This is a genomic window from Aeromonas bestiarum (genome assembly GCF_028751155.1).
GTDB lineage: Bacteria > Pseudomonadota > Gammaproteobacteria > Enterobacterales > Aeromonadaceae > Aeromonas > Aeromonas bestiarum.
Genome location: NZ_CP064746.1, coordinates 3,498,363 through 3,555,579, shown reverse-complemented (window position 1 = coordinate 3,555,579; position 57,217 = coordinate 3,498,363). Strand labels below are relative to the sequence as shown.

The 57,217-nt window shown below is 59.8% G+C and carries 54 protein-coding genes (2 of these 54 only partly in view); 37 read left to right on the top strand and 17 right to left on the bottom strand.

Translation table 11 applies throughout. From position 1 onward, the window contains the following. The 7 genes in view from IU367_RS16375 to nqrM are tightly spaced (at most 17 nt apart) and all read left to right on the top strand, a layout consistent with a single transcriptional unit that may run on beyond the window. Positions 1-647, top strand: the 3' portion of a protein-coding gene (locus tag IU367_RS16375) for an NADH:ubiquinone reductase (Na(+)-transporting) subunit B (RefSeq protein ID WP_043554758.1). Its footprint begins 583 nt before the window's first position; 647 of the gene's 1,230 nt are visible here — the last part of the coding sequence; its start codon lies off the left edge, out of view; it ends in the stop codon at positions 645-647. Further along, positions 637-1,425, top strand: a complete 789-nt coding sequence (locus IU367_RS16370) for a Na(+)-translocating NADH-quinone reductase subunit C (protein ID WP_043134434.1) — start codon at positions 637-639, stop codon at positions 1,423-1,425. Before IU367_RS16375 ends, IU367_RS16370 begins: the two co-directional genes overlap by 11 nt. Beyond that, a complete protein-coding gene (locus IU367_RS16365) occupies positions 1,418-2,050 on the top strand; it encodes an NADH:ubiquinone reductase (Na(+)-transporting) subunit D (RefSeq protein ID WP_042867161.1) in 633 nt (210 codons plus the stop codon). The genes IU367_RS16370 and IU367_RS16365 overlap by 8 nt, the downstream gene beginning before the upstream one ends. Before the next feature lie 3 nt (positions 2,051-2,053). Next, on the top strand, positions 2,054-2,650 hold the full coding sequence (gene nqrE / locus IU367_RS16360) for an NADH:ubiquinone reductase (Na(+)-transporting) subunit E (RefSeq protein WP_005330713.1): 597 nt from the start codon (positions 2,054-2,056) through the stop codon (positions 2,648-2,650). 17 nt (positions 2,651-2,667) lie between these two features. Then, entirely contained in the window at positions 2,668-3,891 is a 1,224-nt protein-coding gene (nqrF, locus tag IU367_RS16355; RefSeq protein ID WP_043134436.1) for an NADH:ubiquinone reductase (Na(+)-transporting) subunit F, read from the top strand. Between the two features lie 3 nt (positions 3,892-3,894). Continuing rightward, on the top strand, positions 3,895-4,932 hold the full coding sequence (locus IU367_RS16350; RefSeq protein WP_043554759.1) for an FAD:protein FMN transferase: 1,038 nt from the start codon (positions 3,895-3,897) through the stop codon (positions 4,930-4,932). An 11-nt stretch (positions 4,933-4,943) separates the two neighbouring features. Next, positions 4,944-5,168, top strand: coding sequence for a (Na+)-NQR maturation NqrM (gene nqrM, locus IU367_RS16345; RefSeq protein WP_042867164.1), 225 nt, complete (start codon positions 4,944-4,946; stop codon positions 5,166-5,168). Between the two features lie 95 nt (positions 5,169-5,263). Here the strand turns inward: nqrM and IU367_RS16340 are convergent, their stop codons facing one another. Then, the gene (locus IU367_RS16340; protein WP_098984779.1) at positions 5,264-5,482 is read right to left on the bottom strand and encodes a hypothetical protein; all 219 of its coding nucleotides are present in this window, start codon (positions 5,480-5,482) and stop codon (positions 5,264-5,266) included. Positions 5,483-5,614: 132 nt separating this feature from the next. Here IU367_RS16340 and dinB point away from each other — a divergent pair, with 132 nt between their 5' ends. From dinB to rlmM, 6 genes are all read left to right on the top strand, one after another. Continuing rightward, the gene (gene dinB / locus IU367_RS16335) at positions 5,615-6,667 is read left to right on the top strand and encodes a DNA polymerase IV (RefSeq protein WP_043134441.1); all 1,053 of its coding nucleotides are present in this window, start codon (positions 5,615-5,617) and stop codon (positions 6,665-6,667) included. Positions 6,668-6,733: 66 nt separating this feature from the next. Then, positions 6,734-8,875 carry a methyl-accepting chemotaxis protein gene (locus IU367_RS16330; protein WP_274452458.1) on the top strand — a complete coding sequence of 714 codons (2,142 nt, stop codon included), beginning with the start codon at positions 6,734-6,736 and terminating at the stop codon, positions 8,873-8,875. A gap of 283 nt (positions 8,876-9,158) precedes the next feature. Beyond that, complete coding sequence (locus IU367_RS16325) at positions 9,159-10,079, top strand: transcriptional regulator GcvA (RefSeq protein WP_274452457.1); 921 nt, start codon at positions 9,159-9,161, stop codon at positions 10,077-10,079. Between the two features lie 32 nt (positions 10,080-10,111). Continuing rightward, the gene (locus tag IU367_RS16320) at positions 10,112-10,750 is read left to right on the top strand and encodes an alpha/beta family hydrolase (protein WP_274452456.1); all 639 of its coding nucleotides are present in this window, start codon (positions 10,112-10,114) and stop codon (positions 10,748-10,750) included. A gap of 31 nt (positions 10,751-10,781) precedes the next feature. Continuing rightward, on the top strand, positions 10,782-11,180 hold the full coding sequence (locus tag IU367_RS16315; protein ID WP_043134447.1) for a DUF423 domain-containing protein: 399 nt from the start codon (positions 10,782-10,784) through the stop codon (positions 11,178-11,180). Further along, positions 11,173-12,267 carry a 23S rRNA (cytidine(2498)-2'-O)-methyltransferase RlmM gene (gene rlmM, locus IU367_RS16310; RefSeq protein WP_043134451.1) on the top strand — a complete coding sequence of 365 codons (1,095 nt, stop codon included), beginning with the start codon at positions 11,173-11,175 and terminating at the stop codon, positions 12,265-12,267. Before IU367_RS16315 ends, rlmM begins: the two co-directional genes overlap by 8 nt. Before the next feature lie 74 nt (positions 12,268-12,341). Here rlmM and IU367_RS16305 read toward each other — a convergent pair whose 3' ends face one another. The 7 genes from IU367_RS16305 to queF form a co-directional block, all read right to left on the bottom strand. Next, positions 12,342-12,785 carry a hypothetical protein gene (locus IU367_RS16305; protein WP_098984775.1) on the bottom strand — a complete coding sequence of 148 codons (444 nt, stop codon included), beginning with the start codon at positions 12,783-12,785 and terminating at the stop codon, positions 12,342-12,344. A gap of 121 nt (positions 12,786-12,906) precedes the next feature. Continuing rightward, positions 12,907-13,914, bottom strand: coding sequence for an isocitrate dehydrogenase (locus IU367_RS16300; RefSeq protein ID WP_274452454.1), 1,008 nt, complete (start codon positions 13,912-13,914; stop codon positions 12,907-12,909). Positions 13,915-14,077: 163 nt separating this feature from the next. Further along, on the bottom strand, positions 14,078-14,887 hold the full coding sequence (xni, locus tag IU367_RS16295) for a flap endonuclease Xni (protein WP_274452453.1): 810 nt from the start codon (positions 14,885-14,887) through the stop codon (positions 14,078-14,080). Positions 14,888-15,023: 136 nt separating this feature from the next. Further along, entirely contained in the window at positions 15,024-16,379 is a 1,356-nt protein-coding gene (ppnN, locus tag IU367_RS16290) for a nucleotide 5'-monophosphate nucleosidase PpnN (RefSeq protein ID WP_011705076.1), read from the bottom strand. 150 nt (positions 16,380-16,529) lie between these two features. After that, the gene (locus IU367_RS16285) at positions 16,530-18,149 is read right to left on the bottom strand and encodes a GGDEF domain-containing protein (RefSeq protein ID WP_274452452.1); all 1,620 of its coding nucleotides are present in this window, start codon (positions 18,147-18,149) and stop codon (positions 16,530-16,532) included. Positions 18,150-18,240: 91 nt separating this feature from the next. Then, the gene (locus IU367_RS16280) at positions 18,241-20,511 is read right to left on the bottom strand and encodes a hypothetical protein (RefSeq protein ID WP_274452451.1); all 2,271 of its coding nucleotides are present in this window, start codon (positions 20,509-20,511) and stop codon (positions 18,241-18,243) included. Positions 20,512-20,766: 255 nt separating this feature from the next. Continuing rightward, on the bottom strand, positions 20,767-21,615 hold the full coding sequence (queF, locus tag IU367_RS16275) for an NADPH-dependent 7-cyano-7-deazaguanine reductase QueF (RefSeq protein ID WP_043554884.1): 849 nt from the start codon (positions 21,613-21,615) through the stop codon (positions 20,767-20,769). A 177-nt stretch (positions 21,616-21,792) separates the two neighbouring features. On the opposite strand from queF, the gene syd reads away from it, so the two are divergent. After that, positions 21,793-22,341 carry a SecY-interacting protein gene (gene syd / locus IU367_RS16270; protein WP_241324373.1) on the top strand — a complete coding sequence of 183 codons (549 nt, stop codon included), beginning with the start codon at positions 21,793-21,795 and terminating at the stop codon, positions 22,339-22,341. Between the two features lie 87 nt (positions 22,342-22,428). Here syd and IU367_RS16265 read toward each other — a convergent pair whose 3' ends face one another. From IU367_RS16265 to IU367_RS16245, 5 genes are all read right to left on the bottom strand, one after another. Beyond that, complete coding sequence (locus IU367_RS16265) at positions 22,429-23,214, bottom strand: Zn-ribbon-containing protein (RefSeq protein ID WP_042867179.1); 786 nt, start codon at positions 23,212-23,214, stop codon at positions 22,429-22,431. Positions 23,215-23,220: 6 nt separating this feature from the next. Further along, a complete protein-coding gene (locus tag IU367_RS16260) occupies positions 23,221-23,526 on the bottom strand; it encodes a hypothetical protein (protein ID WP_274452450.1) in 306 nt (101 codons plus the stop codon). 100 nt (positions 23,527-23,626) lie between these two features. After that, complete coding sequence (locus tag IU367_RS16255) at positions 23,627-23,863, bottom strand: DUF2789 domain-containing protein (protein ID WP_043134467.1); 237 nt, start codon at positions 23,861-23,863, stop codon at positions 23,627-23,629. Positions 23,864-23,998: 135 nt separating this feature from the next. Next, positions 23,999-24,298, bottom strand: coding sequence for a DUF3301 domain-containing protein (locus tag IU367_RS16250; RefSeq protein WP_043134468.1), 300 nt, complete (start codon positions 24,296-24,298; stop codon positions 23,999-24,001). A 74-nt stretch (positions 24,299-24,372) separates the two neighbouring features. Beyond that, positions 24,373-25,401: a DUF3549 family protein gene (locus IU367_RS16245; RefSeq protein WP_274452449.1), complete on the bottom strand. Its 1,029-nt coding sequence runs from the start codon at positions 25,399-25,401 to the stop codon at positions 24,373-24,375. Between the two features lie 455 nt (positions 25,402-25,856). Here IU367_RS16245 and IU367_RS16240 point away from each other — a divergent pair, with 455 nt between their 5' ends. The 6 genes from IU367_RS16240 (at position 25,857) to ptsG (ending at position 32,348) form a co-directional block, all read left to right on the top strand. Next, positions 25,857-26,192 carry a YqcC family protein gene (locus IU367_RS16240; RefSeq protein ID WP_274452448.1) on the top strand — a complete coding sequence of 112 codons (336 nt, stop codon included), beginning with the start codon at positions 25,857-25,859 and terminating at the stop codon, positions 26,190-26,192. Then, positions 26,189-27,043, top strand: a complete 855-nt coding sequence (gene truC, locus IU367_RS16235) for a tRNA pseudouridine(65) synthase TruC (RefSeq protein WP_274452447.1) — start codon at positions 26,189-26,191, stop codon at positions 27,041-27,043. Before IU367_RS16240 ends, truC begins: the two co-directional genes overlap by 4 nt. A 90-nt stretch (positions 27,044-27,133) precedes the next feature. Continuing rightward, on the top strand, positions 27,134-27,574 hold the full coding sequence (locus tag IU367_RS16230; protein WP_043134470.1) for a flavodoxin: 441 nt from the start codon (positions 27,134-27,136) through the stop codon (positions 27,572-27,574). 523 nt (positions 27,575-28,097) lie between these two features. After that, entirely contained in the window at positions 28,098-29,423 is a 1,326-nt protein-coding gene (locus tag IU367_RS16225) for a maltoporin (protein WP_290017336.1), read from the top strand. Positions 29,424-29,514: 91 nt separating this feature from the next. Continuing rightward, complete coding sequence (locus IU367_RS16220; RefSeq protein WP_274452446.1) at positions 29,515-30,486, top strand: MalM family protein; 972 nt, start codon at positions 29,515-29,517, stop codon at positions 30,484-30,486. Positions 30,487-30,917: 431 nt separating this feature from the next. After that, positions 30,918-32,348, top strand: coding sequence for a PTS glucose transporter subunit IIBC (gene ptsG, locus IU367_RS16215; protein ID WP_043134475.1), 1,431 nt, complete (start codon positions 30,918-30,920; stop codon positions 32,346-32,348). Positions 32,349-32,601: 253 nt separating this feature from the next. Here ptsG and IU367_RS16210 read toward each other — a convergent pair whose 3' ends face one another. The 4 genes from IU367_RS16210 to map form a co-directional block, all read right to left on the bottom strand. Next, positions 32,602-32,985, bottom strand: coding sequence for a DUF3461 family protein (locus tag IU367_RS16210; RefSeq protein WP_011705091.1), 384 nt, complete (start codon positions 32,983-32,985; stop codon positions 32,602-32,604). 257 nt (positions 32,986-33,242) lie between these two features. Then, positions 33,243-34,070, bottom strand: coding sequence for a 2,3,4,5-tetrahydropyridine-2,6-dicarboxylate N-succinyltransferase (gene dapD / locus IU367_RS16205; protein WP_042867191.1), 828 nt, complete (start codon positions 34,068-34,070; stop codon positions 33,243-33,245). A 135-nt stretch (positions 34,071-34,205) separates the two neighbouring features. Further along, positions 34,206-36,893 carry a bifunctional uridylyltransferase/uridylyl-removing protein GlnD gene (gene glnD / locus IU367_RS16200; protein WP_274452445.1) on the bottom strand — a complete coding sequence of 896 codons (2,688 nt, stop codon included), beginning with the start codon at positions 36,891-36,893 and terminating at the stop codon, positions 34,206-34,208. A gap of 64 nt (positions 36,894-36,957) precedes the next feature. After that, entirely contained in the window at positions 36,958-37,746 is a 789-nt protein-coding gene (gene map / locus IU367_RS16195; RefSeq protein ID WP_042867193.1) for a type I methionyl aminopeptidase, read from the bottom strand. Positions 37,747-38,108: 362 nt separating this feature from the next. On the opposite strand from map, the gene rpsB reads away from it, so the two are divergent. The 17 genes from rpsB to accA form a co-directional block, all read left to right on the top strand. After that, positions 38,109-38,837, top strand: a complete 729-nt coding sequence (gene rpsB, locus IU367_RS16190) for a 30S ribosomal protein S2 (protein WP_042867194.1) — start codon at positions 38,109-38,111, stop codon at positions 38,835-38,837. Between the two features lie 104 nt (positions 38,838-38,941). Beyond that, positions 38,942-39,823, top strand: a complete 882-nt coding sequence (gene tsf / locus IU367_RS16185) for a translation elongation factor Ts (protein ID WP_042038148.1) — start codon at positions 38,942-38,944, stop codon at positions 39,821-39,823. 71 nt (positions 39,824-39,894) lie between these two features. After that, a complete protein-coding gene (gene pyrH, locus IU367_RS16180) occupies positions 39,895-40,629 on the top strand; it encodes a UMP kinase (protein WP_042038153.1) in 735 nt (244 codons plus the stop codon). Positions 40,630-40,731: 102 nt separating this feature from the next. Continuing rightward, a complete protein-coding gene (gene frr / locus IU367_RS16175; RefSeq protein ID WP_043134480.1) occupies positions 40,732-41,289 on the top strand; it encodes a ribosome recycling factor in 558 nt (185 codons plus the stop codon). Between the two features lie 72 nt (positions 41,290-41,361). Beyond that, positions 41,362-42,138 carry a polyprenyl diphosphate synthase gene (gene uppS, locus IU367_RS16170; protein ID WP_274452444.1) on the top strand — a complete coding sequence of 259 codons (777 nt, stop codon included), beginning with the start codon at positions 41,362-41,364 and terminating at the stop codon, positions 42,136-42,138. 26 nt (positions 42,139-42,164) lie between these two features. Beyond that, entirely contained in the window at positions 42,165-43,022 is an 858-nt protein-coding gene (locus IU367_RS16165; protein WP_043134484.1) for a phosphatidate cytidylyltransferase, read from the top strand. Between the two features lie 132 nt (positions 43,023-43,154). Then, positions 43,155-44,348, top strand: coding sequence for a 1-deoxy-D-xylulose-5-phosphate reductoisomerase (gene ispC, locus IU367_RS16160; protein WP_274452443.1), 1,194 nt, complete (start codon positions 43,155-43,157; stop codon positions 44,346-44,348). A gap of 171 nt (positions 44,349-44,519) precedes the next feature. Continuing rightward, positions 44,520-45,872 carry a sigma E protease regulator RseP gene (gene rseP / locus IU367_RS16155; protein WP_043134487.1) on the top strand — a complete coding sequence of 451 codons (1,353 nt, stop codon included), beginning with the start codon at positions 44,520-44,522 and terminating at the stop codon, positions 45,870-45,872. 34 nt (positions 45,873-45,906) lie between these two features. Next, the gene (gene bamA / locus IU367_RS16150; protein WP_043554778.1) at positions 45,907-48,330 is read left to right on the top strand and encodes an outer membrane protein assembly factor BamA; all 2,424 of its coding nucleotides are present in this window, start codon (positions 45,907-45,909) and stop codon (positions 48,328-48,330) included. 148 nt (positions 48,331-48,478) lie between these two features. After that, positions 48,479-48,991 carry an OmpH/Skp family outer membrane protein gene (locus IU367_RS16145; RefSeq protein ID WP_042867201.1) on the top strand — a complete coding sequence of 171 codons (513 nt, stop codon included), beginning with the start codon at positions 48,479-48,481 and terminating at the stop codon, positions 48,989-48,991. A gap of 3 nt (positions 48,992-48,994) precedes the next feature. Continuing rightward, a complete protein-coding gene (gene lpxD, locus IU367_RS16140; protein WP_274452442.1) occupies positions 48,995-50,014 on the top strand; it encodes a UDP-3-O-(3-hydroxymyristoyl)glucosamine N-acyltransferase in 1,020 nt (339 codons plus the stop codon). A gap of 24 nt (positions 50,015-50,038) precedes the next feature. After that, on the top strand, positions 50,039-50,500 hold the full coding sequence (fabZ, locus tag IU367_RS16135; protein WP_274452441.1) for a 3-hydroxyacyl-ACP dehydratase FabZ: 462 nt from the start codon (positions 50,039-50,041) through the stop codon (positions 50,498-50,500). A 5-nt stretch (positions 50,501-50,505) separates the two neighbouring features. Continuing rightward, complete coding sequence (gene lpxA / locus IU367_RS16130; RefSeq protein ID WP_241279211.1) at positions 50,506-51,297, top strand: acyl-ACP--UDP-N-acetylglucosamine O-acyltransferase; 792 nt, start codon at positions 50,506-50,508, stop codon at positions 51,295-51,297. Next, entirely contained in the window at positions 51,290-52,429 is a 1,140-nt protein-coding gene (gene lpxB, locus IU367_RS16125; protein WP_274452439.1) for a lipid-A-disaccharide synthase, read from the top strand. Before lpxA ends, lpxB begins: the two co-directional genes overlap by 8 nt. Before the next feature lie 81 nt (positions 52,430-52,510). Next, positions 52,511-53,101, top strand: coding sequence for a ribonuclease HII (gene rnhB / locus IU367_RS16120; RefSeq protein ID WP_274452438.1), 591 nt, complete (start codon positions 52,511-52,513; stop codon positions 53,099-53,101). Positions 53,102-53,163: 62 nt separating this feature from the next. Continuing rightward, a complete protein-coding gene (gene dnaE, locus IU367_RS16115; RefSeq protein ID WP_043134772.1) occupies positions 53,164-56,643 on the top strand; it encodes a DNA polymerase III subunit alpha in 3,480 nt (1,159 codons plus the stop codon). Between the two features lie 16 nt (positions 56,644-56,659). Beyond that, positions 56,660-57,217, top strand: the 5' portion of a protein-coding gene (gene accA / locus IU367_RS16110) for an acetyl-CoA carboxylase carboxyl transferase subunit alpha (protein ID WP_042867203.1). Its footprint extends 393 nt past the window's final position; only the first 558 of its 951 coding nucleotides appear in the window; its start codon is at positions 56,660-56,662; the stop codon falls past the right edge of the window.

Sequence of the window (57,217 nt, the reverse complement as noted above, 5' to 3'; positions counted from 1 at the left end):
AGAACTTCCTGAACCCGGCCCTGGCGGGTCGTGCGTTCCTGTTCTTCGCCTACCCTGGCCAGATCTCCGGTGATGCCGTCTGGGTTGCCGTTGACGGCTACTCGGGCGCGACCGCGCTGAGCCAGTGGGCCCAGGGCGGCCAGATGGCGCTGATCAACGGTGCCACCGGTCAGGCCATCAGCTGGATGGATGCCTTCCTCGGCAACCTGCCGGGTTCCATCGGTGAAGTCTCCACCCTGATGATCCTCATCGGTGCCGCCATGATCGTCTACATGCGGATCGCCTCCTGGCGCATCATCGCCGGTGTGATGATCGGCATGGTCGCCACCTCCCTGCTGTTCAACGTGATTGGTTCAGACACCAACCCCATGTTCAACATGCCGTGGCACTGGCATCTGGTGCTGGGCGGCTTCGCCTTTGGTATGGCCTTCATGGCGACCGATCCTGTCTCCGCCGCCTTTACCAACAAGGGCAAGTGGTGGTATGGCGCCCTGATTGGCGTCATGGTGGTGCTGATCCGTGTCGTGAACCCCGCGTTCCCGGAAGGCATGATGCTGGCTATTCTGTTTGCCAACCTGTTTGCCCCCTTGTTTGACCATTTCGTGGCGCAGGCGAACATCAAGCGGAGGATCGCTCGTGGCGTTTAATAAAGACTCTACTGTCGGCACCCTGACGGTTGTAACCGGTCTGTGTCTGGTCTGTTCCATCGTGGTCTCAGTGGCTGCCGTGGGGCTGCGTCCGGCTCAGCTGGAAAACAAGGCGCTGGACAAGCAAAGCAACATACTGTCCGTCGCCGGTGTCGATGTCAGCAGCGTGGCCAAGCGTGATCTGGCCCAGCTGTACGGCGACAAGATTGAAGCGCGTCTGGTTGACCTGACCACGGGTGAGTTCGTTGACGGCGATGCTGACAACTTCGACACCAAGCTGGCAGCGAAAGACCCGGCCAAGAGCATTCGTCTGGCATCTGCCGACGACAAGGCCGGTCTGCGTCAAATCTCCAGACTGATCCCGGTGTTCTTCGCCAAAGATGCCGAGGGCAAGGTCGACAACATCATCCTGCCGATCTACGGCCAGGGTCTGTGGTCCACCATGTATGCCTTCGTCGCCGTGGCGGCTGATGGTCAGACCATCAAGGGCATCACCTACTATGACCACGGTGAAACCCCGGGTCTGGGCGGCGAGATCGAGAACCCGGCCTGGCAAGGTCTGTTCATCGGCAAGAAGCTGTTCGATCAGGACGGCATGCCGGCGTTGCGCGTCATCAAGGGCCATGCTCCGGCAGGTTCCGAGCATGAGATCGATGGTCTGTCCGGTGCCACCCTGACAGGTAACGGTGTACAGCACACGTTCGACTTCTGGATGGGACCCAAGGGCTTCGGTCCTTTCCTGGCCAAGATTCGTGCAGGAGAAATCAACAATGGCTGACAAGAGCGAAATGAAGAAGTTGCTGTTGACGCCTGTGCTCGGCAACAACCCCATCGCACTGCAGGTGCTGGGTGTCTGTTCCGCGCTGGCCGTTACCAGCCAGATGAAGACGGCGTTCGTGATGACGCTGGCGGTGACCGCGGTCACCGCCTTCTCCAACCTGTTCATCTCCCTGATCCGCAACCAGATCCCGAACAGCGTGCGGATCATCGCCCAGATGGCGGTGATTGCCTCGCTGGTTATCGTGGTTGACCAGGTGCTCAAGGCGTATGCCTATGACATCTCCAAGCAACTGTCGGTATTCGTGGGTCTGATCATCACCAACTGCATCGTGATGGGTCGTGCCGAAGCCTATGCCATGAAGAGCGCCCCGCTGCCCTCTTTCCTGGACGGTATCGGCAACGGTCTGGGCTATGGCGCCGTGCTGCTGGTCGTGGCGACCGTGCGCGAGATCCTGGGCTCGGGTACCTGGTTCGGTATCGAGCTGCTGCCGCTGGTGAACAATGGTGGCTGGTACGTGCCTAACGGCCTGTTGCTGTTGCCGCCGAGTGCGTTCTTCATCATTGGTCTGATCATCTGGGGCGTTCGCACCAGGGATCCCAAGCAGGTGGAGGCGAAGGATTAAGGTATGGAACACTATCTGAGTCTGTTGATTCGTTCGATTTTCATCGAAAACCTGGCCCTCTCCTTCTTCCTGGGGATGTGTACCTTCCTGGCTGTGTCCAAGAAGGTCAAGACCGCCATGGGTCTGGGGATTGCCGTTATCGTGGTTCAGACCGTTGCCGTTCCGGCCAACAACCTGATCTACAACTACGTCCTCAAAGATGGCGCCCTGGTCTCCGGCCTGGATCTGAGCTTCCTGAGCTTCATCACCTTCATCGGTGTGATTGCAGCCCTGGTGCAGATCCTGGAAATGGCGCTGGACAAGTATTTCCCGGCGCTCTACAACGCGCTCGGCATCTTCCTGCCGCTCATCACGGTGAACTGCGCCATCTTCGGTGGCGTCTCCTTCATGGTGCAGCGTGACTACAACTTCGTGGAGTCCGTGGTCTATGGCGTGGGGTCGGGTGCAGGCTGGATGCTGGCCATAGTCGCGATGGCAGGGATCCGCGAGAAGATGAAGTACTCCGATGTACCGGAAGGCCTGCGTGGTCTGGGCATCACCTTTATCACCGCGGGTCTGATGGCGCTGGGCTTCATGTCCTTCTCTGGTATTTCCCTGTAATCGGAAAGGAAATATAGATGGAAATTATTCTGGGTGTGGTCATGTTCACCGTGATCCTGCTGGCCCTGGTAGCAGTCATTCTGTTCGCCAAGTCCAAGCTGGTGACCGCAGGTGACGTGACAATCAGCATCAACGGCGATCCGGCCAAGGCTGTCACCAGCCCGGCGGGTGGCAAGCTGCTCGGCGTACTGGCCGGCAGCGGTATCTTCGTCTCCTCCGCCTGTGGCGGCGGTGGCTCCTGTGGTCAGTGCAAGGTGCGGGTGAAAGCCGGCGGCGGCGATATTCTGCCGACCGAGCTGGATCACATCAGCAAGGGCGAAGCCCGTCATGGCGAGCGTCTGGCCTGTCAGGTCACGGTGCGTGGTGACATGGACATCGAGCTGCCGGAAGAGATCTTCGGGGTGAAGAAGTGGGACTGTACCGTCATCTCCAATGACAACAAGGCCACCTTCATCAAGGAGCTCAAGCTGCAGATCCCGGATGGCGAGAGCGTCCCGTTCCGCGCCGGTGGTTATATCCAGATCGAAGCCCCTGCCCACCATGTGCAGTACAAGCACTTCGATATCCCCGAGGAGTATCGCGGGGACTGGGATCGCTTCAAGATCTTCGAACTGGAGTCCAAGGTCAACGAGCCGATCATTCGTGCTTATTCCATGGCCAACTATCCGGAAGAGTTCGGCATCATCATGCTGAACGTGCGGATCGCGACTCCGCCGCCGAGCAACTGGACTGCGCCTCCCGGCCAGATGTCCTCCTACATCTTCAGCCTCAAGGCTGGCGACAAGGTGACCATCTCGGGTCCGTTTGGCGAGTTCTTCGCCAAGGACACAGACGCCGAGATGGTGTTCATCGGTGGTGGTGCGGGTATGGCGCCGATGCGCTCCCATATCTTCGACCAGCTGCGTCGCCTGAAGACCCATCGCAAGATGAGCTTCTGGTACGGTGCCCGTTCCAAGCGCGAGATGTTCTATGTCGAAGACTTCGACATGCTGGCCGCCGAGAACGATAACTTCCAGTGGCACGTTGCCCTGTCTGATCCGCAACCGGAAGACAACTGGGATGGTTACACAGGCTTCATCCACAACGTCTTGTTCGAGAACTATCTCAAGAACCACGAGGCGCCGGAAGATTGTGAATTTTACATGTGCGGGCCTCCCGTCATGAACGCTGCCGTCATCAACATGCTGAAAAACCTCGGTGTTGAAGACGAAAACATCTTGCTGGATGACTTTGGTGGTTAATCAATGCACAGTGTTGTAAAGACCTGGCTAGCCTTCGGGCTAGCCTTTTTCTTGACTGGGTGCGGTCAGGAAACGGTCCAATCCAAGCCGGAGATCCACATCACCGGCAGCACCATGGGTACTTACTACTCCATCAAGGTGGCGGACAACGTCATCACGGATCCGGCCAAGTTCCAGGCCGAGGTCGATGTCCTGCTGGAGCGGGTCAATGACCAGATGTCGACCTATCGTCCCGACTCCGAGCTGTCGCGCTTCAACCAGCACCGCAGCTCGACCCCAGTGGTGGTCTCTCGCGATACCGCGCGTGTGGTGACTGAATCCCTGCATCTGGGCCGTGAGAGCCGCGGCGCGCTGGACGTGACCGTCGGTCCCCTGGTCAATCTGTGGGGTTTCGGGCCGGATGCACGTCCGACCAAGATCCCGTCCGAGGAGCTGATCACCCAGACCCGCCAGAAGACAGGGCTGGGCAATCTGCACGTGATCACCTCCGCCGATGCGGATACCTTGCAAAAGGACATTCCGGATCTCTACGTGGATCTCTCCGCCATCGCCAAGGGTTTTGGGGTGGACAAGGTGGCCGAGTATCTGGAAGCCATGGGGTCTCACAACTATCTGGTGGAGATCGGCGGTGAGCTGCGCATCAATGGCGTCAACGGCAAGGGTCACCCCTGGCGCGTGGCCATCGAGAAGCCGACCGCCAATGCCGGCTCGGTACAGGAAGTGATAGTGGCCGGTGACAACGGGGTTGCCACCTCGGGTGAATACCGCAACTATTACGAGATGGACGGCCAGCGCTTCTCCCACACCATAGATCCCATGACGGGCAAGCCCATCCAGCATCGCATGGTGTCGGTGACAGTGATCCACCCCTCCTGCATGACGGCAGACGGGCTGGCGACCGTGTTCATGGTGCTCGGGCCCGAGAAGAGCCTGGCCTATGCCAAGGAGCGCGGGTTGGCTATCTTCGTGATCACCAAGACGGCCGATGGCTTTGAAGAGGCGTATTCAGATGCCTTCAAACAGTATCTGGTTAGAAAGTAAGAGGCAGTAGCATGCAGATTTTCTTGATCACCTTCGGGGTGTTTCTGGCGGTCGTGGTGGCCATGGCCATAGGTTACATCTTCCAGAAGAAGACCATCTCAGGTTCCTGCGGTGGGCTGGGCACGATCGGCATCGAGAAAGAGTGCGATTGTCCGGAGCCCTGTGACAACCGCAAGAAGAAGATGGCCAAGGAAGAGGCCCGTCGCAAGATGCTGATCGACAACCGGATCATCTGAGCGGGTTGGGGGCCGAAGTCGTATTCGGACCCATGCTGGATAACAGGCGGGCTGACCTTGTGGTCAGCCCGCTTTTTCTTTTGCCGGCGGTGTGCTCAGTAGTCGTATTGGCGACAGGCTTTCTTGTTGAACTCGGCCTGCCAGCGCGCCAGCTCTTCCCGTGTGCCCAGCTCGTCACCCTGCTTGATGGCCTTTTCCAGTGCCGCTATGCGGTCATACAGCCAGCTGCATTCGGCAGTCGGGTTGTCCTTGCTGCTGCCAGGCTGCGACAGCAGGCAGAACCCCAGCCCTAATCCCAGCCAGAGTGCTTTCATCTCGTCCTCCTTGACCCATGGGGTGGTGAATGGTGCCTTAAGAGTCTATGCCTGTTCGTCGTTTCATGCCGATGGCAGAAACGGCAGCGCTGGGTTAGCATAGGCAGGTTACCTGTTTATCCGTACAGTGGTATGCGCAAAATCATTCACATCGACATGGACTGTTTCTACGCGGCGGTAGAGATGCGGGACAACCCGGCCCTGCGCGAGGTGCCGCTGGCCATCGGCGGCTCGGCAGACAGGCGCGGCGTCATCTCCACCTGCAACTATGTGGCGCGCCGTTTCGGGGTGCGTTCCGCCATGCCGAGCGGCCTGGCCAAGAAGCTCTGCCCGCCGCTGGTGCTCATCCCCGGCCGGATGGCGCTCTACAAGGAGATCTCCCGCCAGCTGCGCGCCATCTTCCTGCGCTACACCGAGCTGGTGGAGCCGCTTTCCCTCGACGAAGCCTATCTCGACGTCACCGACAGCCCCTGTTGTGGCGGCAGTGCCACCCTGATGGCGGCCGAGATCCGCGCCGCCATAGTGGCTGAGCTCGGGTTGACCGCCTCGGCCGGGGTAGCGCCGAACAAGTTTCTGGCCAAGCTGGCCTCGGAGCAGCGCAAGCCAGACGGCCTGTTCGTGATAAAGCCGAATGAGGTGGATGAGTTCGTGCGCCAGCTGCCGTTGGCCAAGCTGCCGGGAATTGGGCGCAAGACGGCTGATCGGCTGGAGTCCCAGGGGCTTTACTCCTGCGAGGATGCGAGAGTGCTCAGCAGCGAGGAGCTGATCGCCCGATTCGGCAAGCTGGGAGAGATGCTGACGGGGCGGATCTGGGGCCATGACGATCAGCCCGTGCAGGCCCAGCGGGTGCGCAAGACCATAGGCGTCGAGACTACGCTAGCCAGCGACGTGCTGGATGAGGCCGCCTGCTGGCAGGTGCTGAGCCGGCTCATTCCCGAGCTGGAGCTGCGCTTTGCCAAGGCTTGCCCGGCGGAGGCGCTGATGGGGCAGGGGATCAAGCTCAAGTTTGCCGATTTTCAGCAGACCACAGTCTATCGCCGTGGCGGCTATCAGCCCGAGCTGTTTCACGATCTGCTCCATGAGGGGCTGCTGCGGGCACAGGGCAAGCCCATTCGTCTGCTCGGGCTGGTGGTCGGGCTGCCCCGTGACGGAGAAGTTAACCAGCTCAGCCTGGATTTCGCCTGATAGGTTAAGTTTTTGTTTCCAAAACCGATACACTGAGCACATCTGTATGAAGTTAGGAATGGTGGCATGAGTTCTCTTTCTGTTCAGGGGCGCATTACCCTGATCGCCGGTTGTTGTTTGTTGGCCAGTGCCGGTGCCCTGGTCGCCTCTTCTCTCTATAGCGCCGCCCGGATGCAGGATCAGGTGCTGACCTCCACCACTGAGGAGGCGCAGCGTTCGGCCGAAAACTGGATGAAGGCGATGGGATCCGAGCAGGCGGCCAAGGTCACCAGTTATCTGGATGAAGCCTATTTCCGCACCACCCTGCTGGCACAGGGGATCCTGTTCCAGCGCAAGAATGCGGCCGACAACTTCGGCTCCTCCGAGACGCTGCGTGGCGCCGTCAATCAGCAACTGCACGATGCAGCGGCCTCCTCGGCCAATCTGCTCGGTGTCTATGCGGTGTTCGAGCCGGATCAGCTCGACGGGGAGGACAGCAACTACCATGGCTCCAGTGCGCTTGGGGCCAACGACAAGGGGCGCTTCTCCACCTATTGGGCCCGGGTCGACGGCAAGATAGAACCCGAGGTGCAAAACGAATCCGTGTTGGCAGACGAGAGTCCGACGGCGGCCGGCGGGGTGGAGAACGAATGGTATCGCTGCAGCATCCGCAGCAAGGCGCTCTGTCTGCTCGAACCTTATCTCGACGATGTGGGGTCGCAGAAGGTGCTGATGACCTCGGTGACAGTCCCCCTGCTGGAGCAGGAGACCCTGCTCGGCATGGTCGGGGTCGATATCTCGCTTGCCACCTTGCAAAACCTGGTCAAGGAGATGGATCAGGCGCTCTACGACGGTCAGGGCAAGGTGCTGCTGGTCAGTCACGAAGGGCGCGCCGCCGGGGTGGATGGTTTTGACGTGACCCTGGGCAGCCCGCTGGGCCAGCAATACCAGGCGCTGGCCGGCGATCTGACCGGCTGGCTCGGCCAGGGGCAGACCATGACCCGCTGGAGCCCGGACGGTTCTTTGCTGCAAACCTTCGTGCCGGTCAGGATGCGTGGCACGGCGCAAACATGGGGCATCTATATCGAGCTGCCTCGCAGTGTGGTGCTGGCCTCGGCCCGTCAGTTGCAAGAGGATCTCTCCAGCCAGGCCAATCGCAGCGTGGCCACCCAGCTGGTGATAGGCGGCGTGATCTCGGCGATCGGGCTGCTCTGCATCTGGCTGATGGCTCATCAGATAGTGGCGCCCATCCGCGCCGTGGTGGCCCGCCTCAAGGACATAGCCACCGGGGAGGGGGATCTGACCCAGCGCATCGACTTGCATCGCGATGACGAGATAGGTGAGCTGGCCAAGTGGTTCAACAGCTTCCTCAACAAGTTGCAGACCACCATCAGTCAGGTGATAGACACGGTTGCCGGCACCCGTGCCAGCGCTGAGCAGGCGGCCCAGGTTGCCGAGCGCACCAGCGCCGGCATGCAGGCCCAGTATCAGGAGGTGGATCTGGTGGCGACTGCTTTTGAGGAGCTCAGCGCCACCGCGCTGCAGGTGGCGGGCAACGCCAACTCGGCGGTGGCGGCAGCCAACCAGGCCGATACCTCGGCGCAGGAGGGCAAGTATGTGGTGGCCGATACCCAGGAGGCGATGCGCAAGCTGATGGCGGTGATCAGCGACGCCAAGCCGGTGGTGGAGCGGCTCTCCGCCAACAGCGAGAACATCAACGACATCCTGGTGGTGATCCAGGGGATCGCCGAGCAGACCAACCTGCTGGCGCTGAACGCGGCCATCGAGGCGGCGCGGGCCGGTGAGCAGGGCCGCGGCTTCGCCGTGGTGGCCGACGAGGTACGCAATCTGGCGGGGCGTACCCAGAACGCCATCGTCGAGATCCAGACCCTCATAGGGCAGTTGCAATCCGGTACCCAGGCCGTGGTCAAGGCGATCATGACGGGCCACAGCCAGGCGGATGTGACGCTGACAAAGGTGGATCTGTCGGTCAGCGTGCTGGAGCAGATCATCCATGCGGTGGCGACCATACATCAGATGAACGAGCAGATTGCCCGGGCGGCGCAGGAGCAGAGCGGGGTGGCGGACGAGATCAATCGCAACGTCAGCAACATTCGTGATGTGAGCCACACCATACGGGCCGAGGCGGCGACCTCCGCCGAAAACGGGCGCGAGTTGTCGGCGCTGGCGGACAAACAGCAGCAGCTGGTGGGGCAGTTCAAGGTATAGGGATAAGAAAAAAGGCGCCATCCAACCGGAGGCGCCAAACACATTCAGATGACAGACTGGGTTAAATCGGTCCGATTTAAGCCCCTCTTCCCGCAGAGGAAGAAACACAACACCACAATCGCAGACCACTGACTCACAAAAATCACATGTAAACCAACATGGAAGAGAAAAAGTGAGCCATATGACAACGGATTGCGAAGCGAATTATGTTTATTCACTGGTCGGCCCGCAACCGACAAATTATAATGCGGCCCATTAGAAAAACTCATCGTCGGCTGGTCTCATGTCTCGTCGTTTACCCCCGCTCAATGCACTGAAAGCATTCGAAGCCGCGGCTCGTCACTTAAGCTTCACCCGGGCTGCGGAAGAACTGTTCGTGACCCAGGCTGCCATCAGTCACCAGATCAAGGCGCTGGAGGAGTATCTCGGCATCAAGCTGTTTCGCCGCAAGAATCGCTCGCTGCTGCTGACCGAAGAGGGGCAGAGCTACTTCCTCGACATCAAGGACATCTTCAGCTCCATCTCGGAGGCGACCGACAAGCTGCTGGCCCGCAGTGCCAAGGGGGCGCTCACCGTCTCTCTGCAGCCGAGTTTTGCCATCCAGTGGCTGGTGCCCAGGCTGGTGAAGTTCAGCGAACGCCATCCGGACATAGATGTGCGGATCAAGGCGGTGGACATGGACGAGGGGTCGCTCACCGACGATGTGGACGTGGCCATCTACTACGGCCGTGGCAACTGGCCTGGGCTGAGATCCGACAAGCTGCACACCGAATACCTGATCCCCGTCTGTTCGCCGCTGCTGCTGACTGGCCCCAAGCCTCTGCGCACCCCGGATGATCTGACCCGTCATACCTTGCTGCACGATACCTCCCGCCGTGACTGGAAGGCCTGGTTTCGCCAGCTCGACATAGATGCCCCCAACGTCAATCAGGGGCCCATCTTCAGCCACTCGACCATGGTGATCCAGGCGGCGATCCACGGCCAGGGGGTAGCGCTCGGTCACAGCGTGCTGGCCCAGCCCGAAATAGAGGCCGGTCGCCTCATCTGCCCGTTCGAACAGGTGCTGGTGAGCAAGAACGCCTTCTACCTGGTGTGCCAGGAGCAGCAGTCGGATCAGGGCAAGATAGTGGCCTTCCGCGACTGGATGCTGGAGCTGGTGGAGCAGGAGGAGGCCCGTCGCCGGGCACGGCTCGCCGATGCATGAGGCACTGAGGTGATTGCGTGAGAGAGGACGTCATGACTGAGGTGATAAGGGAGGGGGCAAGCGATGCCCCCGTTCGCATTTTGCTGGCTCACGGCGCTGGTGCCGGCATGGAACACGCCTTTCTCGCCGAGCTGTCACGCCTGCTGGCGGGCACCGATATCGAGGTGGTGCGTTTCAACTTCCCCTATATGAGCAAGTGGGCTCTGGATGGCAAGCGCAGGCCGCCGGACAGAGCGCCCGTGTTGCTCGACCATTGGCGTCAGATGACCCGCGAGTTTGCCCACCCAAGACTGTTTCTGGCGGGCAAGTCCATGGGGGGACGCATGGCGGCAGAGCTGTATCGCGAAGGAGAGGACGAGATGAATGCTGCAGGATTGCTCATTCTCGGGTATCCTTTCCACCCCCCGGCCAAGCCCGACAGCTGGCGGGGCGAAGTGCTCAAGCAGATCAAGACGCCGACCCTGCTGTTGCAAGGGGAGCGCGATACCTTCGGCACGCGCGCCGAACTGGCAGATTTTCCCTTCTCACCCCACGTATCGGTCCACTGGCTGACCGATGGTGACCATGGCTTCAAACCGCGAAAGGCGAGTGGAGTGAGCGAGCAGGAGAACCTGCAACAGGCGGCCGATCGGATAAAAAGCTTTATCGCCGCCACTCGGGTTGAGGCCTGACGGTGGTGAGCGCGACAAGGAGGAGCCAAGGATGCAGATCCAGCGAGAGTTTCAGCGGCATTGGTTGGTGTTGGCTGGCCTGTTTGGCCTGACGGCAACCCTGCTGGGGGCCTACGGTGCCCACGGCCTGGCGGCGAGCGGCATCACGCCTTCGCTGCTGGCGGCGTTCAACACAGCCGTGCAATATCAGTTTTTTCACGCACTGGCCCTGCTGGTGCTGGGTTGGTGCGGTGTGCGCAGCAAGGTGATCACCTTTGCGGGCTTCGCATTTGTGCTGGGGATCCTCGGATTCTCCGGCAGTATTTACGCCATGGTGCTGCTCGGCAGCAAGGGGCTGGGGCTCATTACCCCGGCCGGTGGCCTCTGTTTTATGTTGGGATGGGCGGCTCTGATATGGGCTGGCTGTCGTCTTGGAGGAAAAAATGAATAATCTGCTGCTTTATTGCCGCCCCGGTTTTGAGAAAGAGGCGGCGGCAGAGATCACCGAACGTGCCAGTAACATGCAGTGTTACGGTTTCGCCCGGGTCAAGGACGACAGCGGTTATGTGATATTCGAGCTGTATGACGAGGAGCAGGCCGATCTGCTGGCCCGCAAGCTGCCGTTCAAGGAGCTCATCTTCATCCGCCAGATGCTGGTGGTGACCCATGAGCTGAAGGATCTGGATCTATCCGACCGGATCTCTCCCATCCTGGAGGCGGCCGCCAGCTATACCATCTGCGGCGATCTGCGGGTGGAGACAGCCGACACCAACGAGGCGAAAGAGCTGTCGGCCTTCTGCCGCAAGTTCACAGTGCCGCTTCGTCAGGCGCTGCGCAGCAACGAGTTGCTGACCAAGAAGGAGACGCCGCACCGTCCGGTGTTCCACGCCTTCTTCATGGCCAACGATCACCTGCTGATCGGTTACTCCTACTCGTTCAACAACTCCGAATTCCACATGGGCATCCCGCGTCTGCGCTGCCCGCCGGATGCCCCGAGCCGCTCCAGCCTCAAGCTGGAAGAGGCCTTCTACGTGTTCGTGCCACGGGAAGAGTGGGACCTGCGCCTCACCTCCGGCATGAAGGCGGTCGATCTGGGTGCCTGCCCGGGTGGCTGGACGCATCAGCTGGTACGTCGCGGCATGATGGTGACCGCGGTGGATAACGGCACCATGGCCCCCTCCCTGATGGATACAGGCCAGGTGAAGCACCTGCGTGACGACGGTTTTGTGTGGCGTCCCAGCAAGAAGAATATCTACTGGCTGGTGTGCGACATGGTGGAGAAGCCGGCACGGGTTGTTCACATGATTGCCGACTGGTTCCGCGAGAACGACTGCCAGGAGGCGGTGTTCAACCTCAAGCTGCCGATGAAGAAGCGTTACGCCGAAGCTGTGCACAACATAGAGGTGTTGCGCGGCCTGCTCAAGGAGATCGACAACGCCTTCGTCATCCAGGCCAAGCAGCTCTACCACGATCGCGAAGAGATCACGGTACACGTCTACAACAAGTACTGGGTCTCCAAGCTGGAAGCCAAGGACTGACGTCCGGCGCCTTGCCGTGAACGGAAAACAGGACCGACAGCAGAGATGCTGTCGGTCCTGTCGTTTATGCAGACCTAGAAGCGATAGTCAAAGCGCAGGGAGGACTCGCCGTCGGTGAGCTTGAGCTCTATGTCGAGGGGGATGGAGCGATCGGTCGGGCTGAACTCCAGCTTGACCCCGTTGCCGCGTAACTTGATGGAAGTGTTCATGCCACCGGCCTTGAACTTGATCCTGGGTTTGTGCTGCTCGAAGGAGAGGCTCACGCTCTTCTCGGCGGTCAGGTTCAGCTTCTGATAGGGGGTGACCTGGCTGTTGCCATTGCTGTCGGTCACTATGTCCACCCCGAAGGAGAGCGGTTTGGGCGCCTTGAGCAGCTCGTTGGTATCCATGGTGGAGCGCCAGACCTGGCTGGCTTGCTGGGTGCCGGATGCCGGTAGTTCTTTCCAGGCATTGTCGACCGGTCTGTCTACTGCCATGACACTGCTGCTGATGAGCAACAGGCTGAAAATAGCGCGCATAATGGATCTCCTTATCCCTTATCTATTGAACATAGTAGCCAATCGATGAGGGGGATAGCGCGCCGCGAGATAAAACAAAGGGAGCCGAGGCTCCCCTTTAAAATCAATACATTAGACTAGATTACAGCCGTTCTATGATGGACTGGGTGAACTCGCTGGTGGAGGCCGAGCCCCCCAGATCCCGGGTGACCCGATCGCCGGATTCTATGGTGGCGCGCACCGCTTCCCGAATGCGTTCAGCCTTGTCCTGCATGCCCAGATATTCCAGCATCTGGATGGAGGCGAGGATCACCGAGGTCGGGTTGGCGATGTTCTTGCCGGCGATATCCGGTGCCGAACCGTGCACAGCTTCGAAGATGGCGGCGCCATCCCCTATGTTGGCGCCCGGCGCCATGCCGAGGCCACCCACCAGACCGGCGCACAGATCCGAGAGGATGTCGCCGAACAGGTTGGTGGTGACCATGACGTCGAACCGCTCCGGGTACATCACCAGGTTCATGCAGGCGGCATCGACGATCATCTCCTCGCTCTGGATATCCGGATAGCGGGCCGCCACTTCACGGGCCACTTCCAGGAACAGGCCCGAGGTGGACTTGAGGATGTTGGCCTTGTGGATGATGGTGACCTTCTTGCGCCCTTCCTGACGGGCCAGCTCGAAGGCGAACTTGACGATGCGCTCGGCTCCGTCGCGGGTGATGATGCTCATCGCCTCGGCGCTCTGGTTGTCATCGCTGCGCTTCTGGCCAGCGCCCGAGTACATGCCCTCGGTGTTCTCCCGTACCGTGATGATGTCGATATTGTCGTAACGGCTGCGGGTACCCTTGAAGGAGATGACGGGGCGGACGTTGGCGTAGAGGTTGAATTTCTTGCGCAGGGAGACGTTGATGGAGGTGAAGCCGCCGCCGACCGGGGTGGTGAGCGGGCCTTTCAGGCTGACCTTGTTCTTCTCGATCAGATCCAGGGTGGCCTGGGGCAGCAGCTCGCCGTGCTTCTCCAGCGCGACCAGACCGGCATCCGCATACTCGTATTCGAAGTCACAACCGGCGTGGGTCAGGATCTGGATGGCGGATTCTATGATGCTGGGGCCAATGCCGTCGCCCGGGATGACGGTAATTTTTCTTTTTGACATGAGAGGTATCCACTTCTAGGGAAAAGAGGGGGAGGATTCGGCGGTTTTATACCATTTCTACACCTAACCCTCCATGTTTCTTTACATTCTATCTGCTTTTGTCAACAGCAAGGGTGAGTCCCGTCATGATTGGCAGGATTGCTGGGGCATGGAGGGAGGCCCGTCAGGCCTCGCTGTCTGGCACGGGAGGATAGCGTATCTCCCGCAGGTTGAACCCCAGCGGAATATCCAGCTGCAGCTGCACCAGCCGCTGGGCCAGCAGGGCCTCATCCTGGTGCTGGCGCAGCTTGAGCAAGGGCTTGCCGGCGTCCTCCTGCTGACAGGCTGCGAGCAGTGCCGACAGGCTGCCATGTTGTTGCAGCAACTGGGTCGCTGTCTTGGGGCCTATGCCGGGCACCCCCTTGATGTTGGAGCCACCTATACCGGTCAGGGCCCAGAAATCCACCAGTTGCGCCGGCGCTACCCCGTATTGCTGCTCGACGAAGGCGGCATCCAGCCAGCGCTTGTTGAAGTAGTCGCGGATCTGGATCTGCGGGCAGATGAGCTGACAAAACCCCTTGTCGGTGGAGATGATGGTGGCCCTGGCCCCGTGCTGGGCAATGCCGGTGGCCAGGGTGGCGATCAGGTCATCCGCCTCGTCGGTCTGGGAGAGCAGGGCATCCACGCCACACTCCCAGAACGCATCCTGCAAGCTGTTCAAGCCTTCGCGCAGCTCGACTGGCATGGGGGTTCGCCCCTCCTTGTAGGCCGGATAGATCTCCTTGCGCCAGCTGTGCACCTCGCCGTCAAATACCGCTATGGCGTGGGTCGGCTCGCTGCCGGCCAGCAGCTTGCGGCAGGTGTTGATGAGGTTGGCACGGGTGGCGATCAGCGCCTGGGCCGGGGTCAGCGCCTGCTGGGCTTGCACCGCATGCAGACGACGGATGAGGTTGAGGGCATCTATGATGAGCAGGTGCGGCCTGATAGTTGACATGGGGCACTCTTGGCGGTCGAGACGCGCCATTGTAACAAACAGGCCGGCCTGATGGGGGATTGATGGCATTTGCATGCCAGAGGCAGGTAAAAAAGGGGCGCCAATGCGCCCCTATTTTCGTATTGCGATGCCAGCCTTAGCGCACTATCTCGTAGCAGGGCACGTACTGGCTGCCCGGCAGCTTCATCCGTTGCTGCTTGACGAAGCTCTCCAGCAGCTTGTCCATCAGGTGCATCAGCTCCTTGTCGCCGTGCAGCTTGAAGGGACCCTTCTTCTCGATGGCGCGAATGCCCCCTTCCTTGACGTTGCCGGCGACTATGCCGGAGAAGGCACGGCGCAGGTTCGCCGCCAGCAGCTGGGGCGGCTGGTTGCGGTGCAGATCCAGGCTGGCCATGTTGGCGTGATCCGGCTCGAACGGCAGCTGGAACTCGGGCTCTATCTTGAGGGACCAGTTGAAGGAGTAGGCATCGCCGACCGACTTGCGATATTCGCGGATCTTCGGCATCGCCTCCTTCATCACCCGGGCCACTTCCGGCGCATCGCCGACGATGATCCGGTAGAGGCTGGTGGCAGGCTCGCCCAGGGTCGCCTTGACGAAGTCATCGATGGCGCGGAAGTAATCGGCGCTCTCCTTCGGCCCGGTCAGGATGATCGGCATGGGCTGCCGCTCGTTGGCCGGGTGCATCATGATGCCGAGCAGGTAGAGCAGCTCTTCGGCTGTGCCGACTCCGCCCGGGAATATGATGATGCCGTGGCCTAGACGGACGAAGGCCTCCAGCCGCTTCTCTATGTCCGGCAGTATCACCAGCTCGTTGACGATAGGGTTGGGCGGCTCGGCGGCTATGATGGACGGCTCGGTCAGACCTATGTAACGGCCGTTGCGCACCCGTTGCTTGGCGTGGCCGACGGCGGCGCCCTTCATGGGCCCTTCCATGGCACCCGGGCCGCAGCCGGTGCAGATGTTGAGCTCACGCAGCCCCAGCTCGCTGCCCACCGCGCGGGTGTACTGGTACTCGATCTCGTTGATGGAGTGGCCGCCCCAGCAGACCACCAGGTTGGGATCCGCGCCCGGCAGGATCGCCTTGGCGTTGCGCAGTATGGCGAACACCACGTTGGAAATGTGGGTGGAGCTGGTCAGGTTGACCAGCCGGTTCGACTCCAGCTGGGTCGAGACATAGAGGATGTCGCGCAGCACGGAGAAGAGGTGCTCCTGAATGCCGCGGATGATCTCGCCATCCACAAAGGCGTGTTCGGGGGCATTGAACAGTTCGAGTTTGACCCCGCGCTCGCGCCGGATCACATGAATATCAAAGGATTTGAAGCGCTCCAGTATCTCTTTGGAGCTGTCGGTATGGCTACCTGAGTTGAGCACTGCCAGCGAGCAGTTGCGAAACAGTTGATAGATATCGCTGGAGGCTGTTTGTTTGAGGCGATCCACCTCGAGTTGTGACAGCAAGTCCATGCTGCCGACAGGATTGATGTGCGTAATCATAGGTTCCCCTTTCACTCGCTTGTTATCGTTGTGCTTTTCCCTGGGGAGAAAACGGGATGCCCTGTGGCACCCCTTGAATTTGATAGTAGATGTAAGCGGTGGGGCAGGGGAATAGGGGAGAAGTGCGTTTGCTGATTTTTTAGCCTGCCATCAGGCCAGGTTGACCTGATCCCGGCCCGAATTCTTGGAGCTGTAGAGCGCCTTGTCGGCCCGTTCGAACGCATCCGTGGTGTGGTCCCCTTCCCGAAACAGGGTGGCGCCGATGGAGATGGTGATCTCGACCCTGGCATCGCGAAAGCGGAACGGGATGCTCTTGATGGTCTGGCGCAGGGTCTCCAGCGGCTTCTGGTACTTGTCCGGGTTGATGTTCGGCAGCAGCACCACGAACTCCTCGCCGCCGAAGCGGGCGATGAAGTCGGTGTCACGCAGGGCCCCCTGCAGCGCCTTGGCTACCACCTTCAACGCCTTGTCACCGGCCATGTGGCCGTAGTTGTCGTTGATGTTCTTGAAGTGATCTATGTCGATGATGGCCAGGCACAGCGGCGTGCTGTAGCGCAGCCAGCGCTTGTATTCGAGTTCGAGCCGCTCGTCGAGGGCCGCCCGGTTGTGCACCTGGGTCAGGCTGTCGAGGAACAGCTTGTGCTTCTGGATGGTGAGGCGCTTCTTGTATTCGGCGGTCTCCTCCTTCATCAGCCGCAACTTGGCCTCCATGGTGGAGAGGCGGGTGAGCAGGTGGCGCTCGCGGGCGGCCATGGCTTCCCTGTCCTGCAACAGCAGGTTGATGGCACCCATGTGGCCCGAGATGGCGCCCTTGAGCTCATCGAGGGAGTCGTGGCTGGCCAGGGTATGGTCGATGGCCTTCAGCTCCTTGTCGATGGCCTGACGGGTATCCTGGGTGGCGCTTTGCAGGGCGCGTCCCTCGTCGAGGGATTCGGTGAAGCTGAAATGCACAGCCGAGAGGCTCTCGTTGAGGGTGCTGAGAAACGCCTGGGAGGATTTTCGCTCCTCGCGGGTGCCCTCTATGATGAGCTCGATGATCTGCAGGCAGATCTCGGCCAGCAGCGGCGGCGTGATGCCACTCAGCAGCTGGCGACGGATATCCGCCAGGCTCTCGCCGACGGCACCGGCAAAGTCCAGCTCGGTGATGAGCCGCTGCAACTCGTCGGCTATGTGGGCGTGGGTCTTGGCATCAAACGGGATGGTTGGCTCGGGGGACGAGAGCTCGGCTATGGCTACGGCCGGCGTGCTGGCAACGGGGGCCTGCGCCAGCAGGGGCTGGGTCGGCAGCAGCTGGATCTTGATGGCCTGCTGGTAGAACTCCAGCAGCCGGATCACCTTCTTCTGATGATCGCCTATGCCATAGCCATCCGGGCTCGCCAGAAACTCCTTGAGGGACTTGCGGGTATCCTCCGGGAAGCCCTTGATGGACTTGAGCTGCTTGGAGCCAAGGTCGATGGCGGACTTGGTCAGGGTGATGGACTCTTCCAGCGCGTTGCCGTGTTGCTGCAACAGCTTTTCGATGACGGCGAGATCGGCGTCGAGGGCGGAAAGCGGCGGATTGCCATCGAGTTTTTGCTTGAGTTTGGCGAGCTTGTTGTCCAGCTCGCGATCGTGGCCGCGACAGGCCTGCATCAACTTGCCGATGAACTGGATGCTGCGGGCGCGCTCGGTGTCGGAGAAAGAGACGATGCCGTCGAGCTCCAGCTGCTTTTGCTGAAGGGATTCCCTGAGTCTGGCCAATTGTCCTGCTACGGCAGCGATATCATTCATTATTCAGGTCGCCCTGTTGTCATTATCGTTTTTGTGTTGGATAGCAACGGCGGTCGAACCCAGTTCCAGACCCAGTTGATTATCTATATCGTCATTGGTCATCCGGCGCTTTCGTCCGTGAAAGTCGAAGCCAATTAACCCATTGCTTTTCATGAGAAGAATTTACTTTTACCAGTCCCTTGTCAATTGCCATCAAGCAGCATTGCCACACATCCCCATTAAAAAACGCGGCCTGTTGGCAATCGATGGCGGCCAGCTCCAGCCAGACACTTTGCTGGTGTTTTTCACTGAGCTGAATGGCTCCGGCCAGTGCCAGATAACAGAGATCGAACAGGCCGTGGTGATCGAGGGCGGTCGCCGCCTTGGGCAGGAAGGGGTGGCTGACGATGCCGAGGCTGATGTGGCGATCCAGCGGGTGCTGGCAGGGGAAGACGGCAAAGGCCGCGAGCAGATCCTGGGCCAGCCGGTGCAGATCCTCCACATGGCGCTGGGGCACCACGTAGAGCAGGTGGCCTTCACGCAGATCGTAGATGCGCCCATCCTGCGGCGTCAGCCCGTTGACATAGCTGCCGAAGGCCTGCTCTATCTCGCGGCTCACCTGATAGCCGTGCTGCTCCAGGCTGTTGACCAGGAAGGGCACCCGAAACAGCAGATAGTGCAGCTTGTCGTCAAATTCGCTGGTGGGCAGCTCGCTCAGATACCAGCGCTCTGATTTTTGCTGGCGTCTGGCCATCTCGCGCGGCCAGCGGCTCATCAGCCGCTGCCAGTTGGCCAGGCCGGTGCGCGGCTCGATCAAGATGGCTTCACCCAGCTGCTTGCCTTGCAGGCGGGCGACCCTGAGCTTGAGCCAGAGGGTGAAGAACAGATAGATGAACAGGGTCAGCAGCAGGCCCGTGATGACGCTCGACCAGAGGTAGCGATCCTGCTGGTGCCGGCTGGTATCGAGCTGTTGTTCCAGCTCCTTGATCTGCTGCTCCCGCTCCACCTGGACATAGTTGTCGCGGATCGCCTCCTGCTCCAGATCGACCTGCTGCTGGCGCACCTGCTCGCTGCGCTGGTGGAAATTCTTGTAGCTGTCCAGCGCCTGCTTGAGGTAGCCCTTCTGTTCGTAGGCCACAGAGAGCAGGCGGAAGATCTCGAACTGGCGCTGGGCATCGCCGATCTGGTTGGCCAGCGCGAGCGCGTTTTCCAGCTGCAGGATGGCGATGCCGCCCTCCTTCTGCTTGAGGTGCAGCTCACCCAGCAGCAGCAGGGTGTCGATCAGCGGCTCCTTGTCGTCGCCCAGCTCGTGGGACTGGCGGGCCGCTGTGAGGTAGTTGCGGGCCAGGGTCAGGTTGCCGGTTTGCAGATAGGTCTTGCCTATCTCGTACTTGAGATTGGCGATGCGGGTGCGATTGTTGCCCTCGTCCAGCAGGTCCAGCGCATTGAAGAAGTAGACCAGCGCCATGTTCATCTCGCCCTGATCCCGGTTGAGGCGGGCGAGCACGATCAGCGCATCGCTGAGCAGGGAGGGGTTGCCGAGGGCATGGAAGTAGTTGGCGGCCTCATTGGCGTATTGCAGCGCCTTCTGTGGCTCCTGCTCCGCCTGATAGAGGTTCACTATCTGGTTCGACAGCAGCCCGAGGAAGAGGGGATCCTGCAGTCCCCTGGCCTGTTGCTGGGCGTCTATGTAGTCACCGAGCGAGAGCTGGGGCTGCCTGAGGGCATGGTAGAGATCGCCGCTCACCGCGCTGACCCAGGCACTGGCCAGCGGCTCCTTGGTCTTGTTCGCCCAGCGCCGAGCCTCGGCCAGCTGGCGTTTGGCCTCGTCGAACTGGTGCGCCTCTATGCTGGCGTTGGTGCGCAGCAAGCGGCTGTAGACCTGCAGCTGGCTCTCTTTGAGGCTGGGATTGCTGAGCAGGGTCTCCAGCTGGCCGAGCAGGCCGGCGCTGGCGCCATGGGAGTGATCCTGCAGATTCTGGCTGCGGATCTTGAGATAGAGGCCGTGAGCCTGCAACTCCAGTTGCTGCTCCTTGGCGGCCATGGCGATGCCCTGATCGAGCGACTTCTGTGCCGCCTGGAACTGGCCCAGTTGCAGCAGACACTCCCCCTTGAGCAGGTGAGCACCTGTGGCCTGGGCGGCCGTGCCATAGCTCAGCAATGGCTCGCGATAGCCGTACTCCTGGCGATTGCTGATGATTTGCTTGGGATTATTGGCTGTGCGTGTCAGGAAGGCCGAGGTGATCTGGACACATCTGGCAGGATCGGTGAGCACCAGGGTCTGGGCCTGCTGCAGATCGATAGACAACTGCTCCTTGGCCAGATCCAGATCAGGAGCAGACAGGGAGGACATCATCATTGCCAGAAAAAACAGTTGATTCATTGGATTAAGGACAGCACAGGGGTGTGGGCATGTTATCCAAGCCCCCCCCTGCCCGTCCAGCGTTTACTGGCGGGGATGGGGGAAGGGGTCTGGTATCCAAGCCCCTTGTTGTCAGCCGCGTCCAGCGTTGACTGGCAGTGACAGGGGAAGGGGCCTGGTATTCAAGCCCTTCCTGTCTGCCGCGTTCGACGTTTACTGGCAGGGATAGAGGAGGGGCTCGGTATCCAGGCGCCTTCCCGTCAACTGCCCCGGCGTTTACTGGCGGATAAGGCGCAGGTTGGTGGGGGGAACTTCCCAGTCGCTGCGGAACGGGTTGATATCCAGTCCGCCACGGCGGGTATAGCGGGCATAGACGGTCAGCTGGCTCGGGCGACAGAAGTGTTTGAGATCGGTGAAGATCCGCTCGATGCACTGCTCGTGGAACTCGTTATGCTGGCGAAACGAGATGAGGTAGCGCAGCAGTTTTTCCCGATCGAGGCGCGGGCCGCGATAGTGGATCACCACGGATCCCCAGTCCGGCTGGCTGGTCACCAGGCAGTTGGACTTGAGCAGGTGGCTGTGCAGTGTCTCTTCCACCTCCTCGTTGCTCGCTGCCCCCTGCAGCAGCTCGGCATCGAACTCGTAGCAGTCCACCTCTATGTCTTGCTCGTCGATGCACTCCCCCGGCAGGGTCGCAATGTGGTGGGGCGCCTGGGTCAGCGGGAACAGGGTGACGCTCACATCGCTGCCGGCGCAGGCACTCAGATCCTTGACCAGCAGCGCCTGTACCGCTTCCAGCGAGTCGCAACGGGTCTGGTTGAAGGAGTTGAGGTAGAGCTTGAACGACTTGGATTCGATGAGGTTGGCGCTGGTCGCCGGGACTGAGACCTCGCCGACGGCCACCATGGGCTTGCCTTTGGCATTGAGCCAGGAGAGCTCGTACAGGGTCCAGATGTCACAACCCTGGAACGGCAGCGTGCCGGTCAGGCCGAGGTCGTCGCGGTTCAGGCTGCGCGGTACCGGTTGCAGCAGGGCCGGGCTGTACTGGCTGATGTAGGCGGACTGCTGGCCCAGGCTCAGCCCCTGCAAGGCGCTGGCACCTGCGTATCTTTCTTGTTTGCTCATGTGTTTGATGATCCGGACGTTGAATGGGCCATTGCGCTGGCAGCGGCTGGGGCCCTTGCCCCAGGTCGGCGTTGCGGGAGGATAGCCACCCAGTGGCGACGTCTCACGCTTCACCTTGTCTGCTCACGGCTTTGATGGTGCAATAGCGGACTTTGGCAGCAATTGTGGGGAATTTCGATGTCGGATCAAGTCTTGTCTGCCCTGGAACACTTTTTTTTACGCTGGCAGCGTGATGGCGAGGCGAGGCGGGGACTGCCCCTGTGTGAATGGGAGGCTGACTGGCGCTCCCCTTGCGAGCTGGATGAGCCCAGAGAGGGACGGGTCGCCTGGCGTCCGCAGCAGCGCAGTGAGCCCGCAGACTTCACGGCCATGGCCGATGCGCTGGAGCTGGTGCTGCATCCCGCTGCCCTTGCCCTGTTTGGCCACTGGTTCAGCCGCCCCATCCCCTGTTCCTACAAGGGGTTGCGCCTTGAGTTGATCCTGCCGTGGAACGAGGCGGATCTGGACCTGCTGAGGGAGAACCTCATCGGCCACCTGCTGATGCTGCGCAAGTTGAAGCGTGCGCCATCTATCTTCATCGCCACCACCCGCAACGAGATGACGCTTATTTCCCTTGATAACGAGAGTGGTCAGGTGTGGCTGGAGTGGCTCGACTCGGGTCGCCGTCTGGCGCTGGCGCCCTCCCTGCCCGATTTTCTCGCGCGGCTGGAGACGTTGCCGCAATAAGGGGCCTTGCACAAACCCGAACGAAAAGAGCCTTGCCGCTTGGCAAGGCTCTTTTTCATTGTCCCTTTATCACGGCTGGCGTGGCACCTAGTCCTTGAAGTCCCAGGAGAGGTTGGAGACCAGCCGGCAGGGATCGCACTTGAAGTCGAAGATCTCGTGCAGCGGTTCGGTTAGCGCCCATTCACCGCCACAGCCGGGGCAGGGGCGAGCCTTCTCTTCGGCGGCGCTCAGCCCGCCGACCCGGTAGAGGTAGTAATAGGTAGGAATGCCGCTCAGGGCTTCCAGCCGCTTGCCGAGATCGCTGCCACGGCGTTGCAGACGGCTGCCTACCTCGCCGATTTCGTGCAATGCCGCGTGTTCGGCGATGGAGCCGTTCATCTGCAGCTGATCACACGCCTCCCAATCCTCTTGCCACTTGATGATCTGCTTGTGGTCGCCGTTGGCGATGGCCGGCAGCCGGTAGAGCGGTATGGGGGCGAAGTGGTCGCCACAACGCAGTGGCGAGCAGGTGTGCAGGAAGCTGGTGTAGAGCAGCATCCAGCTCGGCCGCTCGTCGGTGTGGCCGCAAGGATCCGTGCTGTCGGAGAGCAGATCCACCCCTTGCAGCTGGAGTTTTGGCGCGAGCAGTCCCGCCTGATTGAGCTGCTGTTCAGCCAGTGCCACCTGTTCGCTCTGGTTGTCCGGGTGCAGGCTGTCTTGCTCGGGGCAGACCACCCGGCTGATGAACTGACCCTGCTGCATGCTGGTGGGAAACTCCCGGCCAAGGATCTGGCCCTGATAGCGCAGCATGTCCAGGTAGTTGACTATGGCCCGCTCGGCCTCACCGAGGGAGGTATCGCGATAGCATTCAAAGCTGAGTTCGAGAATGTACATGGGGGCTCAGTCCGGCTGGCGTTGAAGCAGCAGGGCGGTCAGGCGATCGACCTTCTGCTCGAGCCGGTTGAGCTGCTCGCTCAGCTGCTGCAGGTTGACGGTATCGGCCGCCATCTCGGGCTTGGCAACCGCAGGCGTGGTGGTTGCGGATGGCTCGGTGGGCTGGGGTTGCTGTTTCCACTGGCTCAGCACTTTCAGCAGCTCGGCCATGGGCACGGGCTGGCTGAGGCGAGCCTTGACCATGGCGGTGGAGGGGGCGATCCCCTTCGCGGCCAGTTCGTTGGCAATGCGGATGATCTCTTGGGCGGACATGGGGGCTCCTGCGCAGGATGACGGTGATACGGGCTGGACGGGGCACAGAGCTTAACCAAACCGCCTTCGTCTGGAAAGCGGGCTGGCGAGAGGAGGAGGCTCAATCGGTCTGGCGCAGCAGCACATCCAGCTGATCGATGGCTTCCGACCAGTCCGAATCATCCCAGAGCGCATCGCGCAGGAAGTTGGCCTGGGACTGGGTCCAGAAAGCGGCCTCGGGCAGCAGGGTCTGATTGTCCAGCCTGTGTTCGTGAATGAAGCGGTGCAGGTTCAGCTCGTCGTTGGCCAGACCCAGCTGGGCAAACAGGGCGGACAGGTCGTGGGTCAGGAATTCCATCTCATCTCTCCCAGGGGACATTCCTGAAAATTATAGGCCCGGATCCGTGCCGGCTTGCTATTGCGATGGCATGGGCACGATGCGGGGTAGCTGGCCTGAGGTGGTCTGGGGCCAGCGGGAGTCGCGCTGGCTGGCTTACTGGGATGGCATGCGATGGGGTGGCAGATCGACGCCGACTATGTGCAGTCCCTGCATGCGCAACTGTCCCTGATAGTGGCTCTCGCCATCGCTGGAAAATTCAAACTCGTAGTAGGTCAACAGTCGCAGTGGCTGATGGGCCAGCGCACGGTGGCTGCGCGCCAGCGACAGCAATTGCAGATCGTGATGCTGGCAGTAGCGGCGCATGTATTGCCAGGCGAGTTCGGCCTGGCGGCGCTGATGCCAGAAGGCAGCGCCGATGAGGATAAGCAGCAAGATACCGAGCATTTCACCCATCGAGGGCTCCTTCCTTGTGATGTGGCCTTGTGTGGACCGAGTGGCGAGCCACCCGGCCGTTATTCCATCAGATGTTACGCCGCGGCAAACAGACGGCCTATGGCCTGACCGAGCGCATCGCTGCGCGCCGGATCCCGCAATCTGGCCAGCATATCATCGCGCAGGGCCGGCAGGGTCACCAGTTCGGCAAACACCTGATTGAAGAACTGGGTCGGTTGCAGCGCCAGCTGCTCCAGGAACAGGCCGAGCAGGCTCGGCTCCTTCAGATCGGGCCAGAGGCGACCGGCGATGGCCAGCAGCAGGGCCGGGCTCGGCTGGGTTTGCAGCAGGGTCAGCAGCTTGTTGGTGCGCATGGCATTGCCGTTGCAAGTGGCCAGCGCCCGGCACAGGTAGGCCAGGGTTTCCGGGTTGGGCTCGGCGCTCTCCTGCTCCTTGCCGATGCGCTCGAACAGGGCACCTTGCACGGCCGGTGGTAGCGGGACATTTTCCAGGCTCTGGCAGAGGGCGTAGAGCGGCGCCTGGGGCAGCCTTGGCAACGCCTTGCACACCAGCGCCAGATTGCGCTCGTCCTGCAGCCGCTCGGCCATGTCGGCGAAGCCTTGCAGGCCCAGCGCCTGCCAGCCTTCGTCACTCGGTGCCGCCAGATAGTGGCACAGGGCGTCGTAGTAGGCGGAAGGGGCCTGTTCCAGCTGGCGGGCCAGCTTGGCATGCAGGCTGGCCATCTTGGCCTCGGCCGGGCGGAAGGTGTAAGGGTTGTCGGCCAGTCGCTGGGCCTTCTCTTCATCCAGATCGCCGGTCAGCTTGTAGCCCAGGGTCTCGACCACCTGATCCATGAAGAGCTTGGGGCCGCTGCCGATGAGCAGACCGCGCTCATCGAGCGCAAACTTGAGGAACCAGAGATAGTGCCTGGACTCCGCCGGCTGGAAGAAATGGACGCCGAGCCAGGCGTGCTGTTGCAGGGGCCAGGGATAGGGTTCTTGCTGCTGCTCGATGCGCACGAAGGTATCGCTCGCCAGCGGTCGCACCTGGCGACCCATGTCGAACAGTTGAAACTGGGTATCGGCCTGGGTCAGAAACTCGGTCAGCGTGTTGATGGTAGACATGATGTGATCCGGCTAAGGGTGATGCGGGCCGATTATAAAGCGGTTGTATCAGATAGCCAGTAGGGGTACCAAGAGCGCTTTATTACAGGCGCTGCGGGTCAAGCTGTATAAAGCGGTTGCATCAGATAGCCTGTGGGGGTGCCAAGGGGGTTTGTTACAAGCTGAGAAGGGCGCTGCGGGTCAATCTGTATAAAGCGGTTGCATCAGGTAGTCAGTGGGGGTGCCAAGGGCGTTTTGTTACAAGCTGAGAAGGGGGCTACGGGTCAATCTGTATAAAGCGGTTGCATCAGATAGCCTGTGGGGGCTCGGCTCTGCGTCCAGCCTGCCAATGGAACGTGGCAGAAGGGGAGGGGGACGGTGTATAATCGCGCCCTTTTTTGATGAGCCCGGCCAGCCTGTGCCCGTTTTACCGGGGAGGTTGACCGGTATGTGGTCATGAGCAAGAGGACGACGAGATGAATCAATATTTGCTGGTAGCCGGCCTGTTGGGTGAACTCACCGCCGAGTTGCAGCGCCTGGCGCGCTGGCAAGATGAGCATCCGGGTGAAGAGGCCCTGGCGAGCGAGCTGCCGTTCTGTGTCGATACCCTGAGCTTCGATCAGTGGCTGCAGTTCGTGCTGATCCCGCGCATGGAGCAACTGGTCATGCTGCAAGCACCGCTGCCCACCAGCGTCTCCCTCTATCCCATGGCGAGTGAAGTCTACAAAGAAGAGCTGGCCGACGTGGAAGCCCTGCTGCGGTTGATCGCTCGCTTCGATCTGCTGCTCTCCGGCAAAGTGGTTGAGCAATGATGAGTGAGCAGGCAAAGGAAGAGAACGCCTTGCAACTGACCCTGCCCTATCAGAAGGAAACGCCGGCTGGTGGTAGCCCCAATGGTTGCCGTACTAACGACGGCGGCGCGATGAAGCTGACTCTGCTCTATCAGGATGACTGGCTGGTGGCGGTCAACAAGCCGTCGGGCCTGCTGGTGCACCGCAGCTGGCTCGACAAGGCCGAGACCCGCTTCGCCATGCAGATGACCCGGGATCTCATCGGCGGCCGCCACGTCTACCCCGTGCATCGCCTCGATCGCCCTACCTCGGGCGTACTGCTGTTTGCGCTCGATCCTGCGGTTGCCCGCACCCTGACCGAGGCGCTTGCCGCCCGTCGGGTGCACAAGGAGTATCTGGCGCTGGTGCGGGGCTGGGCCCCGGAACAGGGGGTGATCGATTACCCCCTCAAGGAGCAGCTGGACAAGATAGCCGATGCCATGAGCTCCCCGGATCGTCCGGCTCAGGAGGCGGTCACCGCATTTCATCGCCTGCACCAGGTCGAGTTGCCCCATGCGGTTTCCAAGAAGCACCCCACCAGTCGTTACAGCCTGGTCAGGCTGTTCCCGAAAACCGGTCGCAAGCATCAGCTGCGCCGCCATCTGGCCCACCTGTTCCACCCCATAGTGGGGGATACCAGCCATGGTGATGGCCGCCACAACCGCTTCTTTCGCGAGCAGCTGGGGTGCGAACGCCTGCTGCTGGTGGCCCGCAGACTCAGTTTCGAGCACCCGATCCTCAAAGTCCCGCTGCGGATCCAGGCGCCGCTGGGGCCGGACGTCTTGCAGCTGTTTGCCGAGCTGGGCTGGCCCGCCAGCGAGAGCGACTACTGATCTTCACCTGGCCTGCTCACTCACGGCCGGGTGTTGTCTTCGACCGGGTTGTGGCATGCTGTAAAACCACGCCAGTCAAAGGAATCCGTTATGGCTCAGATAGATATAGTGGTGGGAACCGTTTATGGCGCGGCCATGCTGGTTGCCGAGACGCTGTCAGCGCAGTTGCAGCAGGCCGGACATGAGTGCCAGATCTTCGATGAAGCCGTGCTGGAAGACCTGGACGCCTCCCGCTTCCTGCTGGTGATCACCGCCACCACGGGGCAGGGCGATATTCCGCCCAATCTGCAACCCTTAGCCGCCGCCCTGGCCGATCGGGCTCCCTATATGAAAGGGTGGCGTTATGCGCTCATCGCCATGGGTGACAGCAGCTATGAGCACTTTTGCGGTGCCGGCCGTCAGCTTGACGGCCTGTTGCAGGAGCTGGGGGCCAGGGCTCTGTTGCCCCGTCTGGAGATAGATGCCACCGTCGACGATGAACCGGAAAAAGTGGCGCTGGCCTGGCTAACCGGCTGGGAAAATACACTCTAGTTTTCCCCTCCTTGTGTTCTTTATTTGTCCCCCGTTGGTTTGCCCATGGGGGATGTTTATTTCCGGGCCAGACCAGTCTCAACTGACCATATTTCCCACTTTTTATCCGGTTATTTTTCTGGCATCCCTTCGTTTGGCCGAGCATTTATTTCTGTTATGACCGACATGCAAGAAAATTAAAAGTTCCGCATTGAAAGCGATTTCAGTCATGTTTTTGTCATTGATTTGGGTATTTTCAACTTAATCAGCGAAGCGAATTAATGTTTGATAGCGATTTCAAGCCATGTTTTTTGCTTGTTCGTGTTTTTAATTGGTGAGTTATTGCTGGTTGCTTGCTTTAAATGTCCTATAAAACCCTCTTGGGTGTTGGGTGGGCGATTTGTCGCCATTTTGTGAATCAGCTCATGTTTGTCCCGAAATTGGCTACCTATAATCGGCCTCGGTTATCACCTAAACGTTTTTATGGTGGTAAGAACTTGAATATCAGGATCACACCCTCTCAGCGGGAATAAGGAAAATGAAAATGAAAGCAAAGTGGCTCCCGATCGCTGCAGCAGTAACCGCAGCCCTGGCTTCCCAAGCCGCCTTCGCCGTTGATTTCCACGGCTACTTCCGTTCAGGTGTTGGCGTTTCCGGTGACGGAGACATGGTTAAATACAACGTGAACAAGGTTGGTCGTCTGGGTAACGAAAATGATACCTACGGCGAAGTTCAGCTGGGTCAGGAAGTATTCAACAAGGATGGCAAGACTTTCTACGTTGATTCCATGTTCGCCATGGCTTCCAACGGTTCAAACGACTGGGAAGGTACCGGTACCGTTTGTAACTTCGATGCCAAACAGTGCAACGGTGATTCCGATTTCGCCCTGCGCCAGTTCAACGTCCAGGCCAAGGGCCTGCTGGGTTTCGCACCGGAAGCCACCCTGTGGGCCGGTAAGCGTTACTACCAACGTCACGACATCCACATCTCCGACTTCTACTACTGGAACATCTCCGGTGCCGGTGCCGGTATCGAAGGCATCCAGGCCGGTCCTGGCAAGATCTCCTTCGCCTGGGTTCGCAACGACCGCAGCGCGGCCGATGTGTTCGGTCAGTACAACCAGATTGGAACAGACCCGACTACCGGTAATCCAATCTATCGTAAAAACGAAGACCTGAACGTCAACACGCTGGATCTGCGTTATGCCGGTATCCCGCTGTGGAGCGAAGCGTCTCTGGAAGTTGGCGTAGACTACGCACTGGTTAACGAGACCGAAGCGCAGAAACCGCTGAAAAACAACAACATGAAAGACGGCGTCATGCTGACTGCCGAACTGACCCAAGGCATCCTGGGTGGCTTCAACAAGACTGTGCTGCAGTACGGTACTGAAGGTTACTCCAAGACCATGGCCTTCTACGGTGACGGTTCCTGGTACGGTGCCGAAGCCAAAGACGGTGCTGATGGTTTCCGCATCATCAACTGGGGTGTTGTTCCCATGGGCAACAACTTCGAGATGGGTCACCAGCTGGTCTACGGTGTAGGCAACGAGATGTGGGATGGCAACGACAAGGTTGAAGCCATGTCCGCCGTTGTTCGCCCCATGTACAAGTGGGATGACTTCAACAAGACCATCTTCGAAGGCGGCTACTTCAAGGACAAGACCAAGTCCACCAACGGTACCTCTGTTGATGACTCCGGCTACAAGCTGACCCTGGCTCAAGCCTGGTCTGCCGGCTCCAGCTTCTGGGCTCGTCCTGAAATCCGTGTGTTCGCCTCCTACCTGGCCAACGACGAAGATCAGAAAGTCTTCGAAAGCGGCACCTCCAAAGACACCTACCAAGTGGGTGTGCAAGCGGAAGCTTGGTGGTAAGCACTTCTTTCAGTTAAGTTAGTCACTGCCCCCGTATGGGGGCAGTTTTGTTTCGCCGGGTAACGGCAACCGGGTTATGGAGATAAGAAGAATGAAACTGGTAAAGATGTCTATCGCAGCCGTGGTTACTGCGCTGTTGGCCGGTTGTTCCGGTAGCATGTTGATCCCCGTGCAGGATCACGCATCCATCCTGAGTAATGCCGAACAGGCCAAGCAGGCGCTCTCACAGGCAACCAGCTGCTGCGCTGCTTTCAACGATTTCAATTATGTGAGCCTGCCGGAAGGCGATACCTTGCTGGCCCTCGATGGCAAGCAACCCAGTTTTCAGTTTGACGAGGGGATGAGCTACTTTGCGGCTTATCGCCTGCCAGCCAACACCGGCAACCTGGCCATCAAGGTCGCCTCCCAGGTGAGCAAGACAGTGCTGGTGCCTCAGGTCATCATGCTGGATGCCCAGTTCAAGGTGACTCGTGTGCTGGGTGAGTCGGTATTCAGCTACCAGCCAGCCCATCTGCTGGACAACGATCGCATCGAAGGCAAGGTCTTTGTCGATCGCAGCATGCCGGGCAACCCGGCGGCTGAAACCTACATGATTGTCTATGCCCCGGCCAACCAGCTGGCGGGCAGTACCACCATATTGCATCCCTCCAAGGCGTTTGCCCGTGCGAATGGCACGGTCGAGCCGGATATCAAGGATCCCGTGATCCCGCACTCCCCATGGGGCCTGGTGCAGATCGAAGTCGTCGACATGGCCAAGGGGCAGGGTCTTGAGGCCGTCTTCAAACCCGAGTACGCAGACAAGGTGGCGATGAGCCAGGCCGCACCGGTGACCGCTGCCGTGGCGGCTGGCACTGTGACGGCTGCAGCCGTTGCTGCGCCCAGCAAACCCGCACCCGCCATGCTGACCGAAACCGAGGCTTTCTATCAGTCCCAGATCGAGAAAGCGGTGAAAGCCGGTGATATCGACAAGGCGATGCAACTGGTCAATGAGGCCGAGCGTGCCGGCTCGACCAAGGCGAAATCCGTCTTTATTGACGCGGTCAAGCGTTCGCAGAAAGGCTGAATATTGCCCAGTCTTTAAAAGATAATATTTATTTGAGGCCTCCCTTGTTGGAGGCCTTTTTAATCGGTAGACTAAAATAGAAAAAACAGCAAATGGTTACATTAAGTTACAATGCGTTTCTTTCGGCATTAATATGATTGGTTAAAATACAATGCGAAACAGCACTTTTCATATTTATGGCGTAGCATGAAAATGCCGAAATATATCTGTAATCTCCCCGAATTTTCCCTCTGAATTATCTTGTGATCTCCCCTCCAAATTTTTTATTCCCTTGCGCCTGATGGAAGAAATTTCAGATCTGCTGGGTTATATTCAACAGGTCAAAATAAACACCCCCCAATCGAATTCATGCCGATGAAGATGATGCTCGTGATCGTCTATCAATTGGACTGAACCGTTTACGGGAAGACAATTCATTCAGGAGCGCACACATGTTTAAAAATGCTTTCTCTAATCTGCAAAAGGTCGGTAAGGCGCTGATGCTGCCAGTATCGGTCTTGCCAGTTGCAGGTATTCTGCTGGGGGTGGGCGCCGCTCACTTCAGCTGGTTGCCAGAAATTGTCTCCCAATTGATGGAGCAAGCTGGTGGTTCCGTATTTGGTCAGATGGCCCTGCTGTTTGCAGTGGGTGTTGCCCTCGGCTTTACCAATAACGACGGCGTATCCGGTCTGTCAGCCATCGTTGGCTACGGCATCATGACAGCTACTCTGAAGGTGATGGCACCTGTGATGGGTGTTGAAACCATCGAGACCGGCGTACTGGGCGGTATCCTCGCCGGTGGTGTGGCTGCCTGGGCGTTCAACCGTTTCTACAAGATCCAGTTGCCAGAGTATCTGGGCTTCTTCGCCGGCAAGCGTGCCGTGCCCATCATCACAGGTTTCGTGTCCATCGGTCTGGGTGTGATCCTGTCCGTGATTTGGCCGCCAGTTGGTTCCGCCATCGGTGCCTTCTCCGACTGGGCTGCCAACCAGAACCCGGTACTGGCCTTCGGTATCTACGGCGTAGTTGAGCGCTCCCTGATCCCGTTCGGTCTGCACCACATCTGGAACGTGCCTTTCTTCTATCAGGCGGGTACCTGTGTCAACGGCGCCGGTGAAACTGTTCACGGCATCATGACCTGCTTCCTGACTGCCGATGACGCTTCCCGCGCTGCCGGTAACGGCTTCGGTCAGCTGGCCGGTGGCTACCTGTTCAAGATGTTCGGTCTGCCTGCTGCTGCGTTTGCCATCGCTCACGCCGCCAAGCCGGAAAACCGCGCCAAGATCGTAGGTATCATGGCCTCTGCCGCCCTGACCTCTTTCCTGACCGGTATCACCGAGCCGATTGAGTTCTCCTTCCTGTTCATCGCTCCTGTGCTGTACGCGATTCACGCCGTACTGGCTGGTCTGGCCTATGTGCTGACCAACTCCCTGGGCGTGGTACACGGTCACACCTTCTCCAACGGTTTCATCGACTTCGTGGTGCAATCACCCCGTGCCGACAACATGTTGCTGCTGGTGGGTCTGGGTCTGGTCTACGCGGTCATCTACTACGTAGTGTTCAGCTTCGTAATCCGTGCCATGAACCTGAAAACTCCGGGTCGTGAAGACGAGACTGCTGAAGAGACAGTCAGCCAAAGCAAGGACGAGATGTCCGCTGCCCTGGTCACTGCCTTCGGTGGTAAAGAGAACATCGCCTCTCTGGATGCCTGCATCACCCGTCTGCGGGTTGGCGTGAAAGACGTGGCCAAGGTTGACCAGGCTGGTCTGAAGAAACTGGGTGCTGCCGGCGTGGTCGTAGCTGGTTCCGGCGTACAAGCCATCTTCGGTACCAAGTCAGACAACCTGAAAACCGACATGGATATCTGGATGAAGAGTAACTAATACAGTTGCCTGAATCCCGAAGTTCAGAAAAGGGAGGCGCAAGCCTCCCTTTTTGCTGGGCGAGTGTCAGGGTGATGGCGGGCAGGGACCGGGTCCATCGAGTTGCTCATCCAGTTGCACCCAAAGGAGTGGGGGTGAGCGGGGAGTTTATGGCCTGCTTCCCTCACCACATGTTGGCCCGCCCATGGCATGCGGATCCCGCACAAAGAAAAGGGGCGCCTGACGGGCGCCCCTCGTTGCTGCCGGATCGGGCTTACAACTTCTCCAGATCCCGTTCTATTTCACTGATCTTGTTCTGCACCACTTTTTCCAGATGGCGCAGGTCACGCAGTATCTTCTGCTTGATGTCCGGATCGGCCTGGACGTGTACGCCCTGGGTCAGGTTATCCAGCTCATCCACCACGTACTTGAGATTGGCGTTGATCTCGGTGACATCCTTGTACTCATGGGTACCCGAGTCGACCAGCATGGTCTTGCGCTGGCGGGGATATTTGAATTTGACACTCTTGGCGAAGAACTCGCCTTTCTGCTTCTTGAAGTAGATCTTGAGGATGTCGTGATTGGCTTCCTGGCGCAGGGTATAGCTGTCCACTGAGGTGGGTTCCTGGATCCCCAGGCTCTTCAGATTCTCGTACATCGGGCTTCCTCGGTTTGAAACGATCCTGACCCATCTATCTTAACCGAGTCTGTGTGGCTTGCCTGTGACAGGGGCGCCAAAATCAAAAGGGGCCCAAAAGGCCCCTTTTGCCATGATGGCTGGTCGATCACTAATCGATGGCGCGCAGCAGGGCGCTGATACCGACAGCCTGGGCCGCGGGACATTTCTATCATCTGGATGTCGATGCAATCATAAAAAGGGCGCCTCGAGGCGCCCTTGCAGCAAGCAGTTGGCCATTACTCGTCGATGGAACGCAGCAGGGCGTTGATCCCTACCTTGGCACGGGTCTTGGCATCCACCTTCTTGACGATCACGGCGGCGTACAGGCTGTACTTGCCACACTTGGAGGGCAGGGAGCCGGAGACGACCACGGAACCCGCAGGTACGCGACCGTAGTGAATTTCGCCGGTTTCGCGATCATAGATGCGGGTGGACTGGCCGATGAAGACGCCCATGGAGATGACGGAGCCTTCCTCCACGATAACCCCTTCAACCACTTCTGAGCGGGCACCGATGAAGCAGTTGTCTTCGATGATGGTCGGGTTGGCCTGCAGCGGCTCCAGTACGCCGCCGATGCCGACGCCGCCGGAAAGGTGTACGTTCTTGCCGATCTGGGCGCAGGAGCCCACTGTGGCCCAGGTGTCGACCATGGTGCCTTCGTCAACGAAGGCACCTATGTTGACGTAGGAGGGCATCAGCACCGTATTGGGGGCGATGAAGGAGCCTTTGCGGGCGGTTGCCGGCGGCACCACGCGCACACCCGCTTCCTTGAACTGCTCGGCTGTGTAGTCGGAGAACTTGAGGGGAACCTTGTCGTAGTACTGGGCATCGTCGCCCTTGATGATGCCGTTGTCATTGATGCGGAAGTAGAGCAGTACCGCTTTCTTCAACCACTGGTGTACCACCCACTCGCCGGCAATCTTCTCGGCGACACGGGCCTTGCCGGAATCCAGCAGGTCGATGGCTTGCAGGATGGCGGCCTTGGTGGCGGCATCGACTGAGCCGGGAGTGATGGAATCACGGCGCTCGAAGGCCGCTTCGATGATCTGTTGCAACTCGGTCATGACAGGTTTCCTTTAAAAAATTCCGTTTGTTGTATCACACTTTTCCAATTGTTTTTAAGGGCTCAAGCCGATTTCTTCGGGGGAACGCTGATTTATTGTGCTTGAGTGGTCCAACCATTTGTTCTGCTTGATAAATCAGGATGCTGAAAGGCGCCTTGTGAGGCCTTTCGCCGGCTTGTCGCTGCCCTCATCGTCGGCCGACTCCTGGGGATTGAGCTGATTCACCAGCCGCTCCTCCAGCGCCAGCTGCTCGTTCTGGGTCAAGGGCTCGCCCGCGAGAGTGGTGAGACTGAAGAAGTCCTCTACCCGCTCGCCTATGGTGGTGATCTTGGCGGCATGGAGCGACAGGCCGCACTGCTGGAACACGGCACCGATGCGGGCCAGCAGGCCAGGGGTATCCAGCGCCGTCAGCTCCAGCAGGGTGTGGCGGGTCTCCCCCTTGTGGGGCAAAAACACCGCCCGGGTTGGTACGCTGAACTGGCGGTGGCGCCGTGACAGCGGCTTGTTGCGCAGCACCAGCTTGCCCGGCTCCTGCAAGGCCTTCTCCAGCGCCTTCTTGATGGTGGCGGTACGGTTGGGGCTGATGGGCTCGCCGCTCGGCTCCAGCACCACGAAGGTATCCAGCACATAATCGCTGCGCGAATTCATGATCTGGGCATCGTGGATGTTGAGGTTCTTCTGATCCAGCGCCGAGGCCACGGTGGCGAACAGATTCGGGGTGTCGCGGCAGTAGATGAACACCTCGCTGCCCCCCCGGGTCGGATGCTTGCCGATGATCACCAGCGGGGCCGGGTTGTCACCATGCTCGATGATCTTGCGACAGTGCCAGGCGATCTGCTCCGGGCTGTGGCGCAGGAAGTAGTCGGCCTTGAAGTCGCTCCACAGCTGGTTGATGGCTTCTTCCGGCACGTCCCGCTGAGCCAGGATCTGCTTGGCCTGGCGCTGGTTCTCGCGAATGCGCAGCCGCATGTCGGGCGGGTTTTCCAGCCCCTGGCGCAGCGCCTTCTGGGTGGCGAAGTAGAGTTCGCGCAGCAGGGTGCCTTTCCAGTCGTTCCAGAGGGTGTCGTTGGTGGCGCAGATGTCGGCCACCGTCAGGCAGTAGATAAGGTCGAGATGCTGCTCGTCGCGCACCTTCTGGGCAAAGTCGGTGACCACTTCGGGGTCGTAGATGTCGCGGCGCTGGGCGGTGACCGACATCAGCAGGTGGTGGCGCACCAGCCAGGCGACCAGCCGACTCTCGTAGCGATCCAGGCCGTGCTGCTGACAAAACTCCAGTGCATCGACGGCGCCGAGTTCGGAGTGATCCCCGCGCCGGCCCTTGGCGATGTCGTGAAACAGGGCGGCGATGCTGAGCAGCTCCGGCTTGCGCAGCCGGGTGAACACCTCGTGGCAGAGCGGGTGGGTCTGACGGCTGGCCGGATTGGGAAACTGGTGGATGTTCTTGAGCAGCCGGTGGGTGTGCTCATCCACCGTGTAGGCGTGGAACATGTCGAACTGCATCTGGCCGACGATGAGGTTCCACTGGGGCAAATAGGCCGCCAGGATCCCGTATTTGTGCATCAGGGAGAGCGGCTGGCCTATGCCGTTGGGATGGCGCAGCAGCGCCATGAACAGGCGGCGGCACTCGGGCAGGTCCTGCAGCCAGCAGTTGAGCTTGCGGCGCGCCTCGCGCAGCTGGCGCAGGGTGGCGGAGTGGATGCCGGCAATCTCGGGATGCTGGGCTATCTGATAGAAGAGCCGCAGTATGGCTGCGGGCTCGCGGCCAAACAGCTCGGAATCCACCGCATCGATGAGGCGACCCCGCAGCTGGAATTCGTCGGAGAGGCGGCGCACATCCATGGCGGTGTTGCCGAGAATAGCCTCGTCAAACAGCTGCAGCAGCATCTCGTTGAGTTCCGAGACCCGCCGCACCGTCTGATAGAAGCGCTTCATCATCTGCTCGACCGGGCTGTTGCCTTCCCCCTCGAACCCCAGCATCTGGGCCACGGTGCGCTGGCGGTCGAACAGCAGCCGGTTGTCGCCCTTGTTGATGGCCATGTGCAGGGCGAAGCGCACCTTCCACAGGAAATTCTGGCAGTCGAGCAGCTCGCGATATTCGGCCCGGTTGAGAAAGCCGTGGCTGGTCATCTCGAACAAGGTGGTGGCGCCGAAGTGGCGGCGGGCGACCCAGGCCAGGGTCTGGATGTCCCGTAGTCCGCCGGGGTTGCTCTTGAGATCCGGCTCCAGCTTGTAGGCGGTCCCCTGAAATTGCTGGTGGCGCAGGGCCTGCTCTTCGCGCTTGGCCTGGAAGAACTGCTCGCTCGGCCAGAAGAGCTGGGGGCCGGTCGCCTCCTTGAGTTGCTGGAAACCCTCTTGGCGGCCCGTGATATAGCGCGCCTCGATCAGGTTGGTGGCGACCGTGATATCGGCGCGGCCCTGCTCTATGCATTCGGCCACGTTGCGTACCGCCTGGCCCACCTCCAGCTTGAGATCCCACAGCAAGGTGATGAATTCGCCGATGCGCAGCCCCAGCACCTCGTCCAGCTCGTCCCCTTCGTAGAGGATCAGCAGGTCTATGTCGGAGTGGGGGTGCAGCTCGCCCCGGCCATAGCCGCCCACCGCGATCAGGGTGAGCGCCGTCTTGTCGAAGCCGAACTTCTGCCACAGCCGGGTCAGCAGCTCATCCATGTATTCGGAGCGGGTGGCCACCAGTTCTATGATGTTGTCACCGGCATCGAAACGGGCGTGCAGCCAGCCGAGAAAACGGCTCAGATACTCTTTGCAGTTCTCGCGGGTGAGCTGATCGTCGGGTAACAGATGGGGGGAAAGCAGGCTGGCATCCATGGCATCTCACACTCTCGGTCTGGCCGGGTAAAGATCAACCCCGGCGTGTGGCCGGGGTTGAATGTCAAACGTGGCGGATAACGCGGTCGATGGTGTCATCGGGGCGCAGGGTGAGCACCTCGCAGCCATCCTCGGTCACCAGCAGGGTGTGTTCCCACTGGGCTGAGTCGCCGCCATCCTTGGTGGTCACGGTCCAGCCATCTTTCGGGTTGATGCGGCAGTGATACTTCTTGCTATTGACCATGGGCTCTATGGTGAAGCACATGCCCGGCTTGAGCTCCTGCTTGCCGCCGTTGCGGTAGTGCAGGATCTGCGGTTCTTCGTGGAATTCGCTGCCGATGCCGTGGCCACAGTAGTCGCGTACCACCGAGAAGCCGGCCTTCTCGACGATGGGCTGGATCAGGGCGCCAATCTCTGTGATGCACATGCCTGGGCGCACCTGCTTGATGGCGGCGTACAGGCTCTCCTGGGCGACCTTGCACAGCTGGCGACGCAGCGGTGTGGTCTCACCCACGATGAACATGGCGGAGGTGTCACCGTGATAGCCATCCTTGATGACTGTGATGTCCAGGTTGATGATGTCCCCTTCCCGCAATTTCTTGTGGTTGGGGATGCCGTGACAGATGACGTCGTTCACCGAGGTACAGATGGACTTGGGGAAGCCGTGGTAGTTGAGCGGGGCCGGGATCGCCTGCTGCACATCGACAATATAGTCGTGGCACAGGGTGTTAAGCTCGTCTGTGGTGACGCCTGCCTTGACGTGGGGGGCTATCATGATCAGCACATCGGCGGCCAGCTGGCCGGCAACGCGCATCTTTTCAATCTCTTCCGGTGTCTTGATTTTAATGGACATGGGATCTCTCTTGGGGCCTGACTGCGCATCCTGTCGATGCCCAACAATCAGGTAATGAAAAATAGATGCGTTTGCAATCAGGCCAAAATTTTATCCCCAACCCCCGTTTACTTCCAGTGTGATTGTCATCACAACGTCAAATCCTCTGCCCGGCATCCACTACAGGGATCCATTTTTAGCACCCCGGCCGGTGGTGTCCTGACCAAAGTTATGGTATAAAGCGCGCCGGAATGGGGAACTTGCGTCCGCATTTCATCACCCTTACTCAATAACACACACACATCGACACCTGTACCGGGGTGCCCCTTTGGGGTCGGTTACATGGGATGTGTGGAGGCCTAACCCCAATACAGAGGTATAAAATGGCTAAAGTTTCTATGCGCGACATGCTGCAAGCCGGCGTTCACTTCGGTCACCAGACTCGTTACTGGAACCCGAAAATGAAGTCCTACATCTTCGGTGCCCGCAGCAAGGTTCACATCATCAACTTGGAAAAAACCGTTCCGATGTTTGACGATGCCATGAACTTCATCAGCTCCGTAGCTGCCAAGAAAGGCAAGGTACTGTTCGTAGGTACCAAGCGTGCCGCGTCTGAAGCCGTAAAAGATGCCGCTGATCGTTGCGACCAGTTCTATGTCAACCACCGCTGGTTGGGTGGCATGCTGACCAACTGGAAAACCGTTCGTCAGTCCATCAAGCGCCTGAAAGATCTGGAAACCCAGAGCCAGGACGGTACCTTCGAAAAGCTGACCAAGAAAGAGGCGCTGATGCGTACTCGCGAAATGGACAAGCTGGAGAAGAGCCTGGGTGGTATCAAGAACATGGGCGGCCTGCCTGACGTGCTGTTCGTTGTCGATGCCGACCACGAGCACATCGCTATCAAAGAAGCCAACAACCTGGGTATCCCGGTAGTTTCCATCGTTGATACCAACTCCAACCCGGACGGCGTTGATTACGTCATCCCGGGTAACGACGATGCTATCCGTGCCGTACAGCTGTATCTGAATGCTGCTGCTGACACCGTACTGGAAGCTCGCGCTCAGGACATCGTTGTTCAAGCCGAACAAGATGGCTTCGTTGAAGCTGAGTAATTGATAAGGACTGAAAAGCCCTTATTAACCAAGCTGATGTAATTGGTTAGCAGGGGCCCTTGTGGCCCCTGTTTCTTGTCAATTCAAGACCGAGGATACTGGACATGGCTAACGTTACTGCCGCCCTGGTAAAAGAACTGCGCGAGCGCACCGCCGCTGGCATGATGGATTGCAAAAAAGCACTGGAAGAAGCTGCTGGTGATATCGAGCTGGCAATCGAGAACATGCGCAAATCCGGTCAGGCCAAAGCCGCCAAGAAAGCAGGCCGTATCGCTGCTGAAGGCGTGATTTTCGCCCGTACCGAAGGCAACATTGCTGCCATGATCGAGCTGAACAGCGAAACCGACTTCGTCGCCAAAGATGCCAGCTTCATGGCAATGGGCCAGAAGATCGCCGATATCGCCGCGACCCAGAAAATTGCTGACGTCGACGCCCTGAAAGCGACCGATTTCGGCAACGGTGAGTCCATCGAGCTGACCATCACCAACCTGATCGCCAAGATCGGTGAGAACATGAACCTGCGTCGCGTGATGCTGGTTGAAGGTGACAACCTGGGCACCTACGTTCACGGTTCCCGCATTGGTGTTATCACCAAGCTGACCGGTGGTTCCGCCGAGCTGGCCAAAGATCTGGCCATGCACGTTGCAGCCAACAGCCCGCAATTCGTCAAGCCTGAAGACGTGTCTGCTGAAGTCGTTGCCAAAGAGCGCGAAATTCAGATCGACATCGCCATCAACTCCGGCAAGCCGAAAGAGATCGCCGAGAAGATGGTTGAAGGCCGCATGAAGAAGTTCACCGGTGAGGTTTCCCTGACTGGTCAGCCGTTCGTGAAGGATCCTTCCATGACGGTTGCCGAGCTGCTGAAGAAAGAAGGCGCTGACGTTGTCTCCTTCACCCGTTTCGAAGTGGGCGAAGGCATCGAGAAGCAAGAGACCGATTTCGCTGCTGAAGTGGCAGCCCAAATCGCGGCCGCTCAGAAGGCCTAACCGAACCGGTTTTTCCGTTTCCCCAGACCGCGACTTATGTCGCGGTCTTTATATGACCAGGAATCAGTGACATGAGTACCAATCCCAAGCCTGCATACAGACGTGTTCTTCTGAAGTTGAGTGGTGAAGCCCTGCAAGGATCCGAGGGTTTTGGCATTGATCCGGCGGTGCTGGAGCGGATGGCCCAAGAGATCAAAGAACTGGTTGAGCTGGGTGTTCAGGTCGGTCTGGTCATCGGTGGCGGCAACCTGTTCCGTGGTGCCGGTCTTGCCAAAGCGGGCATGAACCGCGTGGTGGGCGACCACATGGGTATGCTGGCCACCGTGATGAACGGTCTGGCCATGCGTGATGCCCTGCATCGTGCTTATGTGAATGCCCGTCTGATGTCTGCCATCTCCCTGCAGGGCGTCTGCGATTCCTATAGCTGGGCCGAGGCCATCAGCCAGCTGCGCGCCGGCAAGGTAGTGATCTTCTCTGCCGGTACCGGCAACCCCTTCTTTACCACCGACTCCGCGGCCTGCCTGCGCGGGATCGAGATCGAAGCCGACGTGGTGCTGAAAGCCACCAAGGTCGATGGCGTATTCACGGATGATCCGGTCAAGAACCCGGATGCCGTGCTGTACCATGAATTGAGTTATGATGAAGTTCTTGAAAAAGAACTCAAAGTGATGGATCTTGCTGCTTTTACTCTGGCCCGTGACCATGATCTGCCGATCCGCGTGTTCAACATGAACAAACCGGGTGCGCTGCGTCGGGTTATCATGGGTGAGCCGGAAGGCACCCTGATCCACCACATCGGCAAGTAAGACAAGAGATCAGGCTGGAAGGCGCTCTTATTCATTACGCCAGCAAATAAATATGATAGACACGAGCCGCGTGGCGGCTCGTTCGCCAAAAGGAAAACCACTGTGATCAACGAGATTAAAAACGACGCCAAGGACCGCATGGCCAAGAGCGTAGAGTCGCTCAAGACCCAGATGTCCAAGATCCGTACCGGCCGCGCTCACCCGAGCCTGCTCGACGGTATCCAGGTTGAGTATTACGGTGCTGCCACTCCTCTGAAACAGTTGGCCAACGTGGTGGCAGAAGATGCTCGTACCCTGTCCATCTCCATTTTTGACCGCTCCATGATCCAGGCGGTAGAGAAGGCAATCCTGACCTCAGATCTGGGCCTGAACCCGTCCAGCAACGGCCAGACCCTGCGCGTGCCGCTGCCGCCGCTGACCGAAGAGCGTCGCCGCGATCTGACCAAGATCGTCCGTGCCGAAGCCGAAGGTGCCCGTGTGGCCGTGCGCAACATCCGTCGCGATGCCAACGCTGACTTCAAAGCGCTGCTCAAGGACAAAGAGATCTCCGAAGACGACGACCGTCGTGCTCAGGAAGAGATCCAGAAACTCACCGATGCCTTCATCAAGCTGGTGGATGACGCCCTGGCCGCGAAGGAAAAGGAGCTAATGGAAATCTAAGCCTCTGACAGGTATATTACGAGCGCCGTGTAGTGCCCCTGCACGGCGCTTTTGTCTTTGTGGGAGAAATGAATGTCGCTTTTGGCAGCGTTAGATGATTGTGCCAACTCGTCCTTGCCTCGTCATGTGGCCATCATCATGGATGGCAACGGACGCTGGGCTCAGAACCGTGGCAAGATGCGGGTCTATGGTCACAAGGCGGGCGTGAAGTCTGTTCGTGAGGCGGTGACCTTTGCCGCGCGCGCCAAGATTGAGGCGTTGACCCTGTTTGCCTTCTCCAGTGAGAACTGGCGGCGGCCGGAAGGGGAGGTCAGTGCCCTGATGGAGCTGTTCCTGACTGTGCTGGGCCGTGAGGTCAAGAAACTGCACAGCAACGGGATCCGGCTCAAGGTGATCGGTGATACCGCCCGCTTCAGTGAACGCTTGCAGGCCAAGATCGCCAAGGCCGAGGCCCTGACCGCCGACAACCAGGGGCTGACCCTCAATATTGCCGCCAATTACGGTGGTCAGTGGGATATCGCCCAGGCGGCTCGTAAACTGGCCCGTGCCGTGGCGGCGGGCGAGCTGGACGCCGATGCCATCGATGAGTCCCTGCTGGCCGGGCAAGTCTGCATGGCCGACCTGCCCCCCGTAGATCTGTTGATCCGGACCGGTGGCGATCATCGCATCAGTAATTTTGTGTTATGGCAGCTCGCCTATGCCGAGCTCTATTTTACCCCGGTATTGTGGCCCGATTTCAACGAGGCCGAGTTCAGTGAGGCCGTTGCCTCTTTCGTTGCCCGCGAGCGTCGCTTCGGGTGTACGGGTGAACAGATACGGGAATTGATCGCCGAGCATCAGACCGGCTAAACCCCCTCCCAAGAGAGAGGTTTCTTTTGCTAAAACAACGAATTATTACCGCATTGCTACTGGTTCCCCTGGTGTTGGGGGCGCTATTCTTTCTGCCGTTGAAATTCTTTGCCCTGTTGGCAGCCCTGGTGTTTCTGTTGGCCAGCCGCGAGTGGAGCGGCTTCGTCTCTGCCCAGCCGCAGCAATGGCTGCCGCTGGTGTTCTGTCTGTTGCTCGGTGCCAGCCTGTTCTGGCTGCCGGTCGAGCAGCTGTGGACCCCGCACTTGCATCCGCTGGTGATGGGCGTGCTCTGGACCGCGGTCAGCTGGTGGCTGCTGGGGCTGCTGCTGGTATTGCGTTATCCCCAGAGTGCCAAGCTGTGGAAAGAGTCCATCTGGCTCAAGTCCCTGTTCGGTCTGGTGACCCTGGTGCCCTTCTTCTGGTCCTTGGTGGCCATCCGTGGTTACAACTTCTATCACGACCCCATGATGGGGGCCTGGATCCTGTTGTTCGTCATGGGGCTGGTCTGGGCGGCAGATTCTGGCGCGTACTTTTTCGGCAAGGCCTTTGGCAAACACAAGCTGGCACCGGCCGTCAGCCCCGGCAAAACCATCGAAGGCATGGTTGGCGGCCTGTTTACCGCCAGCCTGCTGGCCGTTGCCGTGACCTGGTTCATGGGCTTCGTGCCCGCCAAGATGGCCATAGTGCTGTTCTGCTCCCTGCTGGCTGTGCTGGCGTCCGTGCTCGGCGATCTGACCGAGAGCATGTTCAAGCGGGAGGCGGGCATCAAGGATTCCGGCACCCTGCTGCCCGGTCATGGCGGTATTCTCGACCGGATAGACAGCCTGACCGCCGCCCTGCCGGTATTCCTGCTCAGCTACCTGTTGCTCAGCCAGGAATTCTGATGCCTCGCTCGCTGATGATCCCGGGAGCATCCGGCTCCGTCAGTCTGTTACTCGTTCAGGAGTCTTGATGCATAGTCTGATGATCTTGAAGGCTTTCGGCTCCATTCATTCGTTAGCAAGTCGGGAGTGTTGATGCATAACCTGGTGATCCTGGGAGCTTCTGGCTCCATCGGTCAGAGCACCCTCAAGGTACTGCGGCAGAATCCGGGCCGTTGGCAAGTTCTGGCGCTGACGGCGGCCCGCAGCGTGGATGCCATGCTGCGCGATTGTCTCGAATTCTCCCCCCGTTTCGCCGTCATGGTGGATGAAGACGCGGCCGCCATGCTGGCTGGCCGGCTCAAGGCCCATGGCAGTGTGACCCGGGTACTGTCCGGTCAGGCCGCCCTGTGCGAGGTGGCAGCCCATCCCGATGTTCACAGCGTGATGGCGGCCATCGTCGGTGCTGCGGGCCTGGCGCCCACCATGGCAGCGGTGCGTGCCGGCAAGCGCATCCTGCTGGCCAACAAGGAGGCGCTGGTGATGTCCGGCGCTTTCTTCATGGAGGCGGTGCGCGAGCATGGCGCCGAGCTGCTGCCCATCGACAGCGAGCACAACGCGATTTTCCAGTGCCTGCCCGAAGCCATTCAGCGTCAGCCCGGTTTCTGCTCCCTGGCAGAAGCGGGCATCAGCAAGATACTGTTGACCGGCTCCGGCGGCCCGTTCCGCTATACCGACATTCAGGAACTGGCGCGGGTCACGCCGGCCCAGGCGATCGCCCACCCGAACTGGTCCATGGGGGCCAAGATCTCGGTGGACTCCGCCACCATGATCAACAAGGGGCTGGAGTACATAGAGGCGCGCTGGCTGTTCAATGCGGCGCCCGAGCAGATCCAGGTGGTGATCCATCCCCAGTCCGTCATCCACTCCATGGTGCAGTACAAGGATGGCTCAGTGTTGGCCCAGCTTGGTAATCCGGACATGTGCACCCCCATAGCCCACGCGCTGGCCTATCCGGCTCGTGTTGAGTCTGGGGTGGAACCTTTGGATTTCTTCAGTGTCGGAGAATTCAGCTTTATCCGGCCCGATTATGAGCGTTATCCCTGCCTGGCGCTGGCCATGAGCGCCTGCCAGCAAGGGCAGGCGGCGACCACGGCGCTCAATGCCGCCAATGAAGAGGCCGTTGCGGCTTTCCTTGCAGAGCGGATCGGTTTTATGGATATTGCCAGAGTCAATGAGGCCATCATGACGGCGCTGGGCAGTTCCGCCGTGGGCTCACTGGATGATTTGATTGCGCTGGATGGTGCGGCCCGTGCCCGTGCTCACAATTTGATTGAGGAGCTTAGCTGATGAGTGGTATTTCGTGGCATTGTGCTGCCTTCATCCTTGCCTTCGGGTATCGGACCATGCATGAAATCGAGGTGGCTGACTGATGAGTGCTGTGCTGTGGAATGACAAACATGCCTTGATGACTGCCTCTTTCAGTTGTTCGAATGGGTATGATATCGAGGTGATCGGCTGATGGGCGGCGTGTTGTGGAACATAGGTGCCTTTATCGTCGCCCTCGGGCTGCTGGTTGCGGTTCATGAATTCGGCCACTTCTGGGTGGCCCGCCGCTGTGGCGTCAAGGTCGAGCGCTTCTCCATCGGTTTTGGCAAGGCCATCTGGCGCCGGGTCGGCAAGGATGGCACCGAGTATGTGCTGGCGCTGATCCCGCTCGGCGGCTACGTCAAGATGCTGGATGGCCGGGTCGATGAGCTCAAACCCGGTGATGAGCAGCATGCCTTCAACCACAAGAGTGTCTGGGCACGCATGGCCATAGTGGCGGCGGGCCCCATGGCGAACTTCGTGTTTGCCCTGTTTGCCCTCTGGCTGATGTTCATGATCGGCGTTCCTGCCGTCAAACCCGTGGTGGGGGAGGTGCGCCCCGCCTCCATAGTGGCGGCGGCCGGGATCGAACCCGGCATGGAAATCGTCGGTGTCGGCGACAAGGCGACCGGTGACTGGGAGAGCGTGACCTATGCCCTCATCAGCCACCTGGGCGATGATGCCGTGCAGCTCAAGCTGAAGCCAGCCAACACCAGCTATGCGGTGGACAAGACTCTCCAGCTGGCCGGCTGGCAGTTTGACCCGGACAAGGAGTCACCCATCGGCAGCCTGGGGATAGTGCCCCTCGGCGGCAAGGTGTTGCCCGTGGTCGAGGCCATAGTGCCCAAGAGTGCCAGCGAGAAGGCCGGCATCTTGGTCGGTGATCGCATCAAGCGGGTGGGTGAGCAGGAAGTCACCGAGTGGGCCCAGTTCGTGCTCCAGGTGCAGCAGTCTCCGGAGCAGCCACTGCAACTGGTGGTGGAGCGGGCGGGCAGCGAACTGACCCTGACCCTGACCCCGGATGTGAAAAAAGTGCGGGGTCAGCTGGTCGGCTTTGTCGGCCTGTCACCGCAACTGGTTCCATTACCGGATGAGTATCGAATTCTGTTACAGTATGGGCCTTTGCAAGCCCTGTGGCAGGGAGCCCAGAAGACCTGGAGCCTGACCACACTGACCTTTGACATGATTGGCAAGCTGATTGGTGGCATCGTCTCGCTGGATAATCTGAGCGGCCCCATCTCCATTGCCAAGGGCGCAGGCAGCAGTGCCGATTACGGTCTGGTCTATTTCCTCGGCTTTCTGGCGCTGATCAGCGTCAACCTGGGGATCATCAACCTGTTTCCCCTGCCGGTGCTGGACGGTGGCCATCTGGTCTACTTCCTCATCGAGGCGGTCACCGGCAAGCCGGTATCAGAAAAAATTCAGGAAGTGGGTTTCAGGATCGGCGCCGCCATTCTGATGTTACTGATGGGCATTGCGCTGTTTAATGATTTCGCTCGCCTCTGAGGCCAGAGCATCAACAAGGACACATAAGAACAAAATGGCTGTTAAAAAAGCATTGGTGTTGAGTTGCCTGCTGGGTGCCAGTTTCCTGGCCCAGGCGGCCCCTGCCTCTTTTGTGGTGCAAGATATCCAGGTCGACGGCTTGCAGCGAGTGACGCTGGGTGCCGCCCTGTTGAACCTGCCGATCCGGGTTGGCGATACCGTCGATTCCGTGACCCTGGCCAACGCCATCAAGAAGCTCTACTCCTCCGGCAACTTCGAGGACGTGAAGGTTTACCGTGACGGTCAGGTGCTGCAAGTGGCGGTCAAGGAGCGGCCGACCATCTCCAGCATCGAGTTTTCAGGCAACAAGGATATCAAGGAAGAGCAGCTGACCCAGAGCCTGGAGTCCTCGGGTATCCGGGTGGGTGATCCCCTGGATCGCACCGTACTGAGCTCCCTCGAGAAGGGGCTGGAAGATTTCTACTACGGCGTGGGCAAATACTCCGCCAGGGTCAAGGCCATCGTCACCCCGCTGCCACGCAACCGGGTCGACCTCAAATTCACCTTCGTGGAAGGGGAAGCGGCCAAGATCCAGCAGATCAACATAGTCGGCAACAATGTCTTCCCGGAAGAGAAACTGCTGGCCCAGCTCTCCCTCAAGGACGATGTGCCCTGGTGGAACTTCACCGGTGATCAGCGTTACCAGAAGCAGAAACTGGCCGGTGACATCGAGACCCTGCGCTCCTATTACATGGATCGCGGCTACATCCGCTTCGCCCAGGAGTCGACCCAGGTCTCCATGACCCCGGACAAGAAGGGCGTCTACGTGACCCTGAACGTCAAGGAAGGGGATCAGTACAAGGTCTCCGGCGTTCAGCTCAAGGGCGACATGATAGATCGTGGCGGCGAGATGAAGGGCTTGATCCCTATCGAAGCCGGCAGCATCTACTCCGCCAGCCAGGTCACCCATACCGAAGAGGTGCTCTCCAAGTTCCTCGGCCGTTACGGCTACGCCTACCCGAAAGTGGTCACCTTCCCCCAGGTCAATGACAAGACCAAGGAAGTGGAGCTGATCGTCAACATAGAGCCGGGTCCCCGTGTCTATGTGCGCAACATCAACTTCAGCGGCAACGTCACCACCAAGGATGAAGTGCTGCGTCGCGAGATGCGTCAGATGGAAGGCACCTGGCTCTCCTCCGACAGCGTCGAGCAGTCCAAGACCCGTCTCAACCGCCTCGGTTACTTCGAAACCGCGGAAGTGGACACCAAGCGGGTGCCGGGCAGCGATGACCAGGTCGATCTCGACTTCAAGGTCAAGGAGCAGCCAGCGGGCTCCATCAATGCCGGCGTGGGCTATGGTACCGAATCGGGCCTGAGTCTGCAGGCGGGCCTGCAGCAGGACAACTTCATGGGGACCGGCAAGAAGATCGGCATCTCCGCCAGTACCAACAAGTACTCCAAGAGCGTCGACCTCAGCTACAACGATCCCTACTTCACCGTGGACGGAGTCAGCCTGGGTGGTCGTCTCTACTACAACCAGTTCAGTGCGGCCGACGCCAACATAGTCGACTACGAGAACACCACAGTCGGCTTCCGCCTCTCCAGTGGCTTCCCGGTCAACGAGAACAACCGCCTCGACTTCAGCCTCGGCCTTGAGAACAACAAGCTGTCCCAGCCCAACCCCTATCTGCAGGTGGATGAGTTCTGGAAGGTGTACAGCAAGAACAAGGATGGCGACAACCGCATGGTGTTCAACACCGTCGACGTCACCGCCGGCTGGACCCGTTCCACCCTCAACAAGGGCATGTTCCCGACCGCCGGTGACCGTCAGCGTGTGAATGCCAAGGTGACGGTGCCGGGCATGGATCTGCAGTACTTCAAGCTGAACGCCGAAGATGCGCACTACTTCCCGTTCGATGCGGATCACAAGTGGGTGCTGATGGCCAAGGCCCGTGCCTCCTACGGCAACGGTTACGGCAGCAACGGCAACTATGACCACGTACTGCCGTTCTTCGAGAACTACTTCGCCGGTGGTTTCGATACCCTGCGCGGCTTCAAGAGCAATACCGTGGGTCCGAAGGCGCTCTACTACTACAACCTGAGCGGCAACGATGTCATCCAGGGCACCGACAGCTCTGTGGGCGGCAACGCCCTGGCGGTGGCGTCCCTCGAGATGATAGTGCCGACGCCGTTCGCGTCAGAGACCTATCAGCCCCAGCTGCGTACCAGCTTCTTCATCGACGCAGGTTCCGTTTGGGATACTACCTTCGACTATGCCCAGTACCAGAACCGCTGCTTCAGTGGTTGCAACTATCTGAGCGATTATTCGGATCCGACCAACTACCGCGCCTCGGCCGGTCTGTCGCTGCAGTGGCTCTCCCCCATGGGACCCCTGGTGTTCGCGATTGCCCGTCCGCTCAAGCAGTACGAGGGCGATCGCACCGAGTTCTTCTCATTCAACATCGGCCGCACCTTCTAAGGACGGACGCACCCCCACCCAGGCGGTGGGGGTATTCAATGATGGGACGCGCAGCTTGCGTGCCTCACCAGGTAACAAGTCGGTCCGGGTACCACTTGCATAATCAGGTAAATCAGGTAGCCCTCACATGAGGGAACAAGGAGTAAGTGTGAATAAAGCGTTGAAAGTAGCTGGTTTGAGTTTTGCACTGATGGCTGCCGGCATGGGCTCCGCCTTGGCCGAGACCAAGATCGCCGTGGTCGACATGGGCGAAGTATTCCAAAAGCTGCCCCAGCGTGAAGCAGTCTCCAAGAAGCTGAAAGGTGAATTCGAGCCGCGCATGCGTGAGCTGCAGAAGCTGGAATCCGACGGTCAGGCGCTGGTCGAGAAGTTCAAGAAGGACGAAGCCTTCATGAGCGCCGAGCAGAAGAAGCAGAACCAGGAGAAACTGGCCAAGCTGCAGATGGAGTTCAACCAGAAGCGTCAGGCGTTCGAACAGGACAACGGTCGCCGTCAGTCCGAAGAGCGCGGCAAGATCCTGACCAAGGTACAGGCTGCCATCGATTCCATCGCCAAGAGCAATGGTTATGATCTGGTGCTGGAGCGCAATGCCGCCCCGTATGCCGCCAGCAAGCTGGACATCTCTGCCCAGGTTATTTCTCAGGTAAGCAAGAGCAACTAATTGATGGCATTCACTCTCGCACAGCTGGCCCAGCAACTGGGGGCCCAGGTCCATGGCGACGGAACCCTGGAAATCCGCAAGGTAGCGACACTGGAAAAGGCCGGGGAGGGGGATATCACCTTCCTGTCCAATAAAAAGTACCGGCATTATCTGGAGCAGAGCGAGGCCACGGCCGTGCTCATTACAGAAGCGGATTTGCCTTTTTGTCCCACCAATGCCCTGGTGATCAAAGACCCCTATGTGGGGTTTGCCCGGGTAGCCCAACTGCTGGACACCACGCCGCAACCGGCCACGGATATACATCCGAGCGCCGTCATAGCGGCCGACGTGCAACTGGGCGAGAGAGTGGCCATCGGGGCCAATGCGGTGATTGAATCCGGCGTCGTGCTGGGGGATGACGTGCGCATAGGTCCAGGCTGTTTTGTTGGCAAGAATACCCGACTGGGAGCACGCTCCCGGTTGTGGGCCAACGTCACCCTGTATCACAACATCACCATGGGCACCGACTGTCTGGTTCAAGCCGGCACAGTGATCGGCGCCGATGGGTTCGGTTATGCCAATGAGCGTGGCGAGTGGATCAAGATCCCCCAGCTCGGTGGCGTGACCATAGGCAACCGGGTCGAGATCGGAGCCTGCACCACCATAGACCGGGGTGCGCTGGAAGATACCCGCATCGCGGATAACGTCATCATCGACAACCAGTGCCAGATCGCCCACAACGTCGAGATCGGTTACGGCACCGCCGTGGCGGGCTCAACCGTGATGGCTGGTAGTCTCAAGGTCGGCAAATACTGTATCATTGGCGGCGCCTCCGTCTTTAACGGGCACATGGAGATCTGCGATCAGGCCACCATTACCGGCATGGCCATGGTGATGCGACCCATTACCGAGCCCGGTGTCTACTCTTCCGGCATCCCCCTGCAAACCAATAAAGAGTGGCGCAAGACCGCCGCCCGGGTGATGCGTATCGAAGAGATGCACAAGCGGTTGAGCAAGCTTGAGAAGAAGCTGGATCAAGAATAATCACGATTGGTATAGGGTACTGTTTTGACTACTGAAAAGAAGAGCCTGGGTATCCAGGAAATCATGGATCTGCTGCCCCACCGTTATCCCTTCCTGATGGTGGACAGGGTGGAAAGCTACGAGATCAGCGATGAGCGCAAGACCCTGCGCGCCATCAAGAACGTCTCGTTCAACGAGCCGATCTTCCAGGGGCACTTCCCGGCCAAGCCGGTGTTCCCTGGCGTACTGATCCTGGAAGCCATGGCGCAGGCCACCGGTATCCTGGCGTTCACCATGGTGGGCAAGCCGTCCCCCAACGAACTCTATTACTTTGCCTCAATCGATAACGCTCGTTTCAAGCGTCCGGTCGGCCCCGGCGATCAGCTGGTGCTCGACGTGGTGTTCCTGAAAGAGCGCCGCGGTATCGCCAAGTTCACCGGTGTCGCCACCGTCGATGGTGAAGTGGTCTGTACCGCCGAGCTGATGTGCGCCAAACGCGAGGTTTAATACACGTGATCGACCAGACTGCCATCATTCACGATACCGCCATCGTCCATGAGTCTGCCGTGATCGGTAAAGGGGCTGAAATCGGCCCCTTTTCTGTCATCGGCGCCGAGGTTGAAATCGGCGAAAACACTTGGATAGGCTCCCATGTGGTGATCAAGGGCCCGACCAAGATAGGTCGTGGCAACAAGATCTTCCAGCACACCTCCATAGGTGAGGATTGCCAGGACAAGAAGTACGCCGGCGAGCGCACCTTCCTCGAGATCGGCGACAACAACGTCTTTCGCGAGAACTGCACAGTGCACCGCGGCACCATCCAGGATCAGTCCCTGACCAGGGTGGGCAGTGGTAACCTCTTCATGGTCAACGTGCACGTGGCCCATGACTGCATCATCGGTGACAACTGCATCTTCGCCAACAACGCGACCCTGGCGGGCCACGTGGTGATCGGCGATTTCGTGATCTTTGGCGGTCTCTCCGCGATCCACCAGTTTGGTCGGGTTGGCTCCCACGCCTTCGTCGGTGGCTGCGCCGCCCTGAACAAGGATGTGCCGCCCTACGTGATGGCGGCCGGCAACTATGCCAAGCCGTTCGGGGTCAACTCCGAAGGCCTGCGTCGTCGCGGCTATAGCCCTGAGGCCATCTCGGCCGTCAAGCGTGCCTACAAGGAGATCTTCCGCTCCGGCAAGACCATCGAAGAGGTATTGCCCGTGCTGATCGAGATGGCGGCCAGCGAACCGGCCGTTCAGCTCTACGTGGATTTCCTCAAGGACAACGAGCGCGGGATCATCCGTGCCTGATCCCGTTCGCATCGGTATCGTCGCCGGAGAGACCTCCGGCGACATCCTGGCCGCCGGGCTGGTGCGTGAACTGCAGCGCCGCTATCCGGATGCGCAGTTTGAAGGGATCGCCGGGCCACGGATGCAGGCTCTGGGCGTCAAGGCCCTGTTCGAGATGGAAGAGCTTTCCGTCATGGGGATCACAGAGGTGCTTGGCCGTCTGCCCCGCATCCTCAAGGTCCGCCGCGAACTGCTGCGCCATTTTATCGCCAATCCGCCCGACATCTTCGTCGGGGTGGATGCACCGGATTTCAATATCGGGGTGGAGCTGAAACTGCGCCGCGCCGGTATCAAGACGGTTCACTACGTCAGCCCCTCGGTCTGGGCCTGGCGTCAGAACCGCATTCACAAGATCAAGGCCGCCACCGACATGGTGCTCGCCTTCCTGCCGTTCGAGAAAGCCTTCTACGACCGCTTCGACGCCCCTTGCCGCTTTGTTGGCCACACCATGGCGGACGATATTCCGCTGGTGCCGGATCAGGCCGGGGTGCGCCAGGCGCTGGGCATTGACCCGAGCCGGCGCTGGCTGGCTGTGCTGCCGGGCAGTCGCAGCGCCGAGGTGGGCTTCATGTCACCGGTATTTCTCGAGGCCTGCAAGCGGCTGACGGTGCGTTACCCGGATCTCGGCTTCATAGTGCCGCTGGTCAACGACAAACGGCGCGAGCAATTCATGGCCATCAAGGCCGAGCTGGCGCCGGATCTCGACATGGTGCTGCTGGAGGGGCAGGGGCGCGAGGCTATGATAGCCGCCGATGCCGTGCTGCTCGCCTCCGGTACCGCCGCGCTGGAAGCCATGCTGGTGAAAAAGCCCATGGTGGTGGGTTACAAGCTCAAACCCTTCAGTTACTGGCTGGCCCAGCGGCTGGTGAAGACCGCCTATGTGTCCCTGCCCAACCTGCTGGCCGACCAGATGCTGGTGCCCGAGCTGATCCAGCACGAGTGCACCCCGGACAATCTGGTGGAAGAGGTCAGCAAGCTGCTGGAACACGACAACCGCGAGCTCATCGCCACCTTCACCCGGCTGCACCAGCGCATTCGCTGCAACGCCGATGTGCAGGCCGCCGATGCGGTGGCCGACCTGCTCGGCAGATAATATTTCCGGGCGGCCGATTGGGCTGTGCTAATCGACCCCATGTCAGGCCCTGCGGGGCCTGTTTTGATTCAAGGCTGCAAGATGATGATCGATATTCCCGAAGACAGGCTGGTTGCCGGTGTGGACGAGGTGGGGCGTGGCCCCCTGGTGGGTGACGTGGTCACGGCCGCCGTGATCCTGGATCCCGCCAACCCCATTGTCGGGCTGGCAGACTCCAAGAAGCTCTCCGAGAAGAAACGGCTGGCGCTGTTTGACGAGATCAAGGCCAAGGCGCTGGCCTGGGCCATAGGTCGTGCCACGCCCGAGGAGATAGACGAGCTCAACATACTGCACGCCACCATGCGGGCGATGCAGCGCGCCGTGGCGGGCTTGCCCATCACCCCAGATCTGGTCTTTATCGATGGCAACCGCTGCCCAAGCTTGCCGATGGAGGCGCGCGCCGTGGTCAAGGGGGATAGTCTGGTGGCCGCCATCAGCGCCGCCTCGATTCTGGCCAAGGTGACCCGCGACGCCGAGATGACCGAGCTGGACAGCCGTCATCCCGAGTATGGTTTCGCCCGTCACAAGGGCTATCCGACCCCTGAGCACCTTGCCATCCTTGCCGAGCGCGGCCCCTTGCCCGAGTATCGGCAGAGTTTCAAACCGGTGCGCCGTGCACTGGGGATCGAGTAAACCATGCAGAGCTGCCGGCATCACGACATGCACGCCACTCTGTGCAACGAGAGGGTATGACGATGGCTGAACCCCGTTTTATCCACCTGCGGGTCCACTCCGACTTCTCCATGGTCGATGGCCTGCAGAAGATTGCTCCCATAGTCGGGGCGGCAGCGGCCAACAACATGCCGGCGCTGGCGCTGACCGACCAGATGAACATGTGCGGCCTGGTGCGCTTCTACGGCGCCGCCCACGGCAAGGGCATCAAGCCCATCGTCGGGGCCGACTTCTGGGTGCAGAGCGAAGAGCTGGGCGACGAGCAGTTCCGCCTCACCCTGCTGGCCATGGACAACGATGGCTACCAGAACATTACCCTGCTCATCTCCCGCGGCTATCAGCGCGGCCACGTGCAGGGGCGTCCCGTCATCGACAGGGCCTGGCTCGCCGATCACGCCAAGGGCGTGATAGTGCTCTCGGGCGGGCGCGAGGGGGATGTGGGCAAGTTCCTGCTCAAGGGCAACCGGCAGATGACGGAGTCGTGCCTCGCCTTCTACCGGACCCACTTCCCCGACGCCTACTACCTGGATCTGCTGCGCACCGGTCGACCCGACGAAGAGGTCTATCTGCACATGGCGGTGGCCATCGCCACCGAGTTCGAGCTGCCGGTGGTGGCGACCAACGAGGTGGTGTTCCTCAACGCCGAAGACTTCGACGCCCACGAGATCCGGGTTGCCATCCACGATGGCTACACCCTGATGGACAAGCGCCGGCCGCGCCGCTACAGCCCGCAGCAGTACCTGCGCAGCCAGGAGGAGATGGCCGAGCTGTTCGCCGACATCCCGGAGGCGCTGGAGAACACGGTGGAGATCGCCAAGCGCTGCAACGTGACGGTGCGCCTGGGTGAATACTTCCTGCCGAACTTCCCGACCGGCGACATGACCACCGAAGACTTCCTGGTAATGAAGTCCAAGGAGGGGCTGGAGGACAGGCTCGCCTTCCTGTTCCCTGATCCCGAGGTTCGCGTCGCCAAGCGCGGCGAGTACGACGAGCGCCTCGACATAGAGCTCAAGGTGATCAACCAGATGGGCTTCCCGGGTTACTTCCTCATCGTGATGGAGTTTATCCAGTGGTCCAAGGACAACGGTATCCCCGTCGGGCCGGGCCGGGGCTCGGGTGCGGGTTCGCTCGTGGCCTACGCCCTCAAGATCACCGATCTCGATCCGCTGGAATTTGACCTGCTGTTCGAACGCTTCCTCAACCCCGAGCGGGTCTCCATGCCCGACTTCGACGTCGACTTCTGCATGGACAGACGGGACGAGGTGATCGAGCACGTCTCCGAGATGTATGGCCGGGATGCGGTCTCCCAGATCATCACCTTCGGCAGCATGGCGGCCAAGGCGGTGGTGCGGGACGTGGGCCGGGTGCTGGGCCACGCCTACGGCTTCGTCGATCGCATCTCCAAGCTGATACCGCCGGATCCGGGCATGACGCTCGCCAAGGCGTTCGAGGCCGAGCCCAAGCTGCCCGAGCTCTACGAGCAGGACGAGGAGGTCAAGGACCTCATCGACATGGCCCGCCGGCTGGAAGGGGTGGTGCGCAACGCCGGCAAGCACGCCGGTGGCGTGGTGATAGCGCCGACCAAGATCACCGACTTCGCGCCGCTCTATTGCGATGACTCCGGCAATCACCCTGTCACCCAGTTCGACAAGAACGACGTGGAATACGCCGGCCTGGTGAAGTTCGACTTCCTGGGGCTGCGTACCCTGACCATCATCGACTGGGCGCTCGGCATGATAAACCCGCGCCTGGCCAAGGAGGGCAAGCCGCCGGTCGACATCGCCGCCATCCCGATCCACGACAAGAAGTCGTTCGACCTGCTGCAGCGGTTCGAGACCACGGCGGTATTCCAGCTCGAATCCCGCGGCATGAAGGACCTCATCAAGCGGCTGCAGCCTGACTGCTTCGAGGACATGATAGCCCTGGTGGCCCTGTTCCGGCCGGGCCCGCTCCAGTCGGGCATGGTGGACAACTTCATCGAGCGCAAGCACGGCAAGGAGGCCATCTCCTACCCGGACGAGAAGTGGCAGCACGAGAGCCTCAAACCAATCCTTGAGCCCACCTACGGCATCATCCTCTATCAGGAGCAGGTGATGCAGATAGCCCAGGTGCTGGCTGGCTATACCCTCGGTGGGGCGGACATGCTGCGCCGGGCCATGGGCAAGAAGAACCCGGCCGAGATGGCCAAGCAGCGCTCCGGCTTCGAGGAAGGCGCCGTCAAGAACGGCGTCGACGGCGAACTGGCGGTGAAGATCTTCGATCTGGTGGAGAAGTTTGCGGGCTACGGCTTCAACAAATCCCACTCCGCCGCCTATGCGCTGGTCTCCTACCAGACGCTCTGGCTCAAGACCCACTTCCCGGCCGAGTTCATGGCGGCGGTGATGACCGCCGACATGGACAACACCGACAAGATAGTGACCCTGGTGGACGAGTGCCAGCGGATGGGGCTCACCGTCATACCGCCGGACGTGAATACCGGTCGTTACCGCTTCAGCGTCAACGAAGACGGCCACATCGTTTACGGTATCGGGGCCGTGAAAGGGGTGGGGGAAGGCCCCATCGATGCCATTCTCAGCGCCCGGGATCAGGACGGGCCCTTCCGCGATCTGTTCGACTTTTGCAACCGGGTCGACATCAAGAAGATCAACAAGCGGGTGATGGAAAAGCTCGTTCTCTCCGGCGCCATGGACAGGCTCGGCCCGCACCGCGCCGCCCTGATGGCGACGCTGGAGGAGGCGATGCGTGCCGCCGAGCAGCACGCCAAGGCGCAGGCGGTAGGCCAGGTCGACATGTTTGGTGTCTTGACCCAGGAGATTGACGACGTCAAGAAAGCGTTCGCCAACGTGCCGCACTGGCCTGACAAGATCTGGCTGGAAGGGGAGCGCGAGACGCTCGGCCTTTACCTGACCGGCCACCCCATCAACCAGTACAGCGGCGAATTGCGTCGCTACACCTCGGGTCGCCTGTGCGATCTGCACCCCACCTCCCGCGATACCGTCACCACGGCGGCTGGGCTGGTGATCGCGGCCCGCAGCATGGTGACCAAGCGCGGCAACAAGATGGGGATCTTCACCCTGGACGACAGATCCGGCCGTCTGGATGTGACTCTGTTCAGTGAGGCGCTGGAAAAATATGAAGAATTGATGCAAAAAGACCGTATTTTGGTGGTTTCTGGACAGGTCAGCTTTGATGACTTCTCCGGTGGCCTTAAAATGTCGGCCCGTGAATTACTGGATATCAACGATGCGAGGGAGCGTTTTGCCAGGGCAATCCGCATCTCCCTCGATGAACAGCGGATTGATGATCGCTTTTTCCCGCGTTTGTGCGAGATTTTGGAACCCGCCCGTGCCGGAGTCTGTCCGGTTCAGGTAAACTATCGTCGCCCCGGCTCCCGGGTGCGATTGACGCTCGGTACCGAGTGGCGGGTGACGCCCACCGATCAACTGATAGATGACTTGCGAGTCCTGCTTGGACGAGAGCGGGTTGAATTGGTTTTTGATTAGAGGATCTATAGGCCCTATGAGTCTTTTTCTGGATTTTGAACAGCCAATTGCCGAGTTGCAGGCGCAGATTGATGAACTCCGTCATGTGAGTGAGCACAACAGTGCTGTCGATCTCAATGAAGACATTCGCCGGCTGGAGAAGAAAAACGAAGAGCTGACCAAGAAGATCTTCGGCGATCTGGGGGCCTGGCAGGTATCCCAGATGGCGCGTCATCCTCAGCGTCCTTACACCCTCGATTATATCGAGCACATCTTCACCGACTTCGACGAGCTGGCTGGCGATCGCGCCTATGCGGATGACAAGGCCATCGTCGGCGGCATCGCCCGTCTCGACGGCGAACCCGTGATGGTGATTGGTCAGCAGAAGGGTCGCGAGACCAAGGAGAAGATCAAGCGCAACTTCGGCATGCCGCGTCCGGAAGGATACCGCAAGGCCCTGCGCCTGATGGAGATGGCCGAGCGCTTCAAGATGCCGATCATCACCTTCATCGACACCCCGGGCGCTTACCCCGGCGTGGGTGCCGAGGAGCGTGGCCAGTCCGAAGCCATCGCCCGCAACCTGAAGGTCATGGCC

Bases quoted from the DNA above. Each gene is read 5' to 3' on its own strand.
- IU367_RS16330 (WP_274452458.1), top strand. From the start codon at position 6,734: ATGAGTTCTCTTTCTGTTCAGGGGCGCATTACCCTGATCGCCGGTTGT.
- nqrF (WP_043134436.1), top strand. From the start codon at position 2,668: ATGGAAATTATTCTGGGTGTGGTCATGTTCACCGTGATCCTGCTGGCC.
- nqrM (WP_042867164.1), top strand. From the start codon at position 4,944: ATGCAGATTTTCTTGATCACCTTCGGGGTGTTTCTGGCGGTCGTGGTG.
- IU367_RS16340 (WP_098984779.1), bottom strand. From the start codon at position 5,482: ATGAAAGCACTCTGGCTGGGATTAGGGCTGGGGTTCTGCCTGCTGTCG.
- ptsG (WP_043134475.1), top strand. From the start codon at position 30,918: ATGTTTAAAAATGCTTTCTCTAATCTGCAAAAGGTCGGTAAGGCGCTG.
- glnD (WP_274452445.1), bottom strand. From the start codon at position 36,893: ATGGATGCCAGCCTGCTTTCCCCCCATCTGTTACCCGACGATCAGCTC.
- nqrE (WP_005330713.1), top strand. From the start codon at position 2,054: ATGGAACACTATCTGAGTCTGTTGATTCGTTCGATTTTCATCGAAAAC.
- ppnN (WP_011705076.1), bottom strand. From the start codon at position 16,379: ATGATTACGCACATCAATCCTGTCGGCAGCATGGACTTGCTGTCACAA.
- IU367_RS16320 (WP_274452456.1), top strand. From the start codon at position 10,112: ATGACTGAGGTGATAAGGGAGGGGGCAAGCGATGCCCCCGTTCGCATT.
- dnaE (WP_043134772.1), top strand. From the start codon at position 53,164: ATGGCTGAACCCCGTTTTATCCACCTGCGGGTCCACTCCGACTTCTCC.
- IU367_RS16260 (WP_274452450.1), bottom strand. From the start codon at position 23,526: ATGTCCGCCCAAGAGATCATCCGCATTGCCAACGAACTGGCCGCGAAG.
- xni (WP_274452453.1), bottom strand. From the start codon at position 14,887: ATGTCAACTATCAGGCCGCACCTGCTCATCATAGATGCCCTCAACCTC.
- rlmM (WP_043134451.1), top strand. From the start codon at position 11,173: ATGAATAATCTGCTGCTTTATTGCCGCCCCGGTTTTGAGAAAGAGGCG.
- queF (WP_043554884.1), bottom strand. From the start codon at position 21,615: ATGAGCAAACAAGAAAGATACGCAGGTGCCAGCGCCTTGCAGGGGCTG.
- pyrH (WP_042038153.1), top strand. From the start codon at position 39,895: ATGAGTACCAATCCCAAGCCTGCATACAGACGTGTTCTTCTGAAGTTG.
- syd (WP_241324373.1), top strand. From the start codon at position 21,793: ATGTCGGATCAAGTCTTGTCTGCCCTGGAACACTTTTTTTTACGCTGG.
- dinB (WP_043134441.1), top strand. From the start codon at position 5,615: ATGCGCAAAATCATTCACATCGACATGGACTGTTTCTACGCGGCGGTA.
- IU367_RS16350 (WP_043554759.1), top strand. From the start codon at position 3,895: ATGCACAGTGTTGTAAAGACCTGGCTAGCCTTCGGGCTAGCCTTTTTC.
- rnhB (WP_274452438.1), top strand. From the start codon at position 52,511: ATGATGATCGATATTCCCGAAGACAGGCTGGTTGCCGGTGTGGACGAG.
- IU367_RS16255 (WP_043134467.1), bottom strand. From the start codon at position 23,863: ATGGAATTCCTGACCCACGACCTGTCCGCCCTGTTTGCCCAGCTGGGT.
- bamA (WP_043554778.1), top strand. From the start codon at position 45,907: ATGGCTGTTAAAAAAGCATTGGTGTTGAGTTGCCTGCTGGGTGCCAGT.
- IU367_RS16280 (WP_274452451.1), bottom strand. From the start codon at position 20,511: ATGAATCAACTGTTTTTTCTGGCAATGATGATGTCCTCCCTGTCTGCT.
- lpxD (WP_274452442.1), top strand. From the start codon at position 48,995: ATGGCATTCACTCTCGCACAGCTGGCCCAGCAACTGGGGGCCCAGGTC.
- IU367_RS16230 (WP_043134470.1), top strand. From the start codon at position 27,134: ATGGCTCAGATAGATATAGTGGTGGGAACCGTTTATGGCGCGGCCATG.
- IU367_RS16240 (WP_274452448.1), top strand. From the start codon at position 25,857: ATGAATCAATATTTGCTGGTAGCCGGCCTGTTGGGTGAACTCACCGCC.
- IU367_RS16220 (WP_274452446.1), top strand. From the start codon at position 29,515: ATGAAACTGGTAAAGATGTCTATCGCAGCCGTGGTTACTGCGCTGTTG.
- IU367_RS16325 (WP_274452457.1), top strand. From the start codon at position 9,159: ATGTCTCGTCGTTTACCCCCGCTCAATGCACTGAAAGCATTCGAAGCC.
- IU367_RS16285 (WP_274452452.1), bottom strand. From the start codon at position 18,149: ATGAATGATATCGCTGCCGTAGCAGGACAATTGGCCAGACTCAGGGAA.
- uppS (WP_274452444.1), top strand. From the start codon at position 41,362: ATGTCGCTTTTGGCAGCGTTAGATGATTGTGCCAACTCGTCCTTGCCT.
- rpsB (WP_042867194.1), top strand. From the start codon at position 38,109: ATGGCTAAAGTTTCTATGCGCGACATGCTGCAAGCCGGCGTTCACTTC.
- ispC (WP_274452443.1), top strand. From the start codon at position 43,155: ATGCATAACCTGGTGATCCTGGGAGCTTCTGGCTCCATCGGTCAGAGC.
- IU367_RS16365 (WP_042867161.1), top strand. From the start codon at position 1,418: ATGGCTGACAAGAGCGAAATGAAGAAGTTGCTGTTGACGCCTGTGCTC.
- dapD (WP_042867191.1), bottom strand. From the start codon at position 34,070: ATGACCGAGTTGCAACAGATCATCGAAGCGGCCTTCGAGCGCCGTGAT.
- truC (WP_274452447.1), top strand. From the start codon at position 26,189: ATGATGAGTGAGCAGGCAAAGGAAGAGAACGCCTTGCAACTGACCCTG.
- IU367_RS16315 (WP_043134447.1), top strand. From the start codon at position 10,782: ATGCAGATCCAGCGAGAGTTTCAGCGGCATTGGTTGGTGTTGGCTGGC.
- tsf (WP_042038148.1), top strand. From the start codon at position 38,942: ATGGCTAACGTTACTGCCGCCCTGGTAAAAGAACTGCGCGAGCGCACC.
- IU367_RS16300 (WP_274452454.1), bottom strand. From the start codon at position 13,914: ATGTCAAAAAGAAAAATTACCGTCATCCCGGGCGACGGCATTGGCCCC.
- IU367_RS16250 (WP_043134468.1), bottom strand. From the start codon at position 24,298: ATGGGTGAAATGCTCGGTATCTTGCTGCTTATCCTCATCGGCGCTGCC.
- IU367_RS16225 (WP_290017336.1), top strand. From the start codon at position 28,098: ATGAAAGCAAAGTGGCTCCCGATCGCTGCAGCAGTAACCGCAGCCCTG.
- rseP (WP_043134487.1), top strand. From the start codon at position 44,520: ATGGGCGGCGTGTTGTGGAACATAGGTGCCTTTATCGTCGCCCTCGGG.
- map (WP_042867193.1), bottom strand. From the start codon at position 37,746: ATGTCCATTAAAATCAAGACACCGGAAGAGATTGAAAAGATGCGCGTT.
- IU367_RS16265 (WP_042867179.1), bottom strand. From the start codon at position 23,214: ATGTACATTCTCGAACTCAGCTTTGAATGCTATCGCGATACCTCCCTC.
- IU367_RS16210 (WP_011705091.1), bottom strand. From the start codon at position 32,985: ATGTACGAGAATCTGAAGAGCCTGGGGATCCAGGAACCCACCTCAGTG.
- IU367_RS16305 (WP_098984775.1), bottom strand. From the start codon at position 12,785: ATGCGCGCTATTTTCAGCCTGTTGCTCATCAGCAGCAGTGTCATGGCA.
- IU367_RS16245 (WP_274452449.1), bottom strand. From the start codon at position 25,401: ATGTCTACCATCAACACGCTGACCGAGTTTCTGACCCAGGCCGATACC.